The 57,671-nt window shown below is 35.4% G+C and carries 51 protein-coding genes (1 of these 51 only partly in view); 16 read left to right on the top strand and 35 right to left on the bottom strand.

What is annotated here, in order from left to right; all coding sequences use genetic code 11:
- The 3 genes in view from AN964_RS03530 to AN964_RS03520 are tightly spaced (at most 17 nt apart) and all read left to right on the top strand, a layout consistent with a single transcriptional unit that may run on beyond the window.
- A protein-coding gene (locus AN964_RS03530; RefSeq protein WP_055738389.1) for a M20 family metallopeptidase crosses the window boundary here: on the top strand, nucleotides 1–1,071 show its 3' portion. It extends 111 nt beyond the left edge of the window; 1,071 of the gene's 1,182 nt are visible here — the last part of the coding sequence; the start codon falls outside the window, past its left edge; its stop codon occupies nucleotides 1,069–1,071.
- A 17-nt stretch (nucleotides 1,072–1,088) separates the two neighbouring features.
- Nucleotides 1,089–1,289 (top strand): DUF3311 domain-containing protein, encoded by a 201-nt coding sequence (locus tag AN964_RS03525; protein WP_055738388.1) that lies wholly within the window; start codon nucleotides 1,089–1,091, stop codon nucleotides 1,287–1,289.
- The gene (locus AN964_RS03520; RefSeq protein WP_055738387.1) at nucleotides 1,286–2,761 is read left to right on the top strand and encodes a sodium:solute symporter family protein; all 1,476 of its coding nucleotides are present in this window, start codon (nucleotides 1,286–1,288) and stop codon (nucleotides 2,759–2,761) included. Before AN964_RS03525 ends, AN964_RS03520 begins: the two co-directional genes overlap by 4 nt.
- Before the next feature lie 166 nt (nucleotides 2,762–2,927).
- On the opposite strand, the gene srtD is transcribed toward AN964_RS03520, so the two are convergent.
- From srtD to AN964_RS03495, 5 genes are all read right to left on the bottom strand, one after another.
- Nucleotides 2,928–3,566, bottom strand: a complete 639-nt coding sequence (gene srtD / locus AN964_RS03515) for a class D sortase, LPxTATN-specific (protein ID WP_055741122.1) — start codon at nucleotides 3,564–3,566, stop codon at nucleotides 2,928–2,930.
- A 1-nt stretch (nucleotide 3,567) separates the two neighbouring features.
- On the bottom strand, nucleotides 3,568–4,626 hold the full coding sequence (locus tag AN964_RS03510; RefSeq protein WP_055738386.1) for a processed acidic surface protein: 1,059 nt from the start codon (nucleotides 4,624–4,626) through the stop codon (nucleotides 3,568–3,570).
- Between the two features lie 254 nt (nucleotides 4,627–4,880).
- Nucleotides 4,881–5,786, bottom strand: a complete 906-nt coding sequence (locus AN964_RS03505; protein ID WP_055738385.1) for an LCP family glycopolymer transferase — start codon at nucleotides 5,784–5,786, stop codon at nucleotides 4,881–4,883.
- 291 nt (nucleotides 5,787–6,077) lie between these two features.
- Nucleotides 6,078–8,294, bottom strand: a complete 2,217-nt coding sequence (locus AN964_RS03500; protein WP_055738384.1) for a phosphodiester glycosidase family protein — start codon at nucleotides 8,292–8,294, stop codon at nucleotides 6,078–6,080.
- 377 nt (nucleotides 8,295–8,671) lie between these two features.
- Nucleotides 8,672–9,112: a hypothetical protein gene (locus AN964_RS03495; protein ID WP_055738383.1), complete on the bottom strand. Its 441-nt coding sequence runs from the start codon at nucleotides 9,110–9,112 to the stop codon at nucleotides 8,672–8,674.
- A gap of 233 nt (nucleotides 9,113–9,345) precedes the next feature.
- On the opposite strand from AN964_RS03495, the gene AN964_RS03490 reads away from it, so the two are divergent.
- Nucleotides 9,346–10,122, top strand: coding sequence for a PH domain-containing protein (locus AN964_RS03490; protein ID WP_055738382.1), 777 nt, complete (start codon nucleotides 9,346–9,348; stop codon nucleotides 10,120–10,122).
- A 179-nt stretch (nucleotides 10,123–10,301) separates the two neighbouring features.
- Here AN964_RS03490 and AN964_RS03485 read toward each other — a convergent pair whose 3' ends face one another.
- From AN964_RS03485 to AN964_RS03465, 5 genes are all read right to left on the bottom strand, one after another.
- Nucleotides 10,302–12,800: a hypothetical protein gene (locus tag AN964_RS03485; RefSeq protein WP_055738381.1), complete on the bottom strand. Its 2,499-nt coding sequence runs from the start codon at nucleotides 12,798–12,800 to the stop codon at nucleotides 10,302–10,304.
- Nucleotides 12,801–12,875: 75 nt separating this feature from the next.
- Complete coding sequence (locus AN964_RS03480; protein WP_055738380.1) at nucleotides 12,876–13,460, bottom strand: hypothetical protein; 585 nt, start codon at nucleotides 13,458–13,460, stop codon at nucleotides 12,876–12,878.
- A complete protein-coding gene (locus tag AN964_RS03475; RefSeq protein ID WP_055738379.1) occupies nucleotides 13,427–13,681 on the bottom strand; it encodes a hypothetical protein in 255 nt (84 codons plus the stop codon). The genes AN964_RS03480 and AN964_RS03475 overlap by 34 nt, the downstream gene beginning before the upstream one ends.
- A gap of 659 nt (nucleotides 13,682–14,340) precedes the next feature.
- Complete coding sequence (locus AN964_RS03470; RefSeq protein ID WP_055738378.1) at nucleotides 14,341–14,970, bottom strand: hypothetical protein; 630 nt, start codon at nucleotides 14,968–14,970, stop codon at nucleotides 14,341–14,343.
- Between the two features lie 1,255 nt (nucleotides 14,971–16,225).
- On the bottom strand, nucleotides 16,226–19,072 hold the full coding sequence (locus AN964_RS03465) for a DUF4116 domain-containing protein (RefSeq protein ID WP_055738377.1): 2,847 nt from the start codon (nucleotides 19,070–19,072) through the stop codon (nucleotides 16,226–16,228).
- 279 nt (nucleotides 19,073–19,351) lie between these two features.
- Between AN964_RS03465 and AN964_RS03460 the strand changes: the two genes are divergently transcribed.
- Nucleotides 19,352–19,537: a hypothetical protein gene (locus AN964_RS03460; protein WP_055738376.1), complete on the top strand. Its 186-nt coding sequence runs from the start codon at nucleotides 19,352–19,354 to the stop codon at nucleotides 19,535–19,537.
- Nucleotides 19,538–19,817: 280 nt separating this feature from the next.
- Here AN964_RS03460 and AN964_RS03455 read toward each other — a convergent pair whose 3' ends face one another.
- The 4 genes from AN964_RS03455 to AN964_RS03440 all read right to left on the bottom strand — a co-directional run bounded on the left by AN964_RS03455 (nucleotide 19,818) and on the right by AN964_RS03440 (nucleotide 23,989).
- Entirely contained in the window at nucleotides 19,818–22,466 is a 2,649-nt protein-coding gene (locus tag AN964_RS03455) for an FtsX-like permease family protein (RefSeq protein WP_055738375.1), read from the bottom strand.
- Nucleotides 22,463–23,122 carry an ABC transporter ATP-binding protein gene (locus tag AN964_RS03450; protein WP_055738374.1) on the bottom strand — a complete coding sequence of 220 codons (660 nt, stop codon included), beginning with the start codon at nucleotides 23,120–23,122 and terminating at the stop codon, nucleotides 22,463–22,465. The genes AN964_RS03455 and AN964_RS03450 overlap by 4 nt, the downstream gene beginning before the upstream one ends.
- 78 nt (nucleotides 23,123–23,200) lie before the next feature.
- Complete coding sequence (locus AN964_RS03445; protein ID WP_055738373.1) at nucleotides 23,201–23,560, bottom strand: hypothetical protein; 360 nt, start codon at nucleotides 23,558–23,560, stop codon at nucleotides 23,201–23,203.
- 192 nt (nucleotides 23,561–23,752) lie between these two features.
- Nucleotides 23,753–23,989: a hypothetical protein gene (locus tag AN964_RS03440; RefSeq protein WP_055738372.1), complete on the bottom strand. Its 237-nt coding sequence runs from the start codon at nucleotides 23,987–23,989 to the stop codon at nucleotides 23,753–23,755.
- Nucleotides 23,990–24,913: 924 nt separating this feature from the next.
- Here AN964_RS03440 and istA point away from each other — a divergent pair.
- The 6 genes from istA to AN964_RS03405 all read left to right on the top strand — a co-directional run bounded on the left by istA (nucleotide 24,914) and on the right by AN964_RS03405 (nucleotide 31,209).
- Complete coding sequence (gene istA / locus AN964_RS03435) at nucleotides 24,914–26,200, top strand: IS21 family transposase (protein WP_055738371.1); 1,287 nt, start codon at nucleotides 24,914–24,916, stop codon at nucleotides 26,198–26,200.
- 5 nt (nucleotides 26,201–26,205) lie between these two features.
- Entirely contained in the window at nucleotides 26,206–26,958 is a 753-nt protein-coding gene (gene istB / locus AN964_RS03430) for an IS21-like element helper ATPase IstB (RefSeq protein WP_055741121.1), read from the top strand.
- Nucleotides 26,959–26,996: 38 nt separating this feature from the next.
- Nucleotides 26,997–27,320, top strand: a complete 324-nt coding sequence (locus AN964_RS25960) for a GerAB/ArcD/ProY family transporter (protein WP_163258626.1) — start codon at nucleotides 26,997–26,999, stop codon at nucleotides 27,318–27,320.
- A gap of 102 nt (nucleotides 27,321–27,422) precedes the next feature.
- The gene (locus tag AN964_RS03420) at nucleotides 27,423–27,803 is read left to right on the top strand and encodes a DUF2500 domain-containing protein (protein ID WP_055738369.1); all 381 of its coding nucleotides are present in this window, start codon (nucleotides 27,423–27,425) and stop codon (nucleotides 27,801–27,803) included.
- A gap of 646 nt (nucleotides 27,804–28,449) precedes the next feature.
- Complete coding sequence (locus AN964_RS03410; protein WP_055738367.1) at nucleotides 28,450–29,727, top strand: beta propeller repeat protein; 1,278 nt, start codon at nucleotides 28,450–28,452, stop codon at nucleotides 29,725–29,727.
- Between the two features lie 213 nt (nucleotides 29,728–29,940).
- Complete coding sequence (locus tag AN964_RS03405) at nucleotides 29,941–31,209, top strand: metal-dependent hydrolase family protein (protein WP_055738366.1); 1,269 nt, start codon at nucleotides 29,941–29,943, stop codon at nucleotides 31,207–31,209.
- Nucleotides 31,210–31,532: 323 nt separating this feature from the next.
- Here AN964_RS03405 and AN964_RS03400 read toward each other — a convergent pair whose 3' ends face one another.
- From AN964_RS03400 to AN964_RS03370, 8 genes are all read right to left on the bottom strand, one after another.
- Entirely contained in the window at nucleotides 31,533–32,696 is a 1,164-nt protein-coding gene (locus AN964_RS03400) for a hypothetical protein (RefSeq protein ID WP_055738365.1), read from the bottom strand.
- 253 nt (nucleotides 32,697–32,949) lie between these two features.
- Entirely contained in the window at nucleotides 32,950–34,011 is a 1,062-nt protein-coding gene (locus AN964_RS03395) for a DNA-processing protein DprA (protein WP_055738364.1), read from the bottom strand.
- Nucleotides 34,012–34,021: 10 nt separating this feature from the next.
- Nucleotides 34,022–34,873, bottom strand: a complete 852-nt coding sequence (locus tag AN964_RS26990) for a YifB family Mg chelatase-like AAA ATPase (protein ID WP_235950798.1) — start codon at nucleotides 34,871–34,873, stop codon at nucleotides 34,022–34,024.
- Between the two features lie 4 nt (nucleotides 34,874–34,877).
- Nucleotides 34,878–35,186, bottom strand: a complete 309-nt coding sequence (locus tag AN964_RS26985; protein ID WP_235950797.1) for a hypothetical protein — start codon at nucleotides 35,184–35,186, stop codon at nucleotides 34,878–34,880.
- Between the two features lie 12 nt (nucleotides 35,187–35,198).
- Nucleotides 35,199–36,182 (bottom strand): magnesium chelatase domain-containing protein, encoded by a 984-nt coding sequence (locus AN964_RS26980; RefSeq protein ID WP_235950796.1) that lies wholly within the window; start codon nucleotides 36,180–36,182, stop codon nucleotides 35,199–35,201.
- Between the two features lie 227 nt (nucleotides 36,183–36,409).
- Nucleotides 36,410–36,901 carry a hypothetical protein gene (locus AN964_RS03380; RefSeq protein WP_055738363.1) on the bottom strand — a complete coding sequence of 164 codons (492 nt, stop codon included), beginning with the start codon at nucleotides 36,899–36,901 and terminating at the stop codon, nucleotides 36,410–36,412.
- Between the two features lie 71 nt (nucleotides 36,902–36,972).
- Nucleotides 36,973–37,437, bottom strand: a complete 465-nt coding sequence (locus tag AN964_RS03375; RefSeq protein ID WP_213083978.1) for a hypothetical protein — start codon at nucleotides 37,435–37,437, stop codon at nucleotides 36,973–36,975.
- A gap of 180 nt (nucleotides 37,438–37,617) precedes the next feature.
- Complete coding sequence (locus tag AN964_RS03370) at nucleotides 37,618–38,478, bottom strand: proline iminopeptidase-family hydrolase (protein WP_055738361.1); 861 nt, start codon at nucleotides 38,476–38,478, stop codon at nucleotides 37,618–37,620.
- A gap of 108 nt (nucleotides 38,479–38,586) precedes the next feature.
- On the opposite strand from AN964_RS03370, the gene AN964_RS26240 reads away from it, so the two are divergent.
- Entirely contained in the window at nucleotides 38,587–38,757 is a 171-nt protein-coding gene (locus AN964_RS26240) for a hypothetical protein (RefSeq protein WP_161809202.1), read from the top strand.
- Nucleotides 38,758–38,776: 19 nt separating this feature from the next.
- Here AN964_RS26240 and AN964_RS03365 read toward each other — a convergent pair whose 3' ends face one another.
- From AN964_RS03365 to AN964_RS03340, 6 genes are all read right to left on the bottom strand, one after another.
- Nucleotides 38,777–39,529 (bottom strand): Cof-type HAD-IIB family hydrolase, encoded by a 753-nt coding sequence (locus AN964_RS03365; protein ID WP_268888425.1) that lies wholly within the window; start codon nucleotides 39,527–39,529, stop codon nucleotides 38,777–38,779.
- Between the two features lie 255 nt (nucleotides 39,530–39,784).
- Entirely contained in the window at nucleotides 39,785–40,321 is a 537-nt protein-coding gene (locus tag AN964_RS03360; protein WP_055738360.1) for a DinB family protein, read from the bottom strand.
- Nucleotides 40,322–40,338: 17 nt separating this feature from the next.
- Complete coding sequence (locus AN964_RS03355) at nucleotides 40,339–40,884, bottom strand: DUF1697 domain-containing protein (RefSeq protein ID WP_055741119.1); 546 nt, start codon at nucleotides 40,882–40,884, stop codon at nucleotides 40,339–40,341.
- 150 nt (nucleotides 40,885–41,034) lie between these two features.
- Nucleotides 41,035–41,256, bottom strand: coding sequence for a hypothetical protein (locus tag AN964_RS26875; protein ID WP_126649294.1), 222 nt, complete (start codon nucleotides 41,254–41,256; stop codon nucleotides 41,035–41,037).
- 120 nt (nucleotides 41,257–41,376) lie between these two features.
- Nucleotides 41,377–42,171 (bottom strand): class I SAM-dependent methyltransferase, encoded by a 795-nt coding sequence (locus AN964_RS03345; protein ID WP_055738358.1) that lies wholly within the window; start codon nucleotides 42,169–42,171, stop codon nucleotides 41,377–41,379.
- Between the two features lie 146 nt (nucleotides 42,172–42,317).
- Nucleotides 42,318–42,764, bottom strand: coding sequence for an NUDIX hydrolase (locus AN964_RS03340; protein WP_055738357.1), 447 nt, complete (start codon nucleotides 42,762–42,764; stop codon nucleotides 42,318–42,320).
- Between the two features lie 313 nt (nucleotides 42,765–43,077).
- Between AN964_RS03340 and AN964_RS03335 the strand changes: the two genes are divergently transcribed.
- The 4 genes from AN964_RS03335 to AN964_RS03320 are packed head-to-tail and all read left to right on the top strand — an operon-like array spanning nucleotide 43,078 to nucleotide 49,706.
- Nucleotides 43,078–44,328: a site-specific integrase gene (locus tag AN964_RS03335; RefSeq protein WP_055738356.1), complete on the top strand. Its 1,251-nt coding sequence runs from the start codon at nucleotides 43,078–43,080 to the stop codon at nucleotides 44,326–44,328.
- Nucleotides 44,329–44,334: 6 nt separating this feature from the next.
- Nucleotides 44,335–47,403 carry a helix-turn-helix domain-containing protein gene (locus AN964_RS03330; RefSeq protein WP_055738355.1) on the top strand — a complete coding sequence of 1,023 codons (3,069 nt, stop codon included), beginning with the start codon at nucleotides 44,335–44,337 and terminating at the stop codon, nucleotides 47,401–47,403.
- 10 nt (nucleotides 47,404–47,413) lie between these two features.
- Complete coding sequence (locus AN964_RS03325) at nucleotides 47,414–49,030, top strand: site-specific integrase (RefSeq protein ID WP_200915569.1); 1,617 nt, start codon at nucleotides 47,414–47,416, stop codon at nucleotides 49,028–49,030.
- On the top strand, nucleotides 49,023–49,706 hold the full coding sequence (locus AN964_RS03320; protein ID WP_055738354.1) for a hypothetical protein: 684 nt from the start codon (nucleotides 49,023–49,025) through the stop codon (nucleotides 49,704–49,706). Before AN964_RS03325 ends, AN964_RS03320 begins: the two co-directional genes overlap by 8 nt.
- 452 nt (nucleotides 49,707–50,158) lie before the next feature.
- Here AN964_RS03320 and AN964_RS03315 read toward each other — a convergent pair whose 3' ends face one another.
- The 7 genes from AN964_RS03315 to AN964_RS26975 all read right to left on the bottom strand — a co-directional run bounded on the left by AN964_RS03315 (nucleotide 50,159) and on the right by AN964_RS26975 (nucleotide 57,520).
- Nucleotides 50,159–51,535 carry a M1 family metallopeptidase gene (locus tag AN964_RS03315; protein ID WP_083489205.1) on the bottom strand — a complete coding sequence of 459 codons (1,377 nt, stop codon included), beginning with the start codon at nucleotides 51,533–51,535 and terminating at the stop codon, nucleotides 50,159–50,161.
- 165 nt (nucleotides 51,536–51,700) lie between these two features.
- Nucleotides 51,701–53,188, bottom strand: coding sequence for an ABC transporter ATP-binding protein (locus AN964_RS03310; protein ID WP_235950795.1), 1,488 nt, complete (start codon nucleotides 53,186–53,188; stop codon nucleotides 51,701–51,703).
- A 371-nt stretch (nucleotides 53,189–53,559) separates the two neighbouring features.
- Nucleotides 53,560–53,733: a hypothetical protein gene (locus tag AN964_RS26235; RefSeq protein WP_161809201.1), complete on the bottom strand. Its 174-nt coding sequence runs from the start codon at nucleotides 53,731–53,733 to the stop codon at nucleotides 53,560–53,562.
- Between the two features lie 381 nt (nucleotides 53,734–54,114).
- A complete protein-coding gene (locus AN964_RS03305) occupies nucleotides 54,115–54,654 on the bottom strand; it encodes a TlpA family protein disulfide reductase (RefSeq protein ID WP_055738351.1) in 540 nt (179 codons plus the stop codon).
- Nucleotides 54,651–55,187 (bottom strand): MauE/DoxX family redox-associated membrane protein, encoded by a 537-nt coding sequence (locus AN964_RS27450; RefSeq protein WP_367591152.1) that lies wholly within the window; start codon nucleotides 55,185–55,187, stop codon nucleotides 54,651–54,653. The genes AN964_RS03305 and AN964_RS27450 overlap by 4 nt, the downstream gene beginning before the upstream one ends.
- Nucleotides 55,188–56,723: 1,536 nt before the next feature.
- Nucleotides 56,724–57,152, bottom strand: coding sequence for a DUF8837 domain-containing protein (locus tag AN964_RS03295; RefSeq protein WP_055738349.1), 429 nt, complete (start codon nucleotides 57,150–57,152; stop codon nucleotides 56,724–56,726).
- Nucleotides 57,153–57,169: 17 nt separating this feature from the next.
- The gene (locus AN964_RS26975) at nucleotides 57,170–57,520 is read right to left on the bottom strand and encodes a hypothetical protein (protein WP_235950794.1); all 351 of its coding nucleotides are present in this window, start codon (nucleotides 57,518–57,520) and stop codon (nucleotides 57,170–57,172) included.
- Between the last annotated feature and the right edge of the window lie 151 nt (nucleotides 57,521–57,671).

The raw sequence follows: 57,671 nt of genomic DNA, 5'->3' as shown, positions 1-57,671 counted from the left end.
ACAGCTAAGTTTGTTTATGAAACCTTAAAGGCATTTGGGGGCATTGATGTTACTCGACCGACCAAGACAAGTGTGTTAGGGGTGTTAAAAGGCTCCTTACCTGGGAAAACCATCGCCATTCGGGCCGATATGGATGCACTGCCAATCGAAGAAAATAGCGGGGTGCCTTACTCCTCCCAAACGCCTGGTGTTATGCATGCTTGTGGACATGACGGTCATACAGCTATTCTCTTGGGGGCAGCCAAAATCTTATCACAATGTAAGGATGATATCGCTGGAGAAATACGTTTTATCTTTCAACACGCGGAAGAACTTTATCCCGGCGGTGCAGAGGAACTTGTCCAACATGGGGTGATGAATGGGGTAGATGTCGTAATTGGAACGCATTTATGGTCTCCGCTTGAAATCGGGAAAATCGGCATCGTGTATGGACCGATGATGGCAGCTCCTGACACCTTTCAAATTTTTGTAAATGGCAAAGGCGGACACGCTGCAATGCCACAGGATACCGTGGACAGTATTGCGATTGCCAGTCAGGTTGTGACAAATCTGCAACATATTGTTTCAAGAAATATTGATCCTTTAAAGCCTGTTGTGATTTCTGTGGCGAAGTTTGTTGGTGGAACAACCCATAATGTGATCCCGGGATCTGTTGAAATCATGGGGACTGTACGAAGCTTCGATCCAGAAGTCCGCAAAGAAATTCCAAAGCATATGGAGAGAATTGTAAAAGGGATAACAAGTGCCCATGACGCGGATTACACGTTTCGTTATGAATTCGGGTATCGTGCCGTTATTAATCATGAGGAAATCACAAAAGTAATGGAAGACACCGCGATTGAAGTGTATGGAAAAGAGGATGTAGTGCGAATGGATCCAACCATGGTGGGCGAAGACTTCTCCGCATATCAGCAAGCGGCAAAAGGCTGTTTCTTTTACATAGGTGCCGGAAATAAAGAACAGGGGATCATCTATCCACATCATCATGAACAATTTATGATTGATGAACGCTCCATTGAAAAAGGGATCAATCTATTTGTGCATGCAGTATTTAACTTTCTTTCTCAGTAATAGACAGGAGGGATTTCATGAAAGCAGTAAAACTCTTGGCGCTTGTGCCTATCATTGGAATTTTTGTCGGAGCGATTTTCTTTAATCGGGTAACCCCCATCGTTCTCGGAATGCCGTTTTTATTATTTTGGTTAGTAATGTGTACTGTCCTCTCCTCCCCTATTATGTGGATCGTGTTCAAATTCGACCCCAAACGTAAGGAGGATGAATTACTATGAATATTGCCTTAATCATTATCTTTATTGTTCTGGTCCTCGCTATTCTATTAGGAATCCAAGCGAAAAAGGGAAAAGACATGGACCTAGAGCAATGGTCTGTTGGTGGACGAGGATTCGGTACCATTTTTGTCTTCCTATTAATGGCAGGTGAAATTTATACCACTTTTACCTTTTTAGGAGGAAGTGGCTGGGCATATGGAAAAGGTGGACCGACCTATTACATCATTTCCTATAGTGCAGTAGCCTATATTATGTCCTATTTCCTTTTGCCAAGAATTTGGAAATATGCAAAGAAACATAATCTCATCTCTCAATCCGACTTTTTCGTACAAAAATATAACAGTCCCTACTTAGGCGTTTTCGTTTCATTAATTGGTGTAGTCGGAATGGTCCCTTATTTTATCACGCAATTAAAGGGCCTTGGACTCATTGTTTCTCAGGCTTCTTATGGGAGTATTTCCCCTACATTAGCCATCTGGATTGGTGCCATAGCCGTTACAATCTATGTTATGGTCTCAGGGATTCACGGATCAGCTTGGACAGCCGTGGTGAAAGATATATTAATACTTGTTGTCGTCGTGTTTCTGGGAATTTATTTACCTATTCATTATTACGGTGGACTCGGGTCTATGTTTGAAGCGATTCATGCCAAGGATGCCAATTTCTTAGCATTGCCTGCTACAGGACAAAGCCCATCTTGGTTTATTTCAACCGTCTTACTGACCGCTTTTGGTTTTTATATGTGGCCACATACGTTTGGCTCCACCTATACGGCAAAAAATGCGAACACCTTTCGCAGAAATGCAATCATTATGCCTTTGTATTCCTTAGTTTTACTTTTTGTCTTTTTTGTGGGATTCGCCGCAATATTAAAGGTTCCAGGACTAACAGGAAGCGATACCGACCTTGCCCTATTAAAAATCTCCATTGCGACCTTTGATCCATGGATTATTGGAATTATCGGGGCTGCCGGAGTTTTAACCGCATTAGTTCCAGGTTCATTGATTCTCATGTCATCGGCTACCCTTTTATCAAAGAATATCTTTAAGGTAATAAAACCGACTGCTACCGAGAAGCAAATTGAAAAAATAGCAAAATACATGGTACCCGTGGTTGCCTTAGTAACCGTGTATTATACGATTAACGGAGGGGAAACTATAGTAGCCTTACTGTTAATGGGATACAGCCTAGTTACCCAGCTCTTTCCAGCATTACTCTTTAGTCTAATGAAAAATAATTTTGTTACGAAATACGGTGCATTTGCTGGAATGGCAACTGGTGTCGCAACGGTAGCCTATGTAACTATAGCGAATAAATCCGTGGGAACTTTGCTTCCATTCTTACCACAAGTCATTAAAGATCTAAATGTCGGGATTGTAGCTTTGATTATCAATCTCTTCTTCTTAGTAATTGTAAGCATCCTGACTCGTTCCGTGACCGTATCCAAGCAATCAACCTTACATTTAGAATAGTATTTTGGTGGTGCCAGGCACCCAAAGCTTCATAAATGGGGACGATAGATGCCTGATACCAAATGTAATCATTAAGAGCCAACCGAACAAAAGCAATTAAAAAGCAAAAAGGAATGGATCCAGTTTTAATCCATTCCTTTCCACTTTTTCTCCCCGTTATTCACTCTTAATTCTGGGACGAGGATCCTGTCCCAGTTTCCTTAGAAAGCAAATACGCGACTAAAATATATCGTTTTGGTGCTTGGCCAATAAAGTTAAAAGGATAGCAGGTTGTTACTGTTAGAGTTGCTGTTGGCCTTGGGACGATGACAGTTCTGTCATTCTGGTCCACTATTCTCACTTTATTCACTTTGTAGGTGAACTTACCAGCTTCTGTCTTGACAATGAGCAAGTCCCCTTTGCCTACCTCGCCTAACTTTCTGAATACGGTATCCCGGTGACCGGCAAGCACGGAGTTATCTTTTTCCCCTGGGAGTACGCTGCCGGCATAATGGCCGACTCCCTTCGCTAGTTCATTTTCATCCGCCCCCTCGAAAATGGGCAGAGTCGCATCTAGTTTTGGAATATATAACTCTCCGAAGTTTTCGCCTTGCTTTGGTCGTTCAGGATATAGTACCTGTGTTGTTTGATGCAATTTCTTACCGCTCGTTTCTTCTTTTTTAGAAGGAGCTGCGTAAGCCTTGTTCATCTTATATAAAGCATAACCTCTAACAAATGTAAAAAGATTCGATGTCGAAAAAGCCACACCTAGAATGATTAAAAGGATGGAAACAAAAAGAATTATTTTTGTTTTTCTCTTTTTCATTTTAAGCAGCCTTTCGATAATAACGGATTCCAAATAGACCTGCTAACACAATGATAAGACCGATAAGTACATTCAGAACATAGTTTCCAGCAGTATTTGGCAGCTGACCGCCTTTTACTGTTTTTACAACTGGCTTCTGTACTGCTACTTTTTGTACTTTCTTTGCAGCGGTATCAATATTTTTTCCGATTTGTTTCACAGTACCCGAATCGACCATGTCACCTGTAATAATAAGATCCGCCAGTAGATTGCCGTCTAAATCGTAAATATTTACCTTTAATTTTGCGTTTACTAGGTTGTCCATTTTCAATAAATCTAATAATGATAGCGGTGTTTCCTTATTTCCTTTTACAAGGTGAAAATCGACCTTTAATTCTAACATGGAGAATAACTCATCATATATAGATAAAATTTCTTGAACATCTTTTGCTGTTAATTCATTAATGGTAGTAAATTGACTAAATGCTTCCATTCTTTGCGCAAGATTTTCCAACTCACTAACAGCCTCTGGTGTGGATAGCTTGTCACTTATTTTCATAAAATGATTTTTTAAATTCGTAATCTCTTGATCTGTTAAGCCAAATTCATCCTGGAACATTGGTAAAAGTTCCTTAATCATATCTTCATCGATTCCCGAATCTGAACCGTCATCAGGATTTAAATAAAAGTACACTGCTTCATCAAGATCATCAACGAACACATAATCATTGAGGTCTTCTCCATTTTCCTTCAATAGAGCTTTTAATTCATCTAACGTTATATCGTTTTCTTTTAAAATATCTGTTAGATTACTATAATCCGCTTTAATGACATCACCTAAAAATGATTTCAATCCATCTTCTCCATCCATGGAATCAAAATCTGCTATTTCTTCATCATAGTTACTAAGGGATTTCTCTATATCTTCCTTTGTAACAGGCATGCCGCGTGTTGCACTGATTTCCTTCAAGTAAGCATCCAAATCAGCATTGAAACTTTCAGATTGTGCAGCAAACGAAATGTTTGGCGCAACCGCTAACATTAATACGATAGCAAATAAAACTTTCAACATTTTCCCCATTTTAACGTTTCCCCTCATTTATATAATTTTGCATAACTAGGTAATTATAATCTATGGATGAAATAAATGGCATGAGTAAATTTATCCAGAATTCGTTTCAATTATTTTCATTTTCAATTTTTTCTGTTGTTATGAAACAGTGATTTAAAAAACAACTTTAGAGTGGTGAAGGTAAAAGCAAAAAAGTACCATATAGATAGACTTATATAGTGTCTAATCTATCTGGTACTTTTCACCAGCAAAACAAAAAGCATTCAATTTTCCGTTAAGTTATCTTTCAACATCTTCGAAACTTTTGCCTTCTCCTTATCTGGAACGACTAAATAATAGATATTATTAATCATCTGACCTGTTCCCTTTACTTCATACTCATAAATATTATTTCGGCAGTTACGATAGTTTTTTTGAATATTCATCATATCATCAAAGGTCATATTGGTTTTTACATTTTTGCCAAGTGCATTAAGTATATCGTCAAAGCGTGTTACCGACTTAATACTAGCAGCTTTGTCAATGACTCCTGTGATGATTTTGCGTTGACGCTCGTTTCTCCCAAAGTCGCCATTTGGATCTTGATGACGCATTCGAACATATGCCAATGCTTTTTTTCCATTTAACGGAACAGCGCCCTTTTGAAAATGGTATCCCGCTTCCGTAAAATCGATATTGTTTTGAACCGTTATCCCATCAACCGCATCTACTAAAGCAATTAATGCTTCCATATTAACTCGAATATAATAATTCAATGGAATACCTGTAAACTTCTCTACGGTTTCCATGGACATCTTTGGTCCGCCAAAAGCATATGCGTGATTAATTTTATCCACCGTTCCATGACCGACAATTTCTGTTCTTGTGTCACGTGGAATACTTACCATTTGCATGCTGCTTCTTTCTGGATTAAGAGTCATGACAATCGTAGTGTCAGAACGACCGACATCGCCTTTTCGTTCATCAACACCTAATAGTAAAATAGAGATAGGTTGTGCATTCTCTTTAGTCATGACTGGTGTTTTATGTGGTGCCTCTAATTTAACAGGTTCATGCATTTTAATAGCAGTTTCTTTTACAGAGTGATAGAGATAAAAAGCATAGCTTCCAATAGCAATCACTAAAACACCTATAATACTTAAAATTGATATTAGTATCTTCTTTTTCATTGTTCTCTCACCTATGCTGATAGAATGAAAAACATAGAATGGATCCATACTTGTGGTTTATCCTTATTTTATTTCAGCTTATAAGTGAATAGTCCTGTTAAGGAAGGAAAAATAATTCCAACCCTATTTGTGATAGGAAAATTGGGGACTAACTGTCATGTGGCTATACCGAATTGTTTGATTTCAAACTGTCCACCTAGAGTGGACAAAACACCTATTTGTCCATTTGTGGTGCCTGACACCCGAAAATGACACCAAAAAAGAGACACAAGCGTGTCCCTATTTCTGCCCTTAATTTTTCTTATAATATACTTGCAGTTGATCAAAATAAAGGGTGCCTTTATTTTTCAATTCCTGATGCGGTTGTGCTACATAGATTTGTTTGATTTTAATAGGCAACGGCATATTTTGAGGAATGTCAGCCTGAACAAATTTCCAACCTTTCCAAGTTAGTCCTTTATCTTTTGTAAAATCAACCGTATAACTTTTTCCATTGCCATCTATTAATTGCGTTCTTAGCCAATGGCTATTTCCGTCTCCATATAAATACATACCGAGATGATCAGGTCTGCTTGTAAAAACGAAATCCTTCTTGGCATTCAAATAGACTGCTGCAGTGCCTGTTGTACTTGTTGTGAAATCATAGTTCAACTTCAATGCTGCTTTCCCATTATGAACTGGCTCGCCTTTTCCAGTAGTTTTAATGCTGGCAGTTGCTCTGACGGCAGAGGGTGTCCAATTAGCTGCAGTATCGAAAGTGTCTATTACTTCTTGACTAGCGCCAATTTTGACGGAAACAGTGGCTTTTATTTTTCCATAGGTTGCCGTAATGGTACCTGTACCTTTTGTCCCAGTTACAGTAAACTGGCCATCCTTTGAAACGGTGCCAATCTTTCCTGCCACGGACCATTTAACGGAATTTGGACTAACGACAACTGTTCTCCCCTTACTGTCATAGCCTTTCAAAGAAAGCTTAACACTATCCCCATTTCGGACTAACAAGTTACTCTGAGAAATTTGTAATTTTGCTAGTTTGTCTACTACTTCAATTGGGAGAGTTGTAGATGCTTGATTATATTGAACCTTTACCGTGCTTTTTCCTGTTTTCGTTGCTGTAAAAGTATTACCATTTCCCGTACCTAGATTACTGCTAAGTTTTAAATTCTTCACTGAGGCTTGGAGCGGATTATAATATTGATCCAGCACGTAATCTATTAATACCTTCATCGACGATCCTTTTAAAAGAACGGCATTCGTTGATTTATGTACTTTTAGACTTTTTGCCTCACCTATTGGAGCCGTTGAAATAGCCATTAATGTCGTAGCTACGGATCTTTCAAAACCATCGGATGGTAAGTTCGCTAATTTGACAGTACTATCGCCAGGATTTCTTACTGCCATTGCGGTCGAACCACCGCCATCCATATTTAATGCTCGATAAGCACCGAGGCTTACTAAATACTGTGCGAACTCCGTTAAATTCATGCCGGTGCTATATCCTGGTTTCCCTCCATCAATTGTGACAAAGAAGACATTTTGTCCTGTTTTATCAATCGCAACTGCAGTGCGAGCTGCTCGTGCCTTTGCTTTTTCACTTTTTGGATCCATGGATAAAGAAACCTTACCATTATCGACAAGCATTGGTCCGCTTCCTAATATAAAGGAAGAATCTTTCCAAATATCATCAATATCTACGGACAGGGAAATACTATCACCGAGTTGAATCCCCTTTAATGCTGCTTTGCTCTTTCCCGTTGCCGACAAAACAAAGCCGCCTTCCGGAATCTTCGTATTTGTCTCATCCCCATAGTCCCGTATCTGCGTTACCTCTCCTGTTACAGTAGAACCAAAGGTAAGATCCGGATATGCATCTAAGTTTTGTACGACAACCTCAATACCCTTCGCACTTGTATTCGTATAAGCACTGGGATTTTCTTCTGTATAGAGAATGAGCTGATCTGCGGCTCTTGCTTTATTAGAGGCGGTAATTGGATAAGAAACTCCATTATGGTCAAAATGAAGATCTAAATTATAGTGATCGATAATTCCTTTCCCATCCTTAAGCCCAAATGCAATCGGCTCATTTGCGTATTCTGTTTTTCCGATTGGCAGTTTCCCTGCATTTACGAGTTGATTATTATTTGCAATTAAATAAACTGGCAAACCAGTTGGCCCGAAAAAGGAACCATTAACCGCCCCAACAACTTGATGCCCCGGCTTCGAGTTTGATAATGCCCTAGTCGTAACCTTTGATAATTTATTGAGAGGATTCGGAATCCCAACTTCTATATCCGTATATGGATCTTTCAAATTCACCTTCATGACTCTAGCAGCCTGCTTGCTGGTTGAGGTACTGAGTCTATTATCCTGATAAGATACACCCGCAGATACCTTAAATTGCTGATTCACAGTAGTTGCCGCGCTTGCAGGCTTTGACCATGAAAATACGGATGTAGTCAGCAGAACAGCCAGTAGCACTCTCACGCTTTTTACCATTCGACCTTTCATTACAAAAATTTACCTCCACTCTTAAATAATGACAATCTACTACTATTATAGACTCATTATTTAGGTAAACCAAGGAAAGATTAGTAGAATTAATGAAATGTAGGAATATTTTTCTAAGATGTGGAGTTGCTAAAAAGAGTGTAAAAATGATTGTTAAGAAGTGAGATTTTTATTTTCCCTTGACGAAATTGAGAATGGAAATTCAATAGAATGGATGACACGACTTGTTAATGAGAAAGTTTCGGCTAACTATGCTACTTACGATTAGGAGGACACAAAATCGACCCCCTAATAATCATTTTGAGGTCGATTATTAAAAAATATGAAATTGGGTAATAGTAATTCAGAGGAAATATCTCGTGAGGTTCAACTGAAGTTTAATTCATTCCCATAGTTTTTTGTATTCTGCGGATATCTTTTTTATTGTCCCAGACGTCTTCTTTTAACATTTCAATGCTTGTCTCATGACTTTCCAATTGTTCTTTCACTTCGCCAAAATCCTTCGCATTCTGTAGCTTCATCTCATTTAATTCTGCCTTAAGTGATTCTTGTCCAGTTTTAAGCGCACTTAACAATCTAGTATGCTCTTTTAAGGTCTCACCTTGGATTTTAAACATTTCACTATGGCTTTTTAGAATTACACTATGTTCTTTTAACATTTCACTGTGTTCTTTTAATATTCCACTGTGTTCTTTTAATATTCCACTGTGTTCCTTTAACATTTCACTGTGACTTTCTAATATCTCACTATGAGAATCAAGCTTATCATTTATTTGCTGCAGTGCGGCTAGTATTTGTTTTTCGACGTTTATTTCCATTTTTCTCACCTCCTTTTCTATCATTTTACAATATGGATGATTCTATTACTACATGTACATTCTGAAATGATTGTTAAAGAAAGGTTAAGTAAAATTGCTGCTAAATAACTTTTTATTCCATCTTGTTACACTAGTTCTAGCCGGTATATACTAGTAAAATGAATAAGGATTCTTATCTATTAAAACATAAATAAAAAGAAATTCTAATTACAGAATAAATAAGGAGAGGCAATATGGGATTTTTTGATTTAAAAGCGGTATGTGGAGTTTGTGAAAATACTGTTGGGATGAACCGATATAAAGTAAGAAAATCAAATGCGTGGGTTTGTCCTTCTTGCCTTAAAAAGGCTGGCGGGATGACAAAAGTAAATATTTCAAAGGTAACTATTGAAGAATTGAAATCAATAATCGCTGCTAAGGAGCAGCTTCAGCATGAAAGAGAAAATATGGACCCGATGTCTACTGCAGAGGGTATGTATCAGTATTGCCTTGATAATAAGTTTGGCTCTGGCTTCAATGACAAATGGGGAGTAAAACATTTCAGTGTAATAGAAAGCAAATTGATGAAAGACGAAAAGGTTCTAATGACATTTATAGGTCTACATAACTATGTATCAACTACAAAACATGATAATAATTATGCCTACGCTATTACTAATAAACGGATTCTTTTTGCTCAAAAAACGATAACAGGAGAAAAATTCAAGGCAGTAAACTTTGATCACCTGAACGATATCTCTTTTAAAAAAGGAATGGTATTTGGAGTACTAACCATTGACACCTTGAACGAGATATTTAATGTTGCCTTAGACAAGTATTCGGCAGAAGCCATTAATAATAATATTCATCAGGTGCTAGATGAAGTGAGAAATGTTTCTAAACAGCCACAAGTAATCACAAGTACTGTATCTGCAGCTGATGAACTTAAAAAGTTTAAAGAACTATTAGATATGGGCGTTCTTACAGAAGACGAATTTAATGCTAAAAAGAAACAGCTTCTTGGTATATAAGAAGCTGTTTTCTTAATTTGACATTGTCCTTAACAGATGTTGCTGCTAATAGATCTATCATTTTTCATCCGTGTACTGAAGTATCCTACGATTATAGCGGGGATATCTCCTGCAGAATTTTAATAAATTTGAAGCTTCTTCCCTTACCATACTTCAATATTTTAGTTATGCAAAAAGGTTTAAATAATCTTAACTATATTTCCATTGATTATGAAACTGTCACCAAGATTAATAGTATCAACAGCAACAGTTTTATTCGCACTTAGTAGAGATGGTTCACCGGAAAGATGTTCATTCTCTATTATATATAATCTTCCGTCATTCGCTGTTACTTTTATTACTGCCTTTGTTGGTACATCGTCAACCCTTCCATTCCAATGACCATAATTCCATGAATCATCTGAACCATTAAATGTTCCATTAATATTAAATGGCGTAGATAAGGATTTTGCTTCTGGGTATTGTGTCAATACCTCTTTACTTGTATTGGTTGCTAATAATCTATCGCCCTTATACAAGCTCACTTCTACAGAAGCAATATCACTTGCTTTTGTTGTACCTTGTAAGCCAAATCCAACACTGTATCCATTCACTCCTGATGACTGCATCACTCCAAAGTCTTCTGGTTGTACAAAATTTAGTGCTTCCTCACCTGTTTTTGTGTAAATAGATGATGGATTACCTGTTAAGTGTTCATTTTCTATAATGTATACTTTTCCATCCTGCGCTGTTACTTTTATTACGGCTTTTGTCGGTACATCGCTGATAGATCCTTGCCATTCCCCATAATTCCATGAATCATCCGATCCAGCAAATGTTCCATCCACATCAAATGGTGTTGATAAGGATTTTGCTTCTGGGTATTGTGTCAATACCTCTTTACTTGTATTGGTTGCTAATAGTCTTTCTCCCTTATACAAGCTTACCTCTATGGATGTAATATCTTTTGCTTGTGTCGTGCCTTGTAAGGCAAACCCTACATTGTATCCATTTACTCCTGATAACTGCATCACACCAAAGTCTTCTGGTTGTACAAAACTTAGTGCTTCATCACCCATTATTGGATTTAATGCTGCTGGATTTCCTGTCAATTTTTTATTTTCTACAATATATACTTTTCCATCTCTACCTGTTACCTTTATTACTGCCTTTGTTGGTACATCGTCAACCCTTCCATTCCAATGACCATAATTCCATGAATCATCTGAACCATCGAATGTTCCATTAATATTAAATGGCGTTGATAAGGATTGTGCTTCTTTGTATTGTGTCAATACATCTTTACTTGTGTTGGTTGCTAATAATGTATTGTCCTTATACAAGCTTACCTCTATGGATGTAATATCTTTTGCTTGTGTTGTACCTTGTAAGGCAAATCCAACAGTATATCCATTCACTCCTGATAACTGCATAACACCAAAGTCTTGCGGTTGTACAAAACTTAGTGCTTCCTCACCTGTTTTTGTGTAGATAGATGATGGATTACCTGTTAAGTGTTCATTTTCTATAATGTATACTTTTCCATCCTGTGCTGTTACTTTTATTACAGCTTTTGTCGGTACATCGTTGATAGACCCTTGCCATTTCCCATAATTCCATGAATCATCCAATCCATCAAATGTTCCATCCACATCAAATGGTGTTGATAAGGATTTTGCTTCTTTGTATTGTGTCAATACCTTTTTACTTGTGTTGGTTGCTAATAGTCTGTCGCTCTTATACAAGCTTACCTCTATGGATGTAATATCTTTTGCTTCTGTTGTGCCTTGTAAGCCAAATCCAACAGTATATCCATTCACTCCTGATAACTGCATCACACCAAAATCTTGCGGTTGTACAAATCTTTCTGCTTCCTCACCTGTTACAATTGTTACTGGTGGCGTCACTGGAGGTGTTACTGGTGGAGTTACCGGCGGAGTCACTGGTGGATTCTTTGACACCTCTACTCCTGTTGTTTTATTAATCGTACCTTTATTTTCAATCGTTACAGTTCCAGTTACACTACTATCCTTCGTTACTTCTTTAACAGTTGTGTTTTCTCCCACTGTAATATTCGCATTTGCATTTCGTACATTAACTGTTGTATTGGATAAATCGCCATTTAGGGTAATGTTTTGGCCTTGTTTGTTAGCTGCAAGATTCACTGATTGAATATTTGCACCAGTTGATGCTGATAGTGTTGCAGCAGTACTTACATTGATTTCTTTTACTGTCGCATCCTTATCAACATTCACCTTCGAACCTGCGCCAGTTACTGACACGCTAGATTCGGAGAAATCACCTTTAAGATTTGTACCTTCGGACTTTGCAGTTCCTTTTGCAGCTAATAATACAGTACCATATGTTCCTTTTTCCTGAGATTCAAGATTAATTTGACCCGAAGTTCCGGCATTTTCAGTTACAACAACTGAATTGATTCTCGTTCCATTTCCAGCTATAATGTTTGCGCCATTTACGTCCGTTACTTTTAACTGTTCAGCAGTGACATTTTCTTGATGCAAGCTGTGGTCTGCAACGTCTTCGACAACGATAGTTCCACCTACACCTTTAACCCTGTTTACTGTAACGTTATCAAGGTAAACAGTTCCAGCGCCTGTTTTGTCGCCTTTTATGATGATGTCTCCATTCACCACTGCATTTGCTAGCTTTATATATTTGTCTTTTCCAGCAACAAGCACAATTGGGCCATTGTACGTTTTTATTTGATCATTTTGACTTCCTACTAACGTAGGTTTATCTGAAGATTTTGAATTTTAAATATAGACGAATGAATGAAAGCTTGCTTTTTGATTTGTATATGTTTTAGATAATCCAGCATATAGCTTTGATTTAGTGTTTATTTTTCCAGACTTCTTGGCATCAGCAAATAGTTGATCAAGTTTATTAGTGTATTCAATGGACTTGTCTGCATCTTTTGCTTTTAATGCTTTATCAAGAAGTGTTTCATAGTTTTTAATGGAGATTGCTAGATTAGCAGTATCTGCAACTTTATTAGCAGATGTTACATAATTTTCTGTCAAACCATTGCGCATTGATTTTTCATAGACCTTTTTAATAGCATCTTGATTCTTTTTCAATGCCGCTGCTAAATCCTTATATTCTTTCGAAGTTGTGGAATCTACTAACCCTTTATCTAATCTTGCCTTTAAAGATTTTGTTTTAGTAGCAACGTCTTTACCCGCTTTTACTGCAGATATGTATGCACGAGCGTGATCATAATGCGATTTTACATTCTTTGTAAGTCTTTCCACTAATGCTTTTTTCTCTTTACCTTTAAGTTTGTTAACAGCTTTTTGAGCAGTTTTTAAAGCGTTTTCTTTTTGAACAAAGAGTGCCATGTTAGGATAATCAAATGCTGTTTTCTTTGTTTAATTCTGTGTTGGTAAGAAATATCTAGCCTCAGAGATTTTGCCAATCCTTCAGCCTTCTGTACTAGTTGACTAGGACTTAGTGAAGCAGCTTGGTTATGTGCTGGATTCACTGTTGCCACAACACTTACTACGGAGGCGGTAGATAGTAATAGCAGTTTACTAGTATTACCTTTCTTCTTTTTTACCATTAAACAACAGCCTTCTTCCTAATGTAAAATTTCATTAATTTACTACCTTTTCCACAATAAAGTTTATTACAATATCGGTACATAAATCTAGTAAAATAACCAGTATTTTATAACTTTTGATGATAATATGCTATTAAAAATTGTTATGCTTTGTTTGAACTCAATATATCTACTAACTTATTTTGATTAATATTTACTAATACGCTAGAATACCCTTTTGTAATTGTCTTTGTTTGAAATCACCAAAGGTTGGATAGTAAGTGTCAAACATATTGCTCTCCGAAGCATTAATAATGTACTATTCTTTTTCCTTCTGCCACGGTGTAACACTGATTCAATTGTCAGGCAAAATAAAATAAATCGCTTTATCTTTGTATATTTTTGGTGAAAAGGCAATGGATCTTGAATAGGCTAAGCCCATCGGTTTGCCCAAACCTTTAGTTTGCATTTGATTATATTAGTTTTCCATTATCGTCTTTTTGGATAGTATAATTTTCTTGATCCAATTGCGGAACTTTTACTTCTCAGTACTCGAATCGAAAATTCCTTTAAAATTTTCCGGTCTTTAAAGGAAGTCCTTGGACTGGAATTGCAAACCTATTTCTCCCTGATTAATAGTGTGTAAATACACAATAGCCGTTCCATTATTGAATATACTATTATTTATTACCGCTATTTTTCTCCATAAAATATCCTCTTACCTCAATAGCAAAATTAGACCATAAGCATGCTAAAAAGTAAGGAAGTGTTATCATCTTAACAATTAGATCAAAAAATGATTCCACACCTAAACCATTTGAAATAATTTCTTTTTTCATTTCTGAATCAATTAGTAAATTAGTAAAATTCGGTGTAAAGTAAACAACAAAAGTAATACCAAGTATCGTTAATACCAATGCGTTAATAAATTGAATCGCAACCTTGATTTTATAATAATCGAATATGAATACTGCTATAGTCCAAATAAGAATAAAAAAGAGAATATAAAGAGGTGTTGATATTGGAGTTGCGAAAATTCCTTTTATAAATATACTTAATATTGCTAATGGAATTATAGAAATAAATAATGGAATAAAAACTAACCATAAAATAATTAGAAAAATATTTTTTGCCTTTTTCACACTCCTACGAATAATATGAGTGTAGATTAGGCCCAATATTATATATCCTAAAATTGTAGCACCAAAGGAAGTAAATTTTGCCACTATAACAGAAAGAATTAAAATAAAAAATGCTGCTATATATAATTTTTTTTCGTTATCAATAAAGTTGAAAAATTTCTTATGCATATAACTCTCCACCCATTCATTCACTATTTATTAAGTTCCTATATCCTTCACAGCGGTTTCTTTTCCAATTTCCCTTGTTTATTTTTAAGATTTAAATCGAAATATTGATAATTCGTACATTAAATATACAGAGATTTTGACACAACCTGAATCAATAACTTCCTATACCGCTAATACATTCTCTACCTATTTGAAATAAGCTTATAGATTTTGTATCTCCTCCAAAAAACAACTAAACAATTCGTAAAAAAATTACTATGATACAAGAATACCTTTTTGGGGATCTACCAATCGATTAAATGTAAAAGAGATTTGACAGTAGCTTTTTTTCACCACTTCAATACTACCTTTATTGTAACTAGAAAGTAAATACAGAAAATTTCTCCTTTCGATATACTTGCTGCACTAGGGTGCATATGCAATACAAGAAGCTGGTACAATTAAATTACTTTTTAGGGTTGGTTAAAGAAATATTGTTACAATCATAGACCGCTGTTCCTTAGAATCAGCTGAATTTAAGGAGCTATTCAAATAGAAATTGGTGATCTAAACATAAATATAATTCACATTTTGATTGTATTAGAATATAAAGTTCAATTGTTTTCTTCTGCAAAATGATTTTTAATTGATGAGGAATTCCGCAATGGTAATAACCACCGGGAATGTAATTTAGCTTAATGTCTCTTTTACAAATTTAGAATCTTGAAAACTTCTTACATAGCAATAACTTTGCAATTTCTTAGTCAATTGGTAAATAATATGTCTCATCGATAAACAATAGGTTGAATTTACTGGATATTTTCATGTTGATTACTAAGCTGTTTTCTAAGAGTCAACTGGTCAAATTCTGTATCAAATCATGACACTTAATATATTCTAATTCATACTTGAAGGGCAGTTGACTCTCCTCTCTTTTGTAGAATACTTATTCTTCCACTAGCTTAATAGAGAAGATGTCTATAAGTTTTCTAGCATGATTCTCCTTTTTTATATAATTTAAGTACTACCTATTCTTTAAATTCATATTTTTAACAATAATTCCTCCTCAAAATAAAATAGCGCTAACTCCTTAAAGGAATTTGGACTTGATTCTTCTTATTCTAATGAATAATTCGACACAAAACGTGGTTTTGGTTTCATTGTTAACACAAACTAAGCAGTATAAAGGTCTATTTATGCGCAACCGGAATTTCCTTAATCTAAAAAATCATTAAACAAATTCATAATCACGCAGAAACGCCGCTGAAAAGCGGCGTTAATTTGGTTTAATGGATAGCAACAAAGTGTCGTTATTATTAGCATACAAATCTTTTGCTTTATTTTTGCTTTGAAATTGAAATTCGATAATACGATCGTCCCAAATCCTTATAACATTAACTTCTGTAAGGTACTGTAATGACTTCATTATTCTTGATGGTCTATACATATAAGTATCTGGAATAAATCTTGATATTTCAATACTTCCTGCTTTTATTTCACCTTTCAACAGCTTGACGCTCTCGCTCTCTCCCTCTAAAAGTTTCATGTAATTATCATATAAATCTTTTCTTTTAGCTAACAAAAGCGCTTTGACATTTGAATAAATATACTTATCAACAATCGACAAGGCAAAATATGGGGTTACGGTTCCGTCTTCCGGATTCACATAAATATGATTAAAGAAATCTATATCTACAATACATCCGTGGATTGTCCCAACACCCCCAATTTTTTTAATACTATCAGATATGGATTTTAGTGCTTGATTGTAATCGCTAAATAACCCTTTAACAGTATCTGAATAATACGCCATTCTCTCAAAGTAATAATTGATGCTGTTATGCTCCAAATTATTAAGCATCCCACCATTTAACAAAGATATTTTCCCTGTGTTTTGGTTTTTATATATAAAACAATATACATTATTGTTTTTAAGCATATATATAGTTCCTGTTCTATTAAAAGTTACTTTAATCTTAACGCCACGGTTAAAGTCCAAATATTGCTCTCTCGAAATAGAATAAATTCCGTCAGGATAATACTTAAAAATATCATAAACTCTTGATAATTTAAAATGCTTTAAACCTATATTTGAAGAATAATATCCAATTTGGTTGTCAGAATAAAAGGTTTTTTCTTCGTCACAGCAGTAATCATTTCGATGAGTATGCCCATTCACATATATCCAGTTACTGTTGTAATCTTCATTCGACCAGTTTTCTTTTGGCGTATGAGTTAAAATAATAACTTTATCGTTGCCTAAAACACTTTTCACTTTATTGTAAATGAATTTAAATCGGTTTGTCTGTTTGATGTCCTCATCTAAAGACATAATGGTTTGCCGATAAATTCCTTGGGTTGCGTTAAATTGTGAATTTAAGCCGGAAAACCCTAATCCCCCCAGTATTACAAAAGGACTTTTCAAGCAGATATGCTTCAACTCGTCTTGATCAATGGATTTCAATTCCTTTTCTGAAATAATCGTTCCGTCTGAAAGCAGCAAATCATTTTGTAAAAAGCATATACCTAGACTTGAAAACAAATCCCGGTATTGCTGAATAATTTCATCAATTGTATACAAATTAGAATGTGCGACCCCGCGTCGATTGAAATCCCATAATTCGTGATTTCCAAGCACTACTACTATTCGACGATGACTCCAAAACTTGACTAATTCTGTGTAAAACAAAGTCGATATTTCAAAGTTAAAAGATATATCTCCCCCTATTAATAAGTAGTCGCCATACGATTTATTTGTAGCAGTATCAATCATTTTTTTAGCAAGCTGCGTGATATACATTTTAACTTCCAATTCAGTTGCATTTGCCGGGAAAGCTTTTAAAAGCTTATGATTGAGGTGGATATCACTAATATAGTATATCTTGTGAGAAGTGTCATTTAGTGTTGCATCTGAAACCAAATCGATATCATGAAGAACAGAGATAGCCTCTACTACCTCATTTTCTGCAGATATCATAAGCTCAGTATTGCATTCATGATCTTTAACGTTTTCATCGTAAAAAGAATCGTCATATAAGTGTTGTTCGACTAATACAGTGCTGTTAATATAGGCACCTTCAATATTATAATCGGCGAGGCTGACCTCTTTAAAATCATAATCATGCAGATTGGCATTTTTCAAATCCGCATCTAAATGCTTATAGAAGTCAACAAAAAAATCGAATTCTTTTACTTCATCCTCTTCTCTATAGCTTATTTGTTCTATCGTAATAAATCTATGTGTTTCTTTATCAAAGTATTTTCTCTTAAATCCCCTTACCTGTAATTGTCTTTCCAATCTGATAATTTGAATATCGTTGTTTATACTACTTGGCAAGCGGTTTGCTATCTCTTTAACATAAGAGCGGTCACTATACGATATCTCAGAAAGATCGTCGCATTCCCTTAATATCCGATTAAATAATTCAAGGCAATTTTTTAAAGTATACATATTCTCAGGCACATAAAGGAAAGCTTTCCAACTTGAATTTACAGCCGAATTGCACAACTTCGTCGTTTTATATCTGTTCGGTACATGCTCTAAAGCCAATACATTATTATGAACAGCAGCATTACATAATTCTTTGGTTCTGTTTTTACTTGGCACATATTCCAAGGCCAATCCGTTTTGCTCAACTGCTAACACGAATAATTCTTTTGACAGTATATTCTCTGGAACAAATTTGAGCGCTAAACCATTTTGCATAATAGCTACTCTGCAAAAGCTTTCAGACTTATACTTATCGGGAACATATTTAAGGGCTTTGCCATTTTGCTTTATTGCCTCAAAATAAAGCTTTTTTGTTCGGAACTCATCAGGAATATACGTGGAGTATTTTATTATTGTTCCGTCGTTTCTAACGGCTTCTATGCAAATGTCATCCGTCATTATTTTTCTTGACACATATTTCATAGCTGAAGCATTTTGTTTAACAGCCTCAAGACACAAAGATACAGAATGCAAATTTTTGGGAACTGATTTTAATGTAAGACCATCTTGCTTAACAGCTTCTAAGCATCTTTCAGTCGTTTTTTCTACGTTGTCAATGTACCATCCATTCTCTTGAATGGCTGATATAATCTCTCGATCACTTATGGTAATAATCTCAGATGGCTTATCCATGCTATCCACCTCCACTGAAAACACAATTTCTTTAATATATAACTCCATATTTACCCATTTTGTTTTGAATAAACTGCCTTATTTATCAATAATTTATTCATTTTGCTAATCATTATAATTACTCCGTTTTTTTTTTGGATAATTATAGCATTTCCAACTGATTTGCACTATGTTTATTCAACTAAACTGCCCGAATAGTTGAATAGTCTACTCCTTTCTATTTCGAGAATCCAGTCAATAATTCCTTTAAAAAAGAAATTATTAAGGGAGAGAAGTATTTTGTTATTATCACAGGCATGGAAAATGTATGAATCTGATAAACAAATAGAAGGATTCTCGTCACAAACATTAAAAGCATATAAGCTTCAAGTTAACTTACTTATGGGGCATTTTGGAGATGTAGAAATCAATTCACTTACAACAGAACAATTGAAAATTACTTTTCTAAATCTAGAAAAACCATAAGAAACAATAAATGGCCAACATTTTTTGTTGACCTTTTATTGTTATTATTTTGTAAATATTAGATATTTTGTCTAAACATATCTAAATTCTCTTTTATACTATTTTGGCCAATTTCCAAAAGTAGCTTTTACATAAACCTTTGTCCCGATTAATAGTGTACCTACTTCCTAATACTTGCTTCTATGCCCCGCTCTAACATTTACTTTAGTAGCTTTAACAATTGCATGATTAGATTTTGAAGATTAGAAATAGGTCTTTACGCCCTAGTTACTCATTATATTTATTCAAAATGATTTATAGTACCAATAATTTTGGACTTTCTTCTATTTGTTCTTCTTAACGAAAGACTATCTCCTAAACTTTTCCTTAAATGATGTATAATAATTATAGATGCTAGTAATAGAATGATAATATAAAATGTTAAAGCAGTTGCAGCTATAACAAATAATGTTGAAAGGTGAATTGGATAAAAAATAACATAGAAAACAAAACTTAAAAGACTTCCAGAAATTAATGAAATTCCTGACCATAATGCAATTTCTTTTAAATATAAATTAAAAATGTTATTTTTCTCCCAACCAATTGATTTTAATACTCCAATTTCACGTTTTCTTGAGATAATAATTGACATAACACTTTCACATAACGTAATAAGTGCGAGTAAATATGCACCGACTATTAAATAGAGATGCCAATCGTTTATACGAACGTTAATATACTCGCCTAAAACAGTTAAACTAGTTTGTTTTACAGTGTCCGTTAAAGATAAATAAACAAAAGATGATAACCCGCTTACAATAGTTAATTGAATAAAAGGCGAAGAAATTTGTTTACGATAAAAATATATATTTTTGGCGATTAACGATTTCCATTTCTTTCTTATATAAATGTTTTTATCCTTTTTGGATAACATCATTCCTCTATCTACTTGTCTTTTAGTAGGTATTAATAATAATAATGTCATTATAAGCACTGTACCAATTTGATATATATAGATATTATTAGAGATATTTAATTTTAATTTAATTAACATCAATAAAAGAATGGAAATGATAAATGATAATATATTTATTATCAAAATTTCTCCGTTAAACAGTCTTACAATAAACTTTTTTTCCCAACCTAATTGAACTAATAGGGATAGTTCATTAGACTTTTGATTATTCCAGAATTTCAAACGGTTAATAATATAAGTTACTGAAACCAATAGGAAAACTATAATAAGGATTATGTTAGTTAAATTCCATTGTTCGATTATACTTCCTGCTGCTCCTAAACTAGTCCACGATTCTTGAACTAATCCTATCCCCTCGACATCTATCTTCATTTTTCGCGGTGATGCACCAGCAATGATTGATACTTTGAAACCCATATTTTCTATTTCAGAAGCTACTTTCTCGATTTTCTTCGCTGCAGCGGGAGTATAGTCGCTAATCCCTGCTACTTTAACCCGAATTGCATCTATAGGTCTACTACCTTTAATTTTTTCCGAAGACTGTATATTTGTAACTCCTTTTGCAGGTGCAGAAACAAAACTACCTGGAGTTGTTGTGGCCTCCATTTTAATATTCTTCTCTTTACCGTTTCCTATGTAAATCACCGGAGCTAACTCATAAATTCCTAATGGACTAGAAGCTAGTTGTTTCTGCCTATCTCTAACTTTAAAACTCCCGACTGGATCTAAATAAAATGGAATTTTTTTATTTTGGTTCTTTGCATCCAAAAAAGAAATTCCCTCTTTTTTAACTTCTCGATAAATAGGAACACCATTTTCATTTCCTATTTTGTTTACTTTTAAATGGTCTCCATCCTTCTTATATTTCACACTACTTGCATTAAAGTGAACTGAACTATAACTTAGGTCAGTGGTACCTGTATAAATTCCATCAGGGTTCATTATCGACACTTTACCATTTTCATTAACTAAAACAAAATCTGACTGATAAGGGTGAAGTATAGAAGTGAGATTTGAATTAAATTTCTTTTCTCTCATTGCTGGATATTTTGCTAGCTCATTAACAAATTGTAAATACGGTTGTGTATTCATTAGATTTAAAAACTCAGTATTTTGTATTTGCCCCTCAACCTGTTTACTAGAAAGGCCAAGTTTATCTCTATATTTTTGAGTCTTTTTAGCGTCAATATCTAATTCTGAAACATCAATTTCTGCATCTAATGATACATCTCCATCATCTAGTTGTAATACTGGAATCAATGGAGCATTAGTATTATTTAGGGAATCATTTCTATAAGTCGCTCCCCATCCAGTTGCACTACTACCATATTTAATCCCTTTAAATGAAATTCCGGTTAATGCTTTTTCCTCATCCGGATCAATTCCTACTAACAAGTGATATGTAGGAGGTAATGGGAACAAGGGTGCTTCAGGACTATATTCTTGTAACATTTCTGAATTCCCATAGATATCTTCAAATTTACGGTTTGCTCTAGGTGATTCAAGTAATACTTTTATGTATTTTGATCCTAAAGAATATTTTCTCACACCGTCGGTGGTATAATATTGTACAGTATAACGGGTGGATTTTTCGGGTAAAGGGGAAATTCCCAAATTTGTCTTGATTCCCGTAAAATATCCTAGAGAGGCAACTGGAGCTGCAATTTCTATATCTGGCCTTTCTTTTATTGCCTTCCATTCCTTTATTGAAATTCCTCCATCTCCTACTCCTAGATAGTTTTCAGGAACAATTCCAAATTCCTTCTCTACATTTAGTTCTTTACCTTTAGGTCTTACCAAAAGATCATAACTACCTCTTGAATAATATGTAATATCAGTCTTAACTTTTGAATGTGTTTCTTTTATTGAATTTATGGCAATAGGAAGGATAATAAAAATAATTGTAATAGCTAAGATAAATAAAATATGAGGTAATTTTAATCGTTTAAAATTATTTAGTATTAATGAGATCATACGATTACCTTCTCCTGAAGAACTCCATCACGCATATACAATATTCTATCACCATATTTTGCAACTTCTAAATCGTGGGTCACAAGAATTATTGTAATGTTTAGTTTGTTGAGATTTGTTAAAACTCCCATAATGTTTTCACGGTTAATAGAATCAAGATTACCAGTTGGTTCATCACATAATAAAATACTTGGTCTATTTAGGATTGCTCTTGCAATTGCAGTTCTTTGTTGTTCTCCACCAGATAATTCCCCAGGTAGATGATGCAAACGATGACCCATTTCAAGTTGGATCAGCACTTCTTTAGCACTTTCTTCAAGTGCTTTACGCTTTTGATAAGGTAACTGAGGTAACATAACATTTTCCAAAACTGAAAATTGGTTTAACAAACGAAAATCCTGATAAATATAGCCAATTGTATTTCTTCGATACGATTGACTATCAATCTTTGATATATTTTCACCAAAAACTTTAATAGTACCTTCACTTAATTTTTCTATACCACCGATAACGTTTAACAAACTTGTTTTTCCAGAACCTGAGGGACCCAATATTGAAATCCAATCTCCTTTATTTATATTTATATTAATATTTTTTAAGGCATGAACTGGATTTTGATTTTGGAATATAAGTTGTCCGTTTTCTATTTTAATCAATACCTTTTCCTCCCCCAATAATTATCCAATTTATTTGGAATCGGTTGTTAAAAAACAACCGATTCCATTTACTAAGTATTAAGGAGCTAATCGTTTATAAACAATAGCACTTGCAGCTTGGACTGCATCACCATTGTCTTTAACTAGAATAGATGGATAATAAGTATTCGTATTATTGTTAGATTGATATGCAAAAGAGTAATCCATAGAAAGATATTTTGTGCTAGAGTTAATAGTTTTATAAGCTAATCCTGTATCTCCTTGAAAAGAAACCGTATAAGGAGCACCTGTTGAACTCCAAGTAAAAGTCCAGCTTGCAGTTGCATATGAACCATAAATTGTCTGTGTACGTGGTGATATATTTGCAGCCGCGCTAGCAGCAGATCCAATACTAAATATGCCAAATAACACAGATGCTATTAATATAATTTTTTTCACTAATATTCCTCCCTTGGTAAATTATGGCCGGCCAACCACTATTAGGATACCAAAAATACTAATGAATGTAAACATTTAAAATAACAATATTATTCTTAATATTATTTAAAAAGATTGTTTAAAATCATTTAATTATTGGTGTAAGTCCAAAAATTAACCATTTGCCGATTGACCTAACCATCTTCCAGAAAATCACCTTTTTCTAAAGCCGTAAATGATTAAAATTATACCAAGGACAAAGAAAATTGGTACAAACAAATTACTAAATACACTAGCCACTTCGACTTTTGGAACTTCTCCTGTTATTTTTCCTGCATAAAACCCAGCAATAACGACATTCGTAGATAACATTGTCACAGCCCGTTCTATGGAATACATAAAACCCGACACAAGAATAAAAATTGCACCAAGAACTTTATATGTTTGCATTTTCTTCCTCCTAACCAAATTCTGCCCTTTTATTTGATACGTATATTGATTTCCTTGATAATCCTTCAGAAATACAAACTAACTCGATGTTGCTTTCCTTTATATCTTAAAATGTTAATATAAATTCAAATGCTTCTCTTGCTAATTTACTCGAGAAACCTACTAGTACCGTGTCTATGTCTTTTTGTGTTTTCAGATCCTTTTTTAATAACTGATATTCGTATCTTCCTTCCACCTTGGTACCAGTCGTACAGTCATCTATATATATCCTTTTTAAAAAAATGTTATTCTTTTTCACAGTATTTTTTATAGTAAATCTGCAAAAATAGCATTATTTCAATATATTGAAGGCTGGTATAACCTAAACAGGATTCATGGAAGTCTTGTATATAAAACGCCACAAGATATAGAAGACCAATTTCGTGATATAGCGTAGTATAGAAATTTCATTCAAGTCGTGCGCTTTACACGGAGCAGCGGGCATGATAGCCTCTTTTTGCGTGCCAATGTTTGGGACATCTGGCTTCTCGGCAGGAGAAATAACTCCACAGAGGCTCCATGTCAAGCGACATGATCCAGCCCGCATTTATGGCTACGAGAACTACAGAAAAAACTAACTTTTTTATGTCCAAAATATTGACGTAGATCCACGAATACAGACGAATGTTTGGTCATTTGGTAAAGTTGAGTTAATAGATAAGATCACCCCTAGTTACCTAATAATTAACTATTAAACTAAACTTGTTATTAAATTGAAAAAGCATACCTACGATTTATGATGGTATGCTAGAAGTATTTTTCAATAGATAATATATTATTCGTTAAATTTTTTATAGAAATGCTAATTTAAATATGTACAATCGTGCTTGAATAAAGATGTACAAAATGGATTGCTCATTTCATACTAATCTTGGGGTGATTAGTATGTATATGGCGCTAAATGTTGAAACCAATTTTGAGATTACTAGTCTTTCAGACTTACCAAAATTCAAACAACTAATGGAGCATTTAAAAATGAAAATCAATAAGAGTAAATTAGCAGAAGAGTTAGGTGTAGATCGTAGGACAATTGACAAATACCTAAAGGGATTTGTGCCGAAACGGAAGAGAGAAAAGCCATCCAAAATAGATGAGTATTATGAGATCATTGCAGCTCTCCTCTCCGAGGATTCTAAACAAGTTTTCTATTACCGACGGGTACTTTGGCAGTATTTAAAAGATAATCATGGATTACAATGTTCAGACTCTGCATTTCGTGCTTATATTGCACGTACACCAGAATTTAAAGCTTATTTTGAGGAAGATAAACGGATTGCCTCACCTAAAGGAGTGGTTCGATATGAAACACCACCAGGAAAACAAGCCCAGTTGGATTGGAAAGAAAGTATCCTATTTGAAACAAAGGATGGGGAACAAGTAGAGGTGAATGTGGCAGTTTTTCTTCTCTCTTATTCGCGATTCCGTGCTTTTCATTTAAGTGTCTCAAAATCTCAACGTGTGCTTCTATCATTTCTAACGGATGCATTTGAAACATTTGGGGGAGTACCTGATGAAATTGTGACGGATAACATGAAAACCGTAATGGATGAAGCACGAACAGAGTATTTCGCTGGAAAAGTAAATCCTAAGTTCGCTCAATTTGCGAAAGACTTTGGCTTTAAAGTGAGACCATGTATAGCTGGTCGACCAAGAACAAAAGGAAAAGTAGAAACAACAATGAAGCTACTGGATGAAATCCATGCTTATCAGGGACAGCTAACCCTCGAAGAGTTACATCAGTTTGTGCAAGATTTAAGTAATCGGATAAATCATGAAATGCATCAAGGTACGGGGAAGATTCCTATTTTTGAATTTAAAAAAGAAAAGAACCTCTTACACCAGCTACCAACTGAGAAAGTAAGAGATTCTTATCGCATCAAACATACGCTTGTCAAAGTCAATGCCTCAAACATGATTTCCTACAAATCGAATCAATACTCGGTACCCGCAAAGTACCAAGGAAAGAAAGTAGGCTTACAAGTGTATGATGATCAATTATGGATTTATTATAACACAGAGCTGATCGCCCAACACCCTATAAGTAACAAGAAGCTAAATTATCAGGAGGCTCATTATCAAGAAGCACTTGGTGTATCTATGCCTTATTTTCCAGATATAAATGATTTGGCCAAACGAAATTTAGCGGCGATTGGAGAGGTGTATAAAAAATGAATCCAATGACAACGAATTACCAACGACTCCTACAAAATTTAGAGTATTTAAAGTTAAAGCAAATGACATTGCATTTAAACGAAGTCATCGATTTCAGCGTGAATAATCAAATGTCGTTCATTGATACACTTATCAAATTAACGAATTATGAGATCGATGTACGCGAGCAAAATATGATTCAATCGATGGTCAAAGTGGGTGCGTTTCCGCACTTAAAAGAAATAAAGGATTTTGATTTTAGTTTTCAAACGTCCGTCAATCAGCAACAGATTTTAGACTTTTTAACGCTTCGCTTTATTGAAAAGAATGAGAATATCGTTTTTCTAGGTCCAAGTGGCGTGGGGAAAACCCATTTGGCAACTTCCATCGGAATTACAGCAGCAAAGAAACGAACTAGTACATATTTTATAAAGTGTCATGACCTCATTCAAAATCTAAAGAGAGCACGACTAGAAAATCGATTAGAAGCTCGTTTAAAGCATTATACAAAATACAAGCTACTTATAATTGATGAAATAGGTTATTTACCGATTGATGCCGAAGATGCGAAGCTCTTTTTCCAACTCATAGACATGCGTTACGAAAAACGAAGTACCATATTGACAACGAATGTGAACTTTAAATCATGGGATGAGATCTTTCAAGAGCCGAAGCTAGCAAACGCAATTCTAGATCGAATTTTACATCACGCGACAGTCGTTACAATCGTAGGAGAATCTTATCGTTTAAAGAATCATTTAGCGAAAGAAAATGAGTAATTTTGTACATTCTTATACAAGCGAAAGTGTACATATTTGTGTTGACATTTATAGTTGTGGAACGTTTTGAATTCATCGGAATCGCCAACTGGAGTTTAATTGTTTTACCCAGTATCTGTGTATCCCTTTGGTGTTCAGGCAGATTGATAAAAAGAACGACAAAGTTAAAAATGAAACACAACATAATTATTTTAAGTATCCTTGTAGTACTAGGATGTATCCTTTTTGATAAAAAATCTCAAATAGATATATTAAACGAAATCATCAATGATCTGGGATTTATCATCGTTTATATCTACATCCCTATCCTGCTCTTATTATTATGGCTTGTTATGAAAATCAAGGCAAAAAAGCAAACATAGAACAGACAAAATTCCCTCTTATTTAGAGGGGTTTACTGTTTTAGCACGAAACTTTTCCAGTCGAACAATCGTATATCCTCTAAAGGAAAGGGAGTGTAAGACATGGAAGAAATTGTATTTTCTGCTGGACCATATTTTATTGGTATTGTTTTTTTAATAGTGTTCGTGGTAATTATTTTTACAGTTATAAAGGGAATTACTCAGTGGCAAAAAAATGAGCGGTCACCTAGGATTTCTGTACCAGTGACGGTAAAAACGAAAAGAACTGATGTAAGACGCCATGCTAACCATAATGACAATCTAGTTTCTCATAGTACGAGCACGTCCTATTATGTTACGTTTGAATTTGAAAGCGGCGATCGTTCCGAATTTCATATTTCGGGTTCTGAGTATGGCCAATTAGCTGAAGGGGATTCCGGTATCTTAACCTTCCAAGGAACAAGATATCTCGGATTTGAACGGAGGGTTGGGCATCAAGCATAGACCGAGGTGTGTTTTCATCTTGGTTTTATTTTTTTTTGGACAGACATAAAAATCTGTATAGTAGATAGGAACATAAATACTAAAATTCCGATACTGACAAAATAAGAAATGTCAGGTTGATAATCAAAAATGTGAAAGAAATAGGCAGATATAATTACTAAGGCTAGTAAAAAAAGCTCAAAAATGACTCCCATTATCAAAAACAGTAAATAAGGAATTACGATTCCCCTATCTGAAATATGTTTTAAAGTCAAACCTTCCCAACAGAAATCTGCAACCTTATGGAAAATCTGCATTTTATCCACCTCTATGACTATTCAAGTGAAAATAGCTTTATAAAATGAAAGAGTTTGTGCACAAATTTTTTACGGCAAAGTACCGCTTTCCTATATAGTATGTCCATCAAATGGATTATTTAACACTTATATGTTATTTTAGTACAGAGTATTTTTTAAACAGGAATACCTTTCTACTAATCTTGCATATAATGTAATTTCCGTATGGCTAATTTGTTGTGCGGATGACCTATCTTATTAATATAGAAAAAAATAGGCTTTTCAGACTGTAACACGGACGAAAAAGATTCGTCTAATGTGTGTAATAAAATTTAAAGATACACCATTTATAAAAATTGGGGGATCAATACATGATGAAATATAAAAAAGGTAAAATGTTGACGGCTTTGGGGTTGGGGCTTGCTCTCATTCTTGGCGGATGCGGATCGGAAGAAAATCAAAACCCAAAGCAAACAAGCGATGTTTCCATAGCGGATAAGGGACAATCGAAATCGGAAACATCGAATACAAAACAACATTCAGGTAAAAACGAGACTGCAGGTTCTAATCAATCATCGGAGACACAAACGAATGTTGGAAAAACGAGTTCCAATTCATCTAAAACTTCCACACCTCCTACAAATATATCAAACAAAAAAATTAATATGAGTGATGTAACAGCAGTCCGACTTGCAGACCCGCAAATTGGCTGGGTCGGAGGCGATGGCTGGATAGCTAAAACGGTTAACGGCGGAAAAAACTGGGCGGTGAGTTACCAAGGAATCGGGACAGTACGGCAAATTTTTGCTTTAAATCAACAAAATGTTTGGGCGACAATAGACCAGGGCGGAAATAGTCTAAGATTGCTGCAATCAAAGGATGGCGGTTTACACTGGACATTAATCGGTACTGCACCAAATAAAGAATTTCTTCATTTTATTTCGGGTGACACTGCTCTTAGCGGAAATGCCTATTCATTAGATGGAGGCAGAACATGGCATCCGATTTCTACACCGAAAAACATGGTGGACCAAGCGTATTTCCATGATTTAAAAAACGGATGGGCAGTTACTGAGAGCAATAAAGTGTTAACTGTGCAGAAAACAACAGATGGAGGAAAGACTTGGCGTCCTGTTTTAACGAAAAAACTAGCATCCCCTTTAGAGGGTGTTATTATTCGATCTACAGGAGTGCATGATGCCTGGATTGAATGCATTGGTGATTCCGGAATGAACCAAACATCCTACTCCGTTTTCCATACAGCAGATGGAGGTAATTCATGGAAAACCGTTATTGCTAATTCAACTGCTGGGGGAGGGCCTGCTCCGGGATTTACCCAAAAGGATAATAAAGGTCCAAAAAATAAAGGATCGAAACCTGGCCCATTATATGTAGTCAGCCCGCAAGTTGCCTTCATGGGAGGGACTTGTCCGGCTTGTGATAATCCTAATTCCATCGGCTGGACAAAAGACGGGGGAAAAACATGGGTAAATAGCAAGGAAACCTTTAAAGGATACGGTGAATCCTACCTGGCTATCGCCGACAAAAACCATGGCTGGTGGATCATGACGGAAAACAATAAACCAAGTATCATGTACACTACTTCCGATGGCGGAACCCACTGGACCCAGGTCCACATCTTCCGTTAGGGTTAACGGAAAGTCACCGCAAAAGGATTGGCAAGCGCCAGTCCTTTTTTGTGTTCCGAAATGGGACAGATTGCACCACTTTTACCCTTTACATGATTAAAAAAATATTTAGATTTCCGAAAGAAATGTTGTTTTTTTTGCAGGATATCCGCTGAATTACATTGAATATTAGTAATTGAAAGAATAAACACACAAAAAGGAAGGGATACTCACATGACTTACGTACTTGTAAAAAACGGAACACTAATCGATGGAAATGGCGGAGAGCCGATTCAGGATGCTGCAGTTTTACTAAAAGACAACAAAATCAAACAAGTAGGCAGAGCAAATGAGATTCGCCTTCCAGACGAAGAAGTAGAAATACTAGATGCAGAGAATGGTTATATCCTGCCTGGACTATTTGATACACATGTTCATATGATGATGGAGTTTTCTAATCTTGAAAAAACAGTTTCCACTCCATTCTCCTATCATTTTTACCAAGCAATCGAGTATATGAAGAAAACAGTGAATGCAGGGATTACTTCTGTGCGTGATGCCGGCTTTACAGATGTAGGTGTAAAGCAAGCTATTGAAAATGGCCTTGTGCTTGGACCGAGAATGCAAGTTAGTATTAACCCGCTAACGATTACTGGCGGCCATGGTGACAGTTGGACAAGATCCGGAATTGATACTACTAGACCTACCTATCCTGGTATGCCAAGCGGACTCTGTGACGGCCCCGAACAAGTTCGCCAACGAGTAAGGGAAATGCTAAGAGCCGGTGCTGATATCATTAAAGTTCATGCAACTGGCGGGGTAATGAGCCCGACAGATCATCCGGAGTTTACTCAGTTCTCCTTCGAAGAGTTAAGTATAATGGTGGAAGAAGCAAGATTCCGCCGCGGTATAAAAGTAATGGCTCATGCCCAAGGTGCAGAAGGAGTCAAAAATGCCGTACGTGCAGGCATTCATTCTATTGAACACGGTATTTACCTGGATGATGAAGCGATTGAGTTAATGCTGAAACATGGAACTTACCTAGTGCCAACCTTACTTGCACCAGTAGCCGTTTTAGAGCAAGGGAAAAACAGTAATAATATGCCGGCACATGCTATTCAAAAAGCATTGGAAGTGGTGGATATCCACCATGAAAGTGTTGCGAAGGCATACAAAGCAGGAGTTAAAATTGCAATGGGTACAGACGCAGGGGTTATGCCTCACGGAACCAATCTTCGTGAATTGAACCTAATGTGCGGCATTGGTATGAGCCCAATGGAATCCCTTGTTGCAACAACAAAGGTTGCCGCTGAATGCCTTGGCTGGGAAGATAAATTAGGAACTGTCGAAGAAGGAAAATTAGCCGATCTAGTCATCACGAAGGCTAACCCATTAGCTGATATCGCCGCTCTTGAAAATCAAGACAATATCGTTACCGTTGTAAAAGATGGGAAAGTAGTAAAGGATTTACGAGTGGCAAACACTAATTTAGTTACTCAATAATTTTCAATGGCCAAATCACCCAGGTGATTTGGTCATTTTCATGGAGTGCTATAGTTTACCGGACACCAGTTCCGTTATATGTGACAAAACGGGAGATTTCGCAATGTTTGCGGACCCTGGTTCCGTTATTATGCAAAAATACGTTGATTTCCTTATGTTTTTATACCAATAGCGTACTGTGAGTCCGCTTAGACCTGAAATTATGGCCATTTTGTCGAAATAACGGATTCTGTGTCCGCCATTTTGATTGTTCCATTATCACTTCCAAGCAAAAAAAATCCTTCCCATGTCAGCGTCCGCTTTCCACAGGAGGGATTTTTATTTTATAATGTCTTCATTAATACACTTGCTAACACAACCGACGCTACTGTTACTGTTGTAAAACCACCTATTAATAAAGGGGTAAGCAACTGAGAAAACAACCATTCTTCCTCTTTTTTATTGCGAGCCAGGGAACGGCTGATTTCTTGGCAGATCATATAGTCTCCCGGGAATCCGAATAGGGCTGTTAAAGCAACAGGGATGCCAAGGAATTTATCCCATTTGAAAATTTTTGATCCTACAATACCCCCAATAATAATACCAAATGCCCCTACTGCAAGAATAAGCAGTACTGCAGGTAAATTACGTAAAAATACATCAAAGGTTACGGAATTCAGAGATGGTAATAATACAACAATCAGTGCAGCATTTGCAATGCCGAACGCATTGGCTCTTTGCATCATGTTCTCTCGGTAAAATCCAATTTTTATTCCAATAAAACCGATAACAAGTGACCATAGGCTGTAATGAATGCCTGTCCATTTTCCCAGTAAAACAGCTATAGCACCACCTAAAAATAATTGAAAAATTAGCACTGCGGAGGTTGCATATTTTTCCGGAATCCATGATTTAGAGGTTTCTGCTGCTGCAGCCGCTACTTCATTTGCTGCTTCCCCATCGATATTGTGTGAGTCGCGCAGCTTCACACCATACTTTCTTAAAAAATTGGAAGCGAGCGGCAAGCCAAGGATACTTTGTAAAGCTAATATAAGTGCAGGAATAACAATAATAGATGTCATACCGATTGCTTTTAATTTTTCTGATGTAATAACAAATGCGATAATTCCACCAGTTAACGGCCCGATTCCCGAAGCTGCCGTCTTATAACCTAGTATCGGAGTTGCAATGGCAAGAATAAGAATAGTAGCAAATATAATACCGATAATCGCAATAATAACAGATTTATATTGTGCTTTTAATGTTTTTAACGGAATGAGTGTCCCCATATGTACAATAAGCGGTGCTATCATAAGCCCTCCAAAAACGGTTAATGGGGTCTTGTCCGTCAGATTGGTAGGAATAATACCTGCCCAAAGGGAAAGTAAATAACCTAAAAAAACAACGAATAGCATTGGAACTCTTGCCCGACTAACAATAGAAATAACTTCTCCAATCATTACTAGTGCTAACACGACGACGCTTGCAACGATAGGCTCATTAAGCATCTAAATCCCTCCTAAATGTCTTGTCTTGAAGCAACGGGACATACCAATAAAAAAGTATTCTCGCAACATTCTCTGAATTGATAAATAATTTGGAAATTACAATCAATTCTATTGATATTGTTAACGCATGTCAACCCCTTCGTTACTCGAAAGATAAAAAAATTTCTGAAAACGTTTGCAACGGGTGTCAGGCACCACTCGTGGACAAAACGCAAAAGTGTCCACATCTGGTGGACACTTCAAGCACATGGAATTATACTTTTTTCACTACATTCCCGCGTATAATAATTCTTCCATTCAATTCAAGATCAAAAAGTTCATTCATTAATAATTGCTCATTTATTTTCAGGAGTTCCGACAAACTGGAGATTGTATGGGGGTTAGATGATTCGGAAAGTGTGGATAATATTTGGTTATATTGTTCATGCTCTTTAGGCGGCTCGCACTCCATTTTAAGATCGCGAATAGCTTCGAGGCTGTTTATTCCCAGATAAGGTTCCACCCCTTGAGCAAGCAATTGATTTGTTCCAACACCTTCTGGCACATGAATATAGCTTGGAACAGCATATATTTTTTTCCCTTGACCAACAGCAAATTTCTCGGTCCAAAGAGCTCCACTCCTCATCCCTGCTTCCACCACGACTAGCTCTGTAGACCAGGCACTAATAAGGGCATTACGCCTCAGAAAAAACGGTGGTTTTGGTAAAGTACCCGGTGGATATTGCGAAAGGATGGCACCATCGGCTTCAAGAATTTCATGGTAAAGTCGGAAATGCTCCTTTGGGTAACAAACATCCACGCCACCGGCAAGAAATGCGATTGCCGTACCCCCATGTTGAACGCAAGATGCATGTGCATAACTATCAATGCCTTTTGCAAGACCACTGACAACGGGAATATGTAATCCTGCCAATTGCTTTCCTATTTCCTCCGCAACCTTTCTTCCATACGCTGTACATCTTCTTGAGCCAACAACGGCAATCGAGTGTTCAAATGGTCTCAGATGCCCTTTATAAAATAAAAGCACAGGAGACTCTGGACATATTTTAGCAGAAGTTGGATATAAAGGATCATCGAAGGAAAGTAACCCAATCCCCTGTTTTATTGCTTTTTCAGCAATCGTTTCAGCATCTTTTAGAGAACGATTGTTTAATACAGAGGAAATAACCCTTTTATTAAGTCCTTTTACCGCCTCAAGTTCTTCCCTAGCTGCCTTGTAAACCGACAACGGTGATCGAAAGTATTTAATCAGTCTTTTTTGAAAAACGGGGCCGACATGTGGCAGTATACTTAACCAAATCCAATATACCTTCATATAGATTGTTTCACCTCCTTATGAACGCCAATTTATCCTTTTCCAAGTCACGGCTTAATAAGCTTTTTCTCATATGTTCATAGCGAATATCCTCACTTTCTTCCATATCTGCAATTGTTCGGGCAATTTTAATGTATTTGTGAATTGCCCTGCCAATATATTGAAAGCGTTCAGCCGCAACCCGCAACAGACTGATCGTTCCACTATCTAAACGGCAAAATCTATCAATGTGTGCAGGTGTCATCTGAGCGTTGCAATTAATAGAAGGTACATCCCGAAAGCGCTCTTGCTGTAATTTGCGAGCCTTTTCCATTACTATTCTTATATCTCTTGAACTTTTCCCTTGTAAATCCTCATCAAAAAAATCCACGATTCCGACATATTTTTGAATATCCATTCTATCCATGATTGGTCCTGATAATTTCTGCCGGTATTTTAAAATTTCATAATCGGTACATCTACATTTTTCCTGTCCAAAATAACCACAGGGGCAAGGGTTCATAGCACCTACTAACATAAAGTTTGCAGGATAAGTGTTGGAACCCCATACTCTTGTAATCGTCACACTTTTATCTTCTAGTGGCTGCCGCAAAGAATCTAGTGACTTCCTACTAAACTCTCCCATTTCGTCTAAAAATAAGACGCCATTATGAGCAAGGGAAATTTCTCCTGGACGGGCATAAGTCCCTCCACCAATTAACGAATTTGTTGACGCATTATGATGCGGTGCACGAAACGGTCTCTCTGTTAAAAGGGCACATTTTGTTTTTAACAAATTTGCTACACTGTAAATCTTCATTACCTCTAAAGACTCTTCTTCTGTCATATTCGGTAATATGCTTGGAATTCTTTTTGCAATCATTGATTTACCAGCTCCAGGTGGGCCAATCATCAAAAAAATTATGGCCGCCAGCCGCAGCAATGGCTAAAAATTCTATCAGAAGGGATTGCCCTTTTACATCCTTAAAATCCAAGTCTTTATAAAATGGTAGGTCCTCACTGCTATTTTCATCATTAACGGAACATATTTGCTGACCACCGTTTAAAAATTGAATAACATCCTGCAGCTTTTCACACCCAACTACTTCTATTCCTTTTACTAATCTAGCTTCCGCAACATTTTCCCGAGCCACGAATAATTTTGTTATTCTTGCTTCCTTTGCCTTCATAACCATCGGAAGCACTCCCTATACAGGACGAATAGTTGAATTTAATGAAAGCTCCCCAATAAAACCAACCTTTTGCAAAGAGGGTACTTGAATCTGGTTCGTTCTAATTAAAAGGCCTATTGCCATTGCCAAGTCGAAGTGAGTACCTGCTTTTTTCATATCAGAAGGGGCAAGATTGAATACTACTTTCTGAGGAGGAAACAGATAATTAGCATGCCTTATCGCCACCTCCAATCGCTCCTTCGCCTCCTTCACCGCTTTATCCCCTAAACCAACAATCGATACAGATGGAAGGCCGATTAATGTTTCTGTTTCGACCTCCACCACATATCCATCAATACCGGAAATCGCAAAGCTGTATACAGTTGATGCCATATTCATCACCACCCTTTGCTGAATTGATAATAGGGGATCGGTACTCGTCATAGCAGTATTTAATTTTCCATTCGGGAAAAATGTCAGTCTAGAATAATTGGTGTTTAAATAGCTTTTATAGTTTTCAGCAAGGGGAGGGTAAAAATAAGAGAAGATTTTTTCCGTCGTAATCAGCGGGTTTTTCTCACCGAGGAGATAAGTGCGGTAACTGCTCCATGGGTAGTCCTCTGGATGCTTGACAATATTTGCCCTCAGTGGGTTTAAGTGAATGTATTTACTGACCTCCAGCTCATATTCAGGAGTATCGATGAGTTCATCACCATATCTGCTTTGGAAGACATGACCGTCATAATCATATCGCTTGTTAAAATATTTGGCGTATTTTGTGTGCAAATGCTTCATAATATCGCTTGGTGAATGTTCAATGGTTTCTACTTGGAGGTGAATATGATTAGTCATGAGGCAATATGTGTGCAGTTTAAAGGGGTAACGTTGTTTTACCTCTGTTAATAAGTGAAGGTATTCTAGGCGGTCGTGATCATCAAGAAAGAGGTCCATTTTTCGAATGCCTCGACTTGTAATATGATATTTGGCCCCCGGAAACCAAAAACGTCGTTTACGGACCAAGTAAATCACTCCTTTATTTTTTTAACTGGAAAATGGGATGTAGGGGTGAAAAGGAAATTAATGCGTGGCTTTCTTACTCAATTCGACTAATCTCGTATAAATCCTTCTTAATTTTATTAAAATTTTAATATGGATCTATTATCCAAAATTAGTTTTGCATTACTTGGAGGGAAATACCATTTCAAATCCTATAAAAATAAACTGTCCTCCACACAAGGACAATATTCCTAATTGTCTACAGATGGTGCCTGACACCACTTAAAGAGAAGGAGCGTTAGGGATTGAATGATGAAGTAGACAGTAAAAGAGTAAGCTAATTGCCACCCCTCATAGATGAACACATGGAATTGCTTGGTTAGCCATTCAAACATGGTTCCAACCAGTGTGCAACCGATGATATAAAATAAGATTGTAAAACCTTTGATTCTGAATTTATCAAAAAAGTAAATAAAAAGATAAGCGAACGGGGCGTAAAAAAGATATAAAACAAGGTCAAAAAGATCGAACTTAGGAGTGTCCATTAAATTATACATATCCACTCTTGGGGCAGCTAAAAGATGATCCGAAATCCTTGCTACCGTAGATCCAAACATCATCAGCAGAATCGAGATGCTAATAGGGAACCTCTTTGGTAATAGAAAAACAATAGTATACGATATGATAATTCCGATTATCACAAACCATTCATTTTCATCAAATTTTTGCGGAAGCGGCAGCATTTTCTCTCTTCAACCCCTTTTTATGGAATTGGTATTCAGTGTTTATAAAAATAATTATCCAAACGAAGTGTTTAACCTAACTTTTTTTCGAAAAATTGAAACAATTTTATTAAAATGCCGAATAAGACCGTCGTGAAAACGAAAACTAGCAGTGACTTCCACGCTTGCCAGTTGATATAAATAATTACATTCCATAATACCAACCAACATTCAACCCCAAGGAGAATTCCAATTAGTAGGGCGGTCAAGCAAATTTTCGTTAACTGTTTCTTTACCATTGGAAGCATATTAAAATAAAGCAAAAATAGTAATGGAGTTAGTAAAACCTCATATAATCGAAAAATGATAAAAAGTTCCGCACTCTTCCCAATGGTCCATACATCTAAATTTATATAAAGAATGGCATAGTAGCATGAGAAAACAAATTCTGCGATCATTAAAATAAAGAGATTTTCTAATTTATTTCGCTTCTTCTTTAACAAACAAAAGGAAATCAACCCAATCATCCACACGTCTATAAAAAAAGCAAGTTTCATAACCACCCACTCAATCATAAATAAATCTACTTACTTATTAAGTTGGTTATTTCATTGCCTTTTTATGCAAAAAGGTGCCAGGCAATAACTAAAATGAACACTTTTGTCCATTTTGAGTGCCTGACACCTTATTAAAAAACGGGGCTCTTTCACCCTCATACATAACATCACAGCGCCATGTTAATCTGCGCTGGCTAAGAATTCTCTTACGACCCGAATATATTCTTCCGGCTCTTCCAAGTAAGCTAAGTGAGCACTGTTTTCATATACATGGAATCTCGCTCCCGGAAGCTTGCGGCTTTGGGCTTCTACAGTGCTTGGTGTAGCCTCGTCAAAACGGCCGCATGTAAAAAGGGCAGGAATCTGAATCTCCTTTAATCGGTCCGTTACATCGAAGCTTTTCAGGTTCCCGGTTGTACAAAATTCAGAAGGTCCCCACATTGTGTTGTAAACCACTGCATTCGATTTTGCATATTCGGTTTCCGTTTCTTTTGGCTTGGATTCAAGGCGATATACAAACCGTTTATTAAATTCCTTCATCGCCGTTTTATATTCTTCTGAATCGGTTGTACCTACACGTTCATGTTTTGCTAAAATATCCTGAACATCCTGCGGAAGCTGTTTTAAATGAACTTCCTGATCTCGCTCCCACTCTGGTGCACTTAAGCAAGGGCTTGAAAAGATGACACTTTTGACCCCTTCTGGCTTTGTTAATAAATAACTAGCAGCAAGCATGGTTCCCCATGAATGTCCTAAAATATGCAGCTGTGAAAGTCCTAGTGCTTCCCTTATTTGACCAAGCTCCTCCACGAACCGCTCCACATGCCACAAGGATAGATCATCCGGCTTGTCCGATCTTCCGGAACCAAGCTGATCATAAAAAATAACAGGGCGCTCATCTCCCAGTTCCTCCAGTTTGAAGAACGGAACATGTGTCCCACCTGGTCCCCCGTGCAAAAGAATCACAGGTGTTTTTTCACCGTTTCCCACTTTTTTATAATAAACTTTTCCACCAGTTACCGAAACATAGCCTTCTGTCATTCTCGCTCATCCCTTCGTATGTATATCTGTAGTCTATAATACTGTTAAAAGCGGACATTGAATCCGTTATTTTGATAAATTCCCCTTATTTAAAGGGGCAAGTGGACAATGAGTCCGTTATTTACGAAAAAACACGACGAAGTCACTGCTTTTTTACATGATAAGGGAACCAGTGTCCGCAAACATCAAAATTTGACCCCATTTATCACAGATAACGGATCTGGTGTCCACCTGGCCCACAAAATAAACCCAATAAGCGCCTTTTCCACATTAGATTAGGTATTTTCCCCGTCTTTGTTTACAAAACCCACTGTAAAATTGCTTTGGCAACGCCATCCTCTTCATTTGTAGCCGTTACCCAATCAGCTGCTTTTTTCACCGTTTCCTGAGCATTCCCCATTGCCACTCCTATACCGGCGCTCTCAATCATCGCGATATCATTAAGGCTGTCGCCTACTGCCATTACGTTATCCATCGTAATACCGATGCGCTTGCAGACTTTTTCCAGTGCTTTCGCCTTACTAATACCGTACGGATTTACTTCTAAATTCGTCGGACTTGAATTTGTGACTTGGAGCTTATGCTTGTTCAACTCTTGTATAATCGTATTGCGAACATCATCGTCCTCCACATCAAATCCAAACTTCAACCATTGGTGCTCTGATAATGCCATGTCCTCAGGAAAGTCCTCTCGGAATACCTTATCCACGGTAAGAGCCCAAAACTTCGTTTGATGGCGATTTTTCAAATCCCACATCATTTTGATTTCCTCAACTTGAAGTAAATTTCTTTCCAATAAATTGCCGTTGCTATCCCAAATTTCCCCGCCATTGACCGTAATGATAAAGGAATTCAGTTCGAGGGAACGCGCATATTCATCCACGTGAATAAATGGCCGTCCCGTACTTAATACAACATGAACACCGTTTTCTCGTGCCTTTGTAATGGCCTCCCGATTCGCTTGGGAGATTTCCTGATTTTCATTGAGAAGCGTTCCATCCATATCTAGTGCAACTAATCGTATATCCTTTTTTTGAGTATTATTTTCCAATTCTCTATACCTCTCTTCGCCTGCCTATTTTCGTCCCCTCTATTGTAGGCATAAATGCTTCATAATGCCAATAATTGAAGAAAAGCAATAGAATTGTCCACCTGCCGCGTACAAAAAGGCCAAATGTCCACGAGTGGTGCCTGACACCACTCATAGACACCACTCGTAATTCAGCCAAAACTTTTATATATACTCAAGCTTACATAACATAACGATGTCCACAGATTGTGTACAATCCACAAATGGTGCATCCAATCAAGTTTGCGGGTAGTTTTCAGCACCCATGTAGCGCTCTTGGATGATGTTGCGGTGATGAAGTTCATGTCCTGCTATGATGTATGCAAGGGCCCGGACGGTTACTTCGGAACCATTGGCATTTCCTGTTCGCTGCCACGCATCTTCATGTAAACTTTTAAGTAAAAGAGCGGTGGAGTGACGTACGGCTTCCAAATTTTCAAGAAGTTCCTCAACCGATAATTGGTTGAAGGCAGAGTGAAGTACATAGCTTTCTTCATTGAAACCTGGCAATGCCACTTTCTCTCCCCGCGCAATGCTTAGAAGACGATATGCCATTATTCTTTCCGTATCTGTGATATGGCCAATCACTTCTTTTATCGTCCATTTGTCAGGAGCATATCGAAAATGGGCTTGTTCTACTGTTAATCCTTTAAGAAGTTCCACCGTTCTTTTTATTTGCTCGCTAATAATATGCTCGATATCACCTTCTGAGACTAAGCCAATGTAAGTTGCAAAAAATGGATTATACTCCTTGAATTCCGGTCTTTTTTTCATCTTTGCCATCCCCTCTTTTATTCGTTTTTCATTTCCTTTGCCATTGAATCAAGCTTAACCGTTGTTCTCCAATTCCGTACAGTTGCTTGCACACCAACCCTCTGAACCTGCACCGCCAGCTTTGAATCTCGGATACTTTTTCGAAAAAATAAGTACATCTCTTTCCCTATCAGCCGGAACTGTTCATCATCATTTTCAAATTGCCTTAAACGATCCACCGCTTCTTGAGTTGGTTCTTCCTCTAAAAAAGCAACATGAACGCTTTCTCCCTCTAACAAATGGTCAACCGGAAACGGACATTGCTGAATAATCTTTTCAATCTGTATAGAAGTTCTCAAAATAATGGAGACAGGAAACCCAAATGTTTTTTCAACTTCCTGTTCCAATCGATTTCGTAAGGTCTTTTCCTCCTCTTCAGACTCAAACACAACATTCCCGCTCTGAATATATGTCTTCACGTTTTTAAGCTGTATTGTTTGAAAAAGATTTCTTAATTCAGCCATTTTGATGATATTATGGCCGCCAACATTAATTCCTCGAAACAACGCAATATAAATGGTTATTTTTAACACTCTCCTTTCAAATTCTAATATTTTCATAATTTTGTGACCTATTTTACAAGCTTTCATCATTATTTACAATCCTCTATTATTTTGTCTATGTCTCAAAAAAAGAAAAAAGCACTTTACCCAATCGAGGAAAGTACTTTTTCTTTAAGACAAAAAACTAAACAGCAACGCTAATATCATTCCGACCACAATAAAAGCAATAATGGTATAAAAATTTTTGTACCAGTGCTCCACAAGTTGTTCCGATAACACGTTATCCTTCTTAGCATTATTTAATTCTTTGTTAAATTTATATAAACGGGTAGCGGGTATTACAAATATCACGACAGCAATTATACCTATAAGGATCCTCAGGCATTCTTTCATTTTCTGTCCTCGATTCATTAGAAGTTACCTTATTTTATCATTTCCTATTTTTAGATACATAAATCCATTAAGAAGTTCAAAATTCCGTCATTTTTGTGGCAAGGAAATGTCAGTATAGATTTATTCCTTCAATGGCTTACTAGTGATCATTGTAAACAAACCCGGAACCCTGTTTTCTATACCTGCCGGTGCCCCGTCAGAAAAAGCCCACCTCACACCTTTTTCTTCCTCTAATTTTTTGATTTCTAATCCTACCTGAACAACCGAGGTGACGATTTCCCTTAATGTCCAGCGGCGAACCAACACTTTTTCCAAAGAGGATCTTTCCCTTTCAGAAAGAAGACTGCTATAGGCAACATCCCCTTCTATCACCGTTTCATCAAAGTAATTTCCGTTTTCACCCATATCCACTACTTTTGAGGCATAAGGATGATAATCCCTTAGAATAAAAACACCGCCTGGTTTTAAAGCATTAAAAATTAATGCAAAAAGCGGCTCAAGATCAACAAAATAATGTAAAACGCCTAATTCTAATAAGATATAATCAAAGTCGGCCAGCTTTTCTTCTTCCTGAATCTTCAATACATCCGACACAATGTATTTGATTTTTACCCCTGCCGCATTTGCCAGCTCTAATGCATATTTTTGATTGTCATGTGAAATATCGACAACCGTCATATCGGCACCCAATAACGCAAGAGACACAGCTTTATTTCCTTTAGAACCAAGTAAATTAGCAATCTTCTTCCCTTTCACATCACCCATATAGGGCAAATAATGTGAAACATCTGTAACAGGATCTTTTTTCAACGTTTGCGCATATTCATTTGGAAATCCATGCCGATTCACCCAGGACTGGTAAGCTGATTGGCTCCAGCTCTTTTGATTCTGGCTACTGATTTTTTCTTGATGCATTTGCTCACCTCTTCTGCAATCATTAAAAATCCCTTTTATTGAATAGTTCTTTATTCACACTTTATTTCCTTCTATTTCAAAGAAAAAAAGACTTCCGCTCCTAGAGAAAGTCTGTATAAGTATCACCTATGTAAGTACCCAAAACTTTACGCCGATATATAATGCTTTGCACAATCCTCGGCCATTGTTAAAATTTCCATCCTAAACCGGCTGTCCCCTTCTATTTGTTTAATCATCTGCCGAGCTGTTTCAAAATTAAAAATAACATACCCTGTTTTTTCATTTTCAAATTCATATGGGACAAAATGATCTACTTTTGCCAACAGCCACACTGTATAGGTATCTGTTGATTCCCAGTACCAAGCGGCAAAAGGCTGCCTTTCTCCGCTAACTACTAGCCCAACCTCCTCCATCAGTTCACGATCAAGGGCTTCCTCAAGCGTTTCCTCCCCCTCCATTCTCCCGCCAATCGTCGTTAAGACCTGTTCATCTTTATCCCAGGCCATTACGATATTGCCATCTTTCGTTATCGGTATACAATGAACTCCGGCAATTTTTTTATCTGTTGGCAGTTCCACAATCTTTTTTAACATGAAGATTCCTCCTTAACCGCATCGAGAATTAGCGATGGAAATACAATTTTATCCCGATTTCTGGGATCATATTTTTTTGAACGAAAGATAACTCCATCACGACCATCCCATTCTTTTTATCTCCATAATATTGCACAAAATTGTTTTGTACAAAAATAATTAGGTTGTAAATTATCAAAAAAGGATTTTAAGAGTTTTTACAAAAATATTACTGTACAAAAAGCGTCAGATTGATATTATAGAAAACATAACATATCCAATTTATTCGCTTTTCAGAAAATATTGTACATAAATATAACTTATTGGAGGGCAAATGGTCAATTCGCATACTTCAAAAATAGCAACTCTACAAAATTATAAATTTATCATGATTCCTGTATGGATTGATTGGGGAAAATTAAGCGACGGTAAAGTTATAAAAAAACAGTTCGCTGTGATCGGACTAAAAAATCTACATACAGGCACCCATATCATTCATCCAATGACAGATTTTATTTTACATTACTGGCAGGCAAGAAAGTTCAACACGCAAAAGAAACATGCGTTAAACACCGTGAAATTCCTTAATTACTTACTTGTTAACAGGCGCAGTATGCGGATACACTCACTGTCTAATTTAAAACTGGCGGACGGGAGTAAGTACCTTAATACGTTAACTTCGGAAGGACAGTCCAGAGTAACAGTAAAAGACAGTGAAAGGACGCTCACCTATTTCTATCTTTGGTTAATCGGTAAGGGTGTTATTAACGGCATAGATAAAAGTAGCTTTGTCAAAAAGGAAACAATGCATGGCACAATCTATTACGAGTCTCCTTTCCAGGTGATTTATCCAGAATATCAACCTCCAAAAGTAGAGCATGCATTCCCCATCAAATACATCCCTCTCCTATTAGAAATCGCTATTCTGGAAGCAATGCCTATTGCTCTAGGCGTTTATATGCAGTTATTCGGTGGTCTTCGAGTGGGAGAAGTGGTTAATCTAAAACGAACTCAAGTGAAAAGACGAATAGTGAACGGGGATTTTCTTTTTGATGTTAAGAATCAATATTTTCGTTCTGACCTTAAGGATAGTGCGGGCAGCAGCTATGTAAAGCGAACTAGGAGTCAAAGAATTTTTCAGATTAAGGATTGGGGTGAATCCCTATTCAATGATCATATAGAATTATTTAAGGCGATGGATAACACCAATGCCCTTTTCGTAAATAGGGACGGAAATGCAATGTCTGGACGGAGTTACCGTCAATATTTCGATAAGTTAAAAAGAAGCTTCATTGAATACCTGAAAACTTATGGGGACAGCGAAGATAAATTACTTGCCCACCATTTGAGCATGATGAGTTGGTCGACCCATATTGGAAGAGGAACCTTTACAAATATGTTAGCAGAGATTGCTGAAAATCCATACGATATTGCATTTCCACGAGGCGATAAAAGCCTACTTTCTTCCCTATCTTATATGTCTAGGACCGAACGATTGCGAAAGAAACTGGAACAAAAATTTAATCATATGCATGAAGCATATATTCCAAAGCTCATAGAAAACCTCAAAACACATAAGGAGTAATAATACGTGCAGAATATATCTAAATATCTGACAAAGTCTGAACTCGCAAGAGTTTTAAATGTCACCCATAGCACTATCATCAGATGGATATCCGAGGGAAAAGTTCCTTTGATTGAAGTTGATAATAAAACCCTAATCCCAAAGAATGCCATTCCAGTGATAAAGGAGAATATCGGATATATAAATACTGATGAGTACATGAGGCTCAAGGATTTTCTTGAGTTCTTTAAAATCAGCCATGAAACTTTTTTGAATTGGATTAAAAGAGGCTGGATTAAAACTAGTGTACAATACGGGAAAAATACCTATATCCCTCTCAGTTCCATTGATGAGATAAAAAGGTTAAGTGGCTATGTTAATGAGGAAGCTTGTATAGACATTAAACAGCTGAGCAGCATATTAGGTGTGAGATCGGAAAAAATCTTTAGATTAATCAAAAGTGGCTTACTCGTAAATTACCATCTGTATAAAGATAAATTTCTTTTTAAATCCGATTCTATTGAGGATATTAAGCAAACCATCGGTTATTTCGATAGTTTTAATCCGAATGAATACATAAGGATAAACGAGGCTAAGAAAAAATTAAATCTCAATTTTGATTTTCATTATTGGAAAACAAAAATACCTTACATTACACATATGGGAACACCCTATATACATATGAAGGACTTGACCTTTATATTTGACCTTATAAATCGTAAAGAAGATAAAACAATTCTTAGCGAATATTCGGTGTTAGAAAACTATGTGGACACCATTATGGCTGCTGAATTATTAAAAATTAATAGAACTACCGTATCACAACTAATAAATTCTGGGAAAATTAAGGGTGCCGTGAAAGTTTCGTATACCCCGCGCAAAACTAAATGGATGATTCCGATGGAATCAATCGAGGATTATAAGGAACAACGCCAACTTTCTTTGAGTGATAAAAAAAAGGCTGTTTCGAAACCAGCCAATACATTACAACTTAAAATTACGGAATATCCGGTGTTAGAAAACTATGTGGACACCAGTAAGGCTGCTGAATTACTACAAATTAATAAGACTACCGTATCACAACAAATAAAGTTTGGAAAAATTAAGGGTGCCGTGAAAGTTCCGTATACCCCACGCAGAACTAAATGGATGATTCCGATGGAATCAATCGAGGATTATAAGGAACAACGTTGCATTTCTTTGAGTGATAAAAGAAATGCAGTTTCGAAACCAGCCAATACATTACAACTTAAAATAATAGCTGAAAAGACCGGATTATCATTGCGAACATTACGGAATAAGATTAGAAAAAAGCAGTTGTTTCCAAATGCCCAAAAGGTTGGAGGAGTTTATTATATACCAATTGAAGAGGCAAATGCTTTTATTAAGAACAATAACCAGCGGCTTTACAAAAAAAAGGTAGACATCTATACGAATAAGGACGCTTTAGAAGAGATATTAAAATTTATGAATGCCTTCCCTTTACCTTATCGTTTAAGGAAAACGCAGGATTTATTTGTGGATTTCTGTAAGCTCAAATTGAGCAAATTAAGAGGCGCTCCAAACCATATTCAATCCTTTTTTGGTTACTACCAGTCAGTGTTCGAAATCTTAAGTACTCTTGAAAAAAATTTGTACGAGTTAGATGTTAGTCTTATAGATTCGATTATGACCAATGAAATAACAAACGACCATAAGAAACGCATCTTCAATCATTTTTATGAATATTGTTACTCTTACTATGGTCAGCAGGTTCCGAAAAAATATGTGGTTTCTAAAACGAAAACCAATGAAGATAAGGATAAGGAAATTTACTCCCCTGAAGTTTTTTTTTCTTACTATAAATATGTAAAAGATATAGCGTTGCATTTGCCAAATGCCATTAACGATCAATATTACGCAAACATGTGGGCATTTACAATAATGCATCTTACAGACGTTTGGAGGGCATCCGACATTGTTTATAATACGCCAAAAATCGATATATCGTCTATTCAGGTCGATTCTTTGGCCTGGTTTAATACAAATGTTTTAACAATGACACAGTGCCAAAAGGTCATTAATCAGTTGTACTTGCATTTCCGGTCAATTAGGACCAGTAAAACGAATACGCTTGTCACGTTTTTGGTCGAACCGGGACTGGTTAAGCCATTATCCACTGCATTAATTATTTCAGAATTACATAGGCAAAAAAACGGGCATTCATTTCTCCTTGAATCATTCTTCAGAGGAAAAAAATTTAAATCAGTGGCTACGTCTGGGAAAGATCAACACCATTCCTTTTTTAAAAACGAATCGAACCTTGAACCCTTTAAAAGCTTGAAGTTTAATAACAGTACGATGACTTACCTGTTTTATAGTATAAGCGATGAGGACGGCAACGACGCAGATGTGGCTCTAGAACTTACTCAAAGGGTAAGGTCCCATAATAGGGCGGAGACTACAGCTATTTATGTGAAAGCCACGAACAAGGACGACACCTTGAATCAAGTGTCTTCTAACCTGTTCCGACGAGGGCATTTCGGTTGGCTGTATAATTATCTAATATTATTGACTAGTGAAAAGGATGATGTGACCCGAACAATGGAAGAAAAAACAGTGGCAATTTCGACCCTTAGAAACGAGTTAGGCAGTCCATTTCACACCGAAAGGTGGGCGCAATTTCTATTACAAATTAAGCAAAAGAGAAATTCTGTTATAACCAGATTGGCGAATCTGAGAAAGGAATCTCTTAAAGAAACAATAATAAAGATTTTTAAGGGGGAAATGTCTTCAAAGACAGAAAATGCCCAGTGTATTACGCATCCTGTTTGTGAATACCCACGATTAAACTCGTGTTATTCATGCCCAAACATCATCCCTAAAAATTATTTATTTATCGAACTGAGTGGAGAATTCGACCGTTTAATTAATTCCATTGAAGCCACTCAACATGATGCCGTCCGAAGAAAGGAATCGTACTTTCTTTTAAATTTATTACTCCTACTTGACGAAGGAATCGACTTTTTCGGGGAGGATTATGTTGAGGCATTTATAGAAATACAACATGTACGTGATAAGCTTAGCCAACTAGCTGACAAAATTTATATTGAATAAGGAGAACAACTTGGAATTAAAACTTTCTCAAGATTTGTTCGGCAATGCTAATGTAACGGTAGTCGAACAAATTTATTATGATGATACAGAAAAAGAACGATATTTAAACACTTTTTCATCTTTGAAAGAAAATGGGTATATTTCCGCAAACTCTTTTAATGACCATGTGTGGATTATGCCCTGCCCAATAAAGGCAAACGATTTCCGATTGGTATTTAATATAGAAATTTTTGGAGTATTAAACCAAGCTGTTAAAGCCTTTATCATCTTACGGAGATCATCCGGAGTCAGCCCGCATAATTGTTACGATGAACTCCAACTCCTCAAAAAAACGATAAGGGTATCAAATGGTTTTAAAAAAACAGACAGGATCAAACAAACAATGTTGTCAATGTCAGCGCCGCGGGCCTATAAACTTTCAAATGTGTTAAAGAACTTCATCAGTTTTTTTCCCTGTGAACAAGGAGAAGAAATATTAGGCATCTGTAACACCGCGCCTTTTGCAATATATGGTAACAGGGATTTACCTCATTTCCATGATGTATTGATATTCAATGATATTGTAAATGATTTTTTTCAGACTAAGCCGATCGAGTTGACTCTAAAATTTATGCCAATTATGATTTGGTGGCTTATTACGAATATCATACCTCAGCGACCAACAGAGTTCCTTTTGACGAATAAAGACTGCCTGGAACATAGACCAGATGGAAGCATGTGGCTTAAAGTGCCAAGAATCAAGAATGAAAATGACTCACCTGACAGGGTAATCCGTTACGATTCCATCCAAATTGATCGTAAAACGTACCAGATTATCTCTTCCTACAAATTAAAACTAATAGAACTGGGTATCGAGGATGATTACCTTTTCCCGCGGGATTTTTACCAATTATTCCGGAAAAGACCCAGACGTCAAGCATTTAATAGGGTGACACTGTACAATTTTGATCTTTTACTACAAGAGTTTTATACCGAGGTCGTTGAAGGGGTATATTCGGAAACAAGTCTTGAGAAAATCAAGCCGGGAGATACCAGGCACTTCGCGATTATCAATATGTTTTTACAGGGATTTAACATGCTTTCCATAGCCAGAATGGCAGGTCATGATGTAATTGCCACACAGGAGAATTACTACTCTCATGCGGAACATTTTTCTCAATCGTATGTCTACATACTGGCCCAGCACATGCTGGAACGAAAAATCTCAGATACAATTCCCGAGGGATTTATTGGATGGAGAAGGGATGCATACGATAGAGGAAAAATTTACAATGACCAGGACACCTTAAAAATGTTAAAAGTAGAATACGGTTATTGTAAGGAGAAAAGTGAAATCTTCCCTTCCTCATGTGTCGAGGATTGCAGGATGTGCAACAATTATGTCTTTAAACCAGTTATTGAGAAATACGAACAAGGGATAAAATGGCTACAGGACTATTCCACCTTCCTTAATCAGCGCATGAATGAGATTCTTTCAATTATGAAGAAACAATGCAGTTCATCACACCTTTCTGGCCATCCTAGATCTGAAGAAATATTAAAAGCAAATTCAATGAATCTGGTAAAATACATGAATCAAAAAGCAATGGTCGATTCAAAATTGATGGAGGAGGACAGATATGATTAAATCACAAGATGGACAGACTGGCAAAGGCAGACCTTCCAACTATAGTGACGAACAGCTTAAAGAAATGGCGTTACAAATTAAAAACAAATTTAAAGGGCAAAAACTAACTTATCTTTTCTTAGAAAGGGAAACTGGCATTGGCAGGAATACATGGAGCAGGCGTATACCTGATACAATCAAAGAATTAAACAAGCCAATCCCAAGGATTATCGGATTGACAGAAAGTGATGATGTATACTTTCCAAATATTGAACAAATATTTGAAGTGTACAAAAATGACAAGAACAAAATAGTTAATGAGCTTCACTTCATCGAGGCAACTTTCATTGAGCTTTATAATGAGGCTAAGAAATTAAAAGAAGATCTCAAACGAAGAAAAGATGAAAGTGAGGAGTTAAGACTGAAAAACGACGAGATAAGGTTTTTACGGGAGCAGGTAAAACATTATGAACAATTGTACAATCAGCAAATGGTTTCCAGCGCATTTTCTCATCTTCATTCACAAAATCAGGTTAACGACAATCTAATACAGTTTGATAAAAATAATAGATACCATATGAGTTTAGAAAATTTGGAAGTTTTTTTCGAAACCGTGGAATCCAATCCTTCAAAAAAAAATTCACACCTTTCAAACATGGAAAATAGGTTTAGTAATCTATTCAAAAAGGACCGATAGGTCCGGTCCTTTTATTTGTGTGCTTATTCAATTATAGCACCCTTTAGCCATCCATGCAGGACAAAAACAGTCCTGCACCACAGAGAATGAAAATTGTTCAGAAGAGTCAATACTGATATAGACCTAAATCCTATCGACACTTAGCTTTATTATTATCTAGCTCCTCTTTTTTTTACGGGGAAGTGGGTCTTAGGGCATATTGTTTCCATTTTGATAAGTGTACCTCACGGTACATTATCTCCTTTGGAAAGTTTTTTAAGATTTTTTGATTACTATTCCACCCAAGATTTATTTCGAAATACTTAAAACTAAATTCACTAAATCATAAATACAATTCAAAAAATACAAAATACCATAAGCCGATAATCCTTAGTGTAGGAAAAATCGGCTTTTTATGTCGAAATTTGCTTAGGGTATGTTTTTTCCTGACGATTACCCCAGGAAATAATTTTTTAGTTTAATTTTAACCAACCTTCAAAATCAGAATTATCTTTAAGATTAAAATAGGCTTTGGTAAACCTTACAAATTCTTGTGTATTTAATTCCTTAAATTTATATAACTGATAATAGGTTTTTAAAAATTCTTTAGCTTTATTGATTCCTCCTCTTTTTTCAAACAGTTTCCACAACATATTCATTGATTCCCCATATATATACGAACTTTGATTATTTCTATACTTATCAATTGGTAAATTGACTACTAGTTCTTTGGATGGCCTTTTTATTAAATTATAGGGTACCTTTTCTTTTGTAGAAGAAAAGTAATATAGTGATTCAGCGAAATTTGCAAATCCTTCATCTAACCATGCATCATTAAAAGAATCGTTACTAATAATTGCATAAAACCATTGGTGAGCTATTTCATGTACAACCATATTTTTAAGTGCTTCGGAACTTACCTGTTGACTATTATATATTGAACCGGCTGTTATTATTCCGGGATACTCCATTCCCATTTCTCCCAATACAATATCCAACTGTTTAAAAGGATACGGACCAATATTTTGTTGAAAAAAATTTAAAGCATCTAGAGCTACATCGCTTATTTCTTTATATAATTCAATATCATTTTCCATTCCGAATACTCTAATAGAAACATTGTTTTCCTTTTTTAATACGAATTTAGGATTTTTAAGAATTGATATAAAAACCTCTTTAACGTTATTAATCTCAAATGAACCTCTATTTTCACTTGGATATTCATCATTTTGACTTGTAGATGTAATAGTAAATTCTTTAGGGATATCATATGTAATCTTAAAATCACTAAATCCAGTATGATAGGATTCTCCCCTAAGTTGATATTTTTCTTTATTCCACTTATGGTTTCTGTAAGTAGCTAGCATAGGATAAAACTGAGCCAAGAAGTAATTATTACCACTCTTTGTCAGTCTTAAACCTTTTTCAGGAAGAGTGAAATCGTAAGAAAAATGTACCACAGTTTCTTTTTTTGGTTGAATATTTGATGACAAAGGTAATTTGAGCGTATCTTTATCTAATTTGAAACTAACATTTTTCTCGTTAATTTCGACCTTCTTAAAATTTATTGTGGATGGATATTCTAGTTGTGGAGCATTTTTTTTAGTAGACATATTCGGAATAAAATAAAACACCAGTTCATTCCATGCATCTGCAGAAGTGTTTTTAATTTTGATCGTAGATTCTATATGGAAGACACCATTGGTATTCATTGTAAGATTAATTCTATATTTACTTTCGTTTCCCTGTTTTATAAAACTTGGTTTAAAACCAAGCATAGAATCAATTTTAGATGATTCTAACCTCTTAACATTATGAACTTTGAAAATAGTATAAGAAAAACCAATCATAAAGATAACAAAGCAAACTAATAAAATCAGCTTATTCTTTATCTTTTTCCCCTCCTTATTTTTTACTAATATATAATAAAAATTGGAGGTTTATTCGTTTTAAGCTAAATCAAGTCCCAATAAAAATTTTCATAGAATAAACCTATATTTGACTGATATAATAATTTACTGATACCAAGATGCTTGGGACTCATACATATTATAATATTCACCTTTCTTTTTCATTAAATATTCATGAGAACCTTCTTCAACAATTTCACCCTGCTTCATAACAATAATTCGATCTGCCATTCTTGCAGATGCCATTCTATGAGAAATAAATATAGCTGTTTTTTCTTTAACAATTTCCATAAATTGATTAAAAATTGACAATTCACTTTTGGGATCTAATGAAGCTGTAGGCTCATCCAAAATAATAATATTGGAGTTTTTAAATAAAGCCCTAGATAACGCTATCTTTTGCCACTCACCACCTGAAATATCTATACTATTAGGAAGAATCTTGCCTAAGTTTGTATCATATCCTTTTGGTAACTTTTCGACTAACTTATCGACACCACTTATTAATCCAACGTTTTTTATTTTTTCTTCATTAGTTATATTGTCCAAATCACTAAAAGCTATATTTTCCTTTACACTGTAAGCAAATTTAACAAAATCTTGAAATATTGCAGTCATGTTTTTTCTTAAATCATCATCTTTTATTTCTCGAATTTCTTTCTCAGAAAAAAATATTTTTCCCTGTGTAGGTTGGTATAGGCCTACTAATATTTTTATAAGAGTACTTTTCCCAGATCCGTTATCGCCAACAATTGCAACTTTTTCCTTAGGTTTAATAACGAAAGAAATATTATTTAATGTATAAGTATCGCTGAGTGGATATTTATAATATAAATTTTCCACTGATATACCTTTGGAGAAAATAGATCTACTGTTATCTAAGCTCAATTGAATTTTTTCGTTTATAGTACCTTTATTATCGATTTCATAATCTATAAATTCAAAAAAATCTTTAATATATAAACTACTCTCTAATATCAATGCCACTAAAAATGAAATGCGATTTACGGAGAATTGTAATTCTTTCAAAGATTGTATAGTAGTAACAAAGTTACCTACGCTTAATTTTTTTATTTTTATTACATACACAATTAGAACTAATGCTAATGCATATAATAAACCAGAGAATGCATCGATTCCGACACTTAGTCTATTTTGCTTATTTAAAATTCTAATGTACTTTTTGTTATTAGTTAAAACAATTTCCTTCCACCTTTGTAACAATTTATCTCTTAACTTAAAAAGTCTTATTTCTTTTGTACTTTGTTTACTTCCAAATAAACCAATTATATAATTTGCTTCTCTTAATTTACCCGATTGATCTTTATGAAAAGCAAATTTCTTGTTTCCGTACTTATATTGAATAACTAAAGTAGGTATTGCAACAACAACACCCAAAAATATCAAAGACCAATGAATGAAATATAAAAAACTAATATAAGATACTATACTGATAATATTTTGTACCGCTTCAACAAGATTTTTAACTGGCCTTAAAAATCTACTCCCATAATTATTTAATATTCGATACTGGTGATTATAAAAAGACGGAATTTCATAATAATAGTAAGGTACACTTATTAGTTTATTCATTATAATCTCACCTAAATAATAATCTAACATCTGCTCCATTTTCGTATCGAAAACGTTAAAATAATTGCTGAGACTTGACTTAACTATAATAATAAAAAACTGAAAAACAATTAGTTTTACAATAATGATAAGGTTATCATTATTTCCAGTAATGTACATAGTTACCTTGTTAATAAGAATTTGTAGTATCCACAATTCTATTAATGGAATAAATCCATTGGCAATCCGAAAAAAGATTGTAAAAAAAAGCCATGACTTTTTTATTTTGTAGATCATTTTAAAAGACCTAAACAAATACAAAATCATAATATCACCTATTTTTATAGCTAGGATATATATAAGACCAGGTAAAACACCTGGTCTTATATATTTTAATTAAAATATCCACAGCCACAATGGGTCGCAATAAGTTTTCCACCAAATATTTTTGGTTCATAGCAAAATTCCATGTCTCTCTCTCTACCAGGTCCACACGGATCATTTGCACAATATACTGTATCACAATCGGCCCCCATAGGTTTTACTTCGTTTTCATGGTTGTCCATAAATTCCACCTCCTTTCATAGTTTATATGAAAATAGGTTAAACTTTTTGATAGAGGAATTAACAAGTATAAATTGGCATTTCACATGTTATGGTCTAAGATTAGAAACATAACCCTCTAGTTATAACCTAATTACTAACTTTAATAGTAAAGGAAAGAAGATTTTACACTATTTCCCATACTTATAGTATAATTTTTTTTAATACATAAGATGTTTTGGAATAAGTCGTATATAAGAGAAAAAGAAATGAAGTTTAATCAGTGTTGTATTAAAAGGCAATATAATAGTTAACAGGTCTTTTTTAATCATTTCCACCTATCAATTTCATAAATTTAAGTTATTAAAGTCTATTTACATTGCTTTCTACAATTTAATTAAATATCAAGATACCTTTTTAATAGTCAGAAAAGAGATTAGCAAGTCAAAATCCTTCTTATGGTTCACAATGCCTTTTTCAATAACCTTCTTCTCTTTTGAAAGAAGATAACTGAAAGGGAACCCTGTTATTCCTAAATTATGTAACTGATCGTTTTGTATTAATGAAACTTTAAAGTTTCTTAAGTTATAAAGATTAATAGTTTCTTGTGTTTGATCTTTATTTGCTAACATTAATAGATGAAAATCGATATTATTATATTCTTGTCTAAGTTGTTCTAAATATGGATAAACTCTTTTACAGGCTGCACATCCGTATGAGGTAGCTATTAATATAGTTCCATCGCAATTTGAATTTGTATTGACGTCCTTTTCATTTATGTACTCTAGATTATTTAAAGGATATAAAGTTCCTTTTCTAAGTCCGTCCTGATTCTTAAGAAGTTGTCTGCTACTTTTCAAGATATTGTTATATATATAAAGGATCATACAAGCTACTAAAATTACCAAAAAAGATAAACTGTATAAAAAAATTAATGTACTCATATATTTCTCGTCCTATTCATTAAAATTAATCTGCCAAAAGCATTAAATAAGAAGTAAAACAACATCAAATTAATACTAGAAAGTACAAAGTTAATTGTGATCGTATCTGAAATTTCGGTAATTCCAATATAATTCTGGCTAAAGGTTAGACTAAAGAAAAGAATTAATAAAAAGAATATTCGATAGTAGGTGGATTTACCTAAATTATCTTCCATCAAATTGCCGAAGCAATTACATTTTATTTTCAAACTTTTTATTTGACTGTATATAGTTGTTCCTAAGAAGGCAAATATTAATAAAATCAAAATTATCATACCTATTGAAACAGTCGATTTAAAAACAATGAATACAGATACAGAAAACTCTAACAAAAATGTGGAAATTGCACAAAATAAAGAGAAAGTCTTATTAAATCCTAATGACTGAAACACATTAATGAACTGACTTAAAGTAAAAAGTTTTGATACAGAAGAAAACAAAAAAATTATACTCGTAAATATTTGTATAAAGTAGAATATTTCCAATGTAATCACCTTCTAAAAATTAACAATATTTATAGTACACTGTCATTATAAACTATTAATTCCATTTAGTAAACAATTAATTTTGAATATTATAAAAATATTAAACTATTTTAAATATTCCATATATCATACATCTTCGCTGGTGTGAGGTTTCGCGGGAATACACCTTTGATATAAAGAAAGTAACTAGTTTGGAATTACTTTGTTATTTATCCATAATTATGCCAGATGGTTCCTTAGCAATTGGTTGTGGGGGTAGTACCAGCGAAGCTGACATCACCCGCAATACGGAAATGTCAAAGGTTATATTACGTTATTCAAGTTAAATACTACCAATACACATACCCCCATTCTGTAGGATGGGGGTAAAATAAAGTTGTTAAATTAAGGATTATTTAGCAATAAAGTCATTTAAAAATCTAAGTTTTATACAACAATTGCGTCAGTTAACTGAAAAGGCGTTGCTTTCATATTTCTAAACTAATAACGATGTCTCATCATTCCATTGAACCGGGGTAAGAGTCCCGTTCTTAAAATCGCTTTTTATTATGCTATAACCTATGGAATCCAAGTATTCGTTGGATTCGTCTTCCCAACATCCTCTATAGTGGGCTTCCTTCAGATAACCGCATGAACGAAAAACCTTCCTCATTGCTATGTTATCCTGTCTAGTTTGCCGCCTTTCAATACGGATGATTTCTGGATATGTATTAAATACATGGACAGTAAGTCAACGAACTGCTTGTTTGCCAATTCCAGTTCCCCTGCTTGATGTCTTGACTCGTAAGTCAAACATAGCGGACTGTCCAACTAGTCATTAATTCTAATGAGTCCAACATTTTCACTCGATTGTGGGTCACGTATCCAGAAAGTACGACATTCGTCGCTATGATAATTCCCATTATCAATGGCAAAGGAGATTTCGTCTCTTATCTTATAGGCGTGGTATTTACATAGAAGTCCCATCTGTCGGATGTCAACCAGTCAATGAGTTTTGTTTTTTCTTCTTGCATAAAGGGGTACCACCAGAATTTTGACATATAACCCACGCTAAGACATTTTTTGGAAGATAAAACCCTGACATTTCTACTCTAAGTGAATTTCAACTTAAAAAAATCGATTTCCGTACTCTTAAGAATCGACTTATTTAGATTAGATTCTTAAACTAAAACTGCATATTGTTAAGTAGTAGCATCAGGATAATGTGGGCACTGGCACTATCCTAACGCGAATTACCTTTTTGAAACATCTACTACACCAATGTCTGGATTCATTCAAACTCAACTAATAATTTGTCGGTATCCCTATATCCTCTATGCGGTATCACTGCTTCGCTAATTATACCTTAATCTAAGTTCTGAACAGTTCTTAAATATGTTTCACAAGTAAGGGGTTAAATTCCCGTTTCACCCAGGTTACTGACACTGATATAGTAAAAACACACAAAAAAGGTCAACCATAAATTTTTACGGCAGACCTTATAATATAAGAATTCGATTTTAATATTTTTAGGAAAGTCACATTGTTGCAACATGATGATCTATCTTAAAATGTAGCAGAATATGAAACATTTTTTTCTGTACCAAATTGATCGGCCCAATAACGATTCGTCGAGTTATCTGTTCCATAATAAACATCAAACCAATCACCAGCTAAACCTGCACCGGTATCAGTAACACTATAAGTAGAAACATATTTGGTACCACTAGCTGTAGGTAAACGAAGCGCAATATCACAGTTAATATCAGTTCCAAACGGAATAACAGGTTTATTTGAACTGTCTTTATGCACTGCAATAGTTTTATATTGTACATTATAAAATCCATAAGTAGCTCCATGTCCAGAAGTTAAACCTACATAAGCAGTAACAACTGGAGCAGTATAAGAATGCTTGGTGGCAGCAAATGATTCTGAACCGAAGTTAGATACAGTAAAAATTAATAATGCTATAATAAAAAATGTAATCTTTTTCAATTTTGATATTCCTCCCTTTATTTCGAAAGAAGTAATTTGCCATTAGTAGCATTAAAATAAACAGATACCATTTTCTTGTATTCACTATTCCAACCGATCACTAACATTAAGGTGATATTTGTTTCTGGATCCTTGGTTAGCATAAAATTATAACCTTTTGCCCAATCTTTACCTGGGTGAATACCTCCTTTTTCTAGTGCCTTTTTGAGTAATTGCGGCGAATCATATTTTACATCTGATAATCTTATCAATTCCTGTTTTGGAAAAGGATCTGTATTTTTTACAGTAAAATCATTCGTTTGATCAACTTTTCCCTCATGGATTGTTACTAAAAATGTCTTGTTAGTATCTGGTACTACAAATTTCACATTCCAATATTTCCTTTTTCCATTGCTCCCAATTGACTTTCCAGGCTTATCTAAGTCTATATTTATTGCTTGATATAATTGTGCATTCTTATTCCATTTCAACGCGGATGGATATGCAAGTTTAACTGCTTCTAATATTGATAGTTCAGTT

Source organism: Heyndrickxia shackletonii (assembly GCF_001420715.1).
In the GTDB taxonomy this organism is placed as follows: Bacteria; Bacillota; Bacilli; order Bacillales; family Bacillaceae_C; genus Margalitia; species Margalitia shackletonii.
Note: the sequence above shows the minus strand (reverse complement) of the source record. Positions and strands in the feature narration are given on the sequence as shown.

Coding starts and splice junctions, on each gene's coding strand:
- AN964_RS03310 (WP_235950795.1), bottom strand. CDS start 53,188: ATGAATAAACTAATAAGTGTACCTTACTATTATTATGAAATTCCGTCT.
- AN964_RS03455 (WP_055738375.1), bottom strand. CDS start 22,466: ATGATCTCATTAATACTAAATAATTTTAAACGATTAAAATTACCTCAT.
- srtD (WP_055741122.1), bottom strand. CDS start 3,566: ATGAAAAAGAGAAAAACAAAAATAATTCTTTTTGTTTCCATCCTTTTA.
- AN964_RS03305 (WP_055738351.1), bottom strand. CDS start 54,654: ATGAGTACATTAATTTTTTTATACAGTTTATCTTTTTTGGTAATTTTA.
- AN964_RS26875 (WP_126649294.1), bottom strand. CDS start 41,256: ATGAAAGAATGCCTGAGGATCCTTATAGGTATAATTGCTGTCGTGATA.
- AN964_RS26235 (WP_161809201.1), bottom strand. CDS start 53,733: ATGGACAACCATGAAAACGAAGTAAAACCTATGGGGGCCGATTGTGAT.
- AN964_RS03480 (WP_055738380.1), bottom strand. CDS start 13,460: ATGGCACTCTTTGTTCAAAAAGAAAACGCTTTAAAAACTGCTCAAAAA.
- AN964_RS03405 (WP_055738366.1), top strand. CDS start 29,941: ATGACTTACGTACTTGTAAAAAACGGAACACTAATCGATGGAAATGGC.
- AN964_RS03410 (WP_055738367.1), top strand. CDS start 28,450: ATGATGAAATATAAAAAAGGTAAAATGTTGACGGCTTTGGGGTTGGGG.
- AN964_RS26985 (WP_235950797.1), bottom strand. CDS start 35,186: ATGGTTATGAAGGCAAAGGAAGCAAGAATAACAAAATTATTCGTGGCT.
- AN964_RS03360 (WP_055738360.1), bottom strand. CDS start 40,321: ATGAAAAAAAGACCGGAATTCAAGGAGTATAATCCATTTTTTGCAACT.
- AN964_RS03420 (WP_055738369.1), top strand. CDS start 27,423: ATGGAAGAAATTGTATTTTCTGCTGGACCATATTTTATTGGTATTGTT.
- AN964_RS03525 (WP_055738388.1), top strand. CDS start 1,089: ATGAAAGCAGTAAAACTCTTGGCGCTTGTGCCTATCATTGGAATTTTT.
- AN964_RS03375 (WP_213083978.1), bottom strand. CDS start 37,437: ATGAAACTTGCTTTTTTTATAGACGTGTGGATGATTGGGTTGATTTCC.
- istA (WP_055738371.1), top strand. CDS start 24,914: ATGTATATGGCGCTAAATGTTGAAACCAATTTTGAGATTACTAGTCTT.
- AN964_RS03495 (WP_055738383.1), bottom strand. CDS start 9,112: ATGGAAATAAACGTCGAAAAACAAATACTAGCCGCACTGCAGCAAATA.
- AN964_RS03520 (WP_055738387.1), top strand. CDS start 1,286: ATGAATATTGCCTTAATCATTATCTTTATTGTTCTGGTCCTCGCTATT.
- AN964_RS03505 (WP_055738385.1), bottom strand. CDS start 5,786: ATGAAAAAGAAGATACTAATATCAATTTTAAGTATTATAGGTGTTTTA.
- istB (WP_055741121.1), top strand. CDS start 26,206: ATGACAACGAATTACCAACGACTCCTACAAAATTTAGAGTATTTAAAG.
- AN964_RS03490 (WP_055738382.1), top strand. CDS start 9,346: ATGGGATTTTTTGATTTAAAAGCGGTATGTGGAGTTTGTGAAAATACT.
- AN964_RS03465 (WP_055738377.1), bottom strand. CDS start 19,072: ATGGATAAGCCATCTGAGATTATTACCATAAGTGATCGAGAGATTATA.
- AN964_RS03440 (WP_055738372.1), bottom strand. CDS start 23,989: ATGCAAACATATAAAGTTCTTGGTGCAATTTTTATTCTTGTGTCGGGT.
- AN964_RS03395 (WP_055738364.1), bottom strand. CDS start 34,011: ATGAAGGTATATTGGATTTGGTTAAGTATACTGCCACATGTCGGCCCC.
- AN964_RS03370 (WP_055738361.1), bottom strand. CDS start 38,478: ATGACAGAAGGCTATGTTTCGGTAACTGGTGGAAAAGTTTATTATAAA.
- AN964_RS03335 (WP_055738356.1), top strand. CDS start 43,078: ATGGTCAATTCGCATACTTCAAAAATAGCAACTCTACAAAATTATAAA.
- AN964_RS03510 (WP_055738386.1), bottom strand. CDS start 4,626: ATGGGGAAAATGTTGAAAGTTTTATTTGCTATCGTATTAATGTTAGCG.
- AN964_RS03400 (WP_055738365.1), bottom strand. CDS start 32,696: ATGCTTAATGAGCCTATCGTTGCAAGCGTCGTCGTGTTAGCACTAGTA.
- AN964_RS03380 (WP_055738363.1), bottom strand. CDS start 36,901: ATGCTGCCGCTTCCGCAAAAATTTGATGAAAATGAATGGTTTGTGATA.
- AN964_RS03340 (WP_055738357.1), bottom strand. CDS start 42,764: ATGTTAAAAAAGATTGTGGAACTGCCAACAGATAAAAAAATTGCCGGA.
- AN964_RS26990 (WP_235950798.1), bottom strand. CDS start 34,873: ATGATTGCAAAAAGAATTCCAAGCATATTACCGAATATGACAGAAGAA.
- AN964_RS03475 (WP_055738379.1), bottom strand. CDS start 13,681: ATGGTAAAAAAGAAGAAAGGTAATACTAGTAAACTGCTATTACTATCT.
- AN964_RS03470 (WP_055738378.1), bottom strand. CDS start 14,970: ATGCATAAGAAATTTTTCAACTTTATTGATAACGAAAAAAAATTATAT.
- AN964_RS03315 (WP_083489205.1), bottom strand. CDS start 51,535: ATGATTGGTTTTTCTTATACTATTTTCAAAGTTCATAATGTTAAGAGG.
- AN964_RS03500 (WP_055738384.1), bottom strand. CDS start 8,294: ATGAAAGGTCGAATGGTAAAAAGCGTGAGAGTGCTACTGGCTGTTCTG.
- AN964_RS03320 (WP_055738354.1), top strand. CDS start 49,023: ATGATTAAATCACAAGATGGACAGACTGGCAAAGGCAGACCTTCCAAC.
- AN964_RS26240 (WP_161809202.1), top strand. CDS start 38,587: ATGAGTCCGTTATTTACGAAAAAACACGACGAAGTCACTGCTTTTTTA.
- AN964_RS03345 (WP_055738358.1), bottom strand. CDS start 42,171: ATGCATCAAGAAAAAATCAGTAGCCAGAATCAAAAGAGCTGGAGCCAA.